Genomic DNA, 55,635 nt, shown 5'->3' on the forward strand with positions numbered 1-55,635 from the left:
TTCTTGAAATCGTAATGCATCACCCAGTTCCGTGTGTTCATTTGTATTCATAAGCAAGCTCCATTTTTTATTTTTATTACGCTCAAAACAATGAACTTATTAGGCCAGTTACATTTCGACTATCCTGGTTAAAATGAGCAGTTATTGCGCGATGTAAAGAGGCCCCAATGCTATTCAAATATCAGTTTTAAAAAAAAGAAAGGTTAAAAAAATAAATATAGAAGTGGGATGCAATATTTTCAAATAGGATAATTTGCTTCTTGCTTTGTCTCATAGAGTTAGTATTTCGTATCTGTAATTAAAAATAATTCAGCCATGTCAATCGATAAATATTTGATTATTTTTATTTTCGATAATTTACAAATTTTCGAAAATAATTAATACTATCCGAAATTTTAAACTAAAGAACAATTTAAAATGTCGCAAATAAAAATAAAACAATCAAAGACGAGTACGGTATTAGAGAAATTGCGTCTAGATCTCGTGAGTGGCTATTTTGAGCCAGGCCAAAAATTGCAAATGGAACAATTAAAAGAGCGTTATGAAGTAGGATACAGTCCTTTACGTGAAGCGTTATCTCGCTTGGTAAGTCATGGCTTAGTCAGCTTTGAGGATTTATGTGGATTTTCTGTTCCTTATTTATCTTTAGCAGAATTATACGATCTTTATGCCGTCAGGTTTCAGATTGAAACACGTGCTCTGGAGTTATCCATAAAATATGGTGATGAATCTTGGGAGGCAGATATTATTGCCTGTTGGCATCGATATGCAAAATACCTTACCTCATCATCAAATAAACGATTAAATCCTATTGAATGGGATGCGCTACAAAAAGAATTTACCTTTACCCTTATCAAAGCCTGTCAATCTCCTTGGTTACTCAAAATCCAGGATATGTTGTATGACCATTCATCACGTTATCGCTTTTTATGCTTGGGGCACCATCATAACGATGAACAGGTATTAACGGAATTCAAACAAGAAAATGAGGAGTTAGTCGCCGCCGTATTAGCGAGGAATACTGAAAAAGCAATTCAGATTTCGCAAATTGGCTGGGATAACTCAATTCAAATTATGGCAGACAGTTTGAAGGATAAGGATATTTTGGAGTAACTCAATGACTGGACATAAAAAAAATTATTTGCTCATTCCCTCGGTACCTACACCTAATGGTCGTCTGCATTTAGGCCATATTGGCGGTCCATTTTTGAGTGCAGACATACTGGCAAGATACTTCCGACTTTGTGGGCATTGCGCGTGGATAATCTCAGGAACCGACAGTTATGAATCCTACGCAGCAGGAAAAGCGGAGGAGGAACATTTAAGCCCTGAGGTTACATGTCATCATTATCATGCCTTAATCGCACAGGATTTAGAACAAATGAATATTCAATGTGATGAATTTATTAATCCACTCGATAAGAAATGGAATGCATCCTATCAAGAATGGCATGAACAGATTGTTCAACAGTTATTAGATAACAACGCTACGACGCGCTTAAAAGAAAATATGCTTTGGGATGAAACAAATCAACGTTATCTCACAGGATACTGGCTTCAAGGGAATTGTCCTATATGCTATGAAAGAACAGCGAGTTATTTTTGTGAGAATTGTGGTGCCCATTTTCGACCAGAGGAAATAATTCATGAGGGCGGTTTAGAGCAAAAGGAGGTTGAAAATATTTTTTTACAGCTTCCAAGAGATGTTGATCTCATTTCCAAAGGAATTAATCAAAACATCCAAGCACTATTTCAAACTTATCAAGTGTTACAGAATCATCGATTCCGACTTACGACTCAGTGTGATTGGGGTTTAGCGGATAAGACTGATCCTAATCATTCAAGAACGTTGTTTAGTTATGGTTTTGTATTTGCCTATTTTTTGATGTTTGGGGAAATAGCGGCAAAAATCATGGGTATTAACAAAAATGCATTTGCTGTTGATTCTGATGTGATTACTATTTCCAGTTTTGGTATCGATAATGCATTACCCTTTTTAAGCAGTGCCTTGGGCATTAGTTCTGGATGCCCTCAATATAAATCATTTGATTATTACCTCATGAATTATTTTTATTATCTTGATGGCAGTAAATTTTCAACAAGCCGACAGCATATGATTGGAGTGGATGAGGCCATCAATCAAAAAGGACTTTCCAGTGATATTATTCGGCTGTACCTTGCTTCGATTGATGTACGAAATCAAACAGGAAATTTTGTTATGGATGATTTCATCCAATATTACAACAAAATTGTGGATTGGCTTGAACAGCGTGTTATTCAAGGTATACAAAATCTACCTGAGCGGGTCATTAATTCTTGCACTCAATCGTTGCAACATCAATTATTCGAACTGTTTACAACTCAGGAACATGTGTTACAACCCACTCAATTTTTACCCCATATAGGAGTTCAATCTCTAAATGACTGGATGGTTTTAAACCAAAGTATCGATCCTTGCACCGATGATTACTTCTGGTGGTTAAAAGGGTTTTCTATGGTGATTTATCCCTACATGCCAGAACTCGGTGAAACAATCTGGCATGCGCTGGGATATGAACAATTGCCTACGTACGCTGACTTTTTTGTTAAGCCAACTCAGTCATTACAGAAACAATTACAACTCACCCTAAAACCAATTACTCAGGAATTTGAGGCACAAGCAGAGGGAATCTGTTATGAACAAAATAAATCATGAAATTTCCGATTTACTTGGAGTCGGTGTTGGACCATTTAATTTAAGTTTAGCGGCGCTTTTGTCGTCAGTTGATGGGATTTCCAGTGTTTTTTTTGAACAAAATAAGGAAATGATTTGGCATCCTGGAATGTTATTTCCCAAAGCTGAAATTCAGGTTAGTTATTTAAATGATTTGGTTACGCTTGTTGATCCTACTAATCCTTATTCATTCATTGCGTATCTTGCAAAACACAAACGATTGTATCGTTTTATTAATGCGCAATTTAAACAGGTGTTACGAACTGAATTTAGCCATTATTTAAATTGGGTGAGTCGGTCATTACCTAATTTAGTGTTTAACGAAAAGGTTGAAGGCGTTTATTTTGATAAATCTCATTTTGTTATGCAAACAACGAAGAGAACAGTTAAGGGAAGGCATCTTATTTTGGGTAATGGCTTAACGGCAAAAGTTCCTGCTTGTGCCAAACGTTATTTAGGTAATAATGTATTACATAATAAGAATTTTTTACTTAATCCTATAAATTGGCAGGGAAAAAGAGTTGCTATTATTGGTGGCGGGCAAAGCGGTGCTGAAATTGTGCAACATATTTTATCTCATGGTGAGCAATTACCTGCTGAATTAAATTGGATTTCGAAGCGATATCAACTATTGCCGATGGATACTTCTCCATTTGTAAATGAGTTTTTCACTCCTAAATACGCCGAATATTTTTTTCATCTACCTGAAAAAGAAAAAGACTTTTTATTGCAGGAGCAACTCTTGGCCAGTGATGGTATTTCTTTGGATTTGTTACAAGCAATTTATCAAAAACTTTACAGCCTCGAATTTTTGGAAAGTAAAGCTAAGTTTTTTAAATTGTTCACTCGTCATGCATTAACAGATATGGAGATCGAGTCAGGCGCTTATCAGTTAATTTTGACCGAGCTTGGTACCATGGGAAAAAAAATAATTTCTGCGGACATTGTTATTCTATGCACAGGCTATCAGTGGGAATTTCCCTCTTATCTTTCCTCGATTGCAGATAAAATACCATTAAAGAATGGCGCATTTTGCATAAATCCGGATTTTTCCATTGTATGGGAGGGCCCCAAACAACATCGCATTTATGTCCAAAATGCAGCGCATCAGTCTTATGGGATCGCTGAGCCTAATTTAAGTGTTATGGCATGGCGAAGTGCAAAAATAATTAATAGCATTGCGCAAGCGCAAATCTATGATCTGAATCATGAGAGTACGGTCTTGGATTGGGAGCAGGAATTATTTCATGAGGAACAAAAATATGCCTCAATTGCCTGAATCTAATCTGTTTGTAAACCCCAGGTTGGTTTTTTCTAATCCCGAACATATTGCTCCCGGCGTTGTAGTAAACCCTATTGATTTTGCACAAAAAAAAGCATCCGCTCCTTTTCAAACAACTTATTTTGAAGTGATGCCTCAATGTGAAACGCCACTGGATTACCATCAAGAGCAAGAGGTTTGGATTGTATTAAATGGAAGTGGCATTTTGACTTATGAAGGAACTGTTCACTGCCTTAAAGCACATGATTTTTTTTACTTTGCGTCGTTAAAAAAGCATCAAATCCACAACCCTATGCAAATCCCGCTTCTTATTTGCTCTATTTATTGGTAAGGGATTATTGGGGGACGGCATTTGGGTAAGTGGTAAAAAAAATCCAATGGATGCGTTATAACTAATTGGGAATTTTAATGAAGAAATACAAGGTGCGATGGTTGCAGTCCATTGATGAAGAAAACTGGTTCGCAATGTGGCGTGAATATATGGAGTTTTATCAAGTATCTCTACCTCCAGAAGTAGTCAATAATACATTCGAAACATTACTTTCTGCAGATAAAAAAACAGGATGTATTATTGCCTGTGACTCCCAAAATATGGCAGTTGGGTTTCTTACTTTTATTATTCATTTAAGCACTTGGAGTATCGCCCCAGAATGTTATTTGCATGATTTATATGTAAAACCAGAACATCGAAAAGCTGGATTGGCTAGAATGCTCATCGAAGAGTTAAAACAAGTTAGCAAATTGCAGCATTGGCATAAAGTCTATTGGATCACCAAACCAGATAACCAGGTGGCTCGAACATTGTACGATAAAATTGGACGAGGCGAACCCTGGATCGTCTATGTTATGACAGATTAAGTTAGGACTTACGAAAAAAAACAATCTCTTCGTGATTAAATGTTTTTAATTCGGTCATTTAGTATATCTAAACTCCCCCATTTAAAACATTTTTTGCCTCGACCTAGGGGGGGCGTAAGTCCTGTAAGTTAATCCTCATTTTCCTCCCCACATCCTGGAGGAATTTTTAAATAGTTAAATAAGATATTTTTTGACGTTAAATTCTAATAGACTATTAGTTTCGATGAAAAATAGGGATATTTATGCGGGACTTCATCAAACCGGCACTTTTTAATGCACAGTTAGTAAGAAGTTTAGGATGTGCTACTTATCAAGGTGCTGAAATTGGAGAATGTTTTGCCATAGCAAATCAAATTGAGCCAGGTAATAAAGAAAGCTGGTATGACCGATGGACTGCCTTTGGTGATAGCAATTTCAGTATGGCTGAAACCTATCATAGTCAAGGGTTATACTATGATGCGAAAATGGCTTTTCTACGCGCATGCACTTATTATCGAACGGCGTTTTTTTTCCTGGAAGATGTACCTACTGATCCAAGGATTACACACGCATTACAATATAGCATTCGTGCTTTTCATAAAGCTCTTGAGTATTTTGAAACTCCGGTGGAAAAGGTAGAAATTCCCTTTGAAAATACGACATTGCCTGGATATCTTTACCTAAATCATACTCGGCCCAATCATCCGAAACCCATTTTAATAGACACGGGTGGGGGCGATGGCACTAAGGAAGAATTATATTTTAGTACGGCAGCTGAGGCGTTAAAGAGAGGTTTTCATTGCTTAAATTTTGAAGGTCCGGGCCAAGGTAGTATGCTGCGATTAAATAAAATACCCTTTATCCCAGATTGGGAGCGGGTAATTGAAAAAGTCGTCGATTTTATTATTAATCGCCCTGAAATCGATCCGAATAAGATTTTCTTAATTGGTCGAAGTTTTGGTGGTTATCTTGCTGCTCGAGCCGTAACAAAAGAACAACGAATTGCAGGCTGTATTGTTGATCCCGGTATATTTGATGCAAGTGGTAATCTCGAAGCCAAATTTAATTCCCTTAGGACTCAGTTCCCAGATCTGCAGGATGTTCCTTTAGAGCATGCTTTAACACACCTCCTGAAAACAGATGATCATTTACGCTTTATGCTGGAAAGTCGAACGTGGCGATTTGGTGCGAAAACCGTTGAAGAAATGCTCAATAGAACTCGTGCTTACACTTTGAATGGATTGGTCGAGCGCATTAAGTGCCCCATGCTGGTTTGTGATAATACCTTAGAATACATTACATTAGGCCAAGCAAAAAAATTATATGACCAGTTGCAATGCAAAAAACAATATATTCTTTTTCATGATGAAGACGGTACTGGTGGTCATTGTGAACCGCTTGCGCCAAGATTATTTAGTGCAAAAATCTATGCATGGCTAAATACACTATAAATTTTTTTCCGCGTTTACAATGAAATGCATTATCTAATAGACAACGCATAGGATGGGAATAAATGGATTTGCAATCGTTAGTTACTTTGGATAACCAAGCAATATTTGCCAAATTAAATAGTTCTTTTGCTGGATTAACCCACTCGGAAGTTCAAAAAAGGCAAACTTTATATGGATTTAATGAAATTACACAAAGTCCTTATCGACTTCTTATTATGGAAGCAATTTCACATTCGACTAATCCACTTGTCGCCATATTATTGATTGCCGCAGTAGTTTCCGCGTTTACTGGAAATGTTGTGAGTTCTGTTATTATTATCATTATGGTGATTATGAGTATTGGCCTGGATTATTTTCAAAGTCATCGCTCTTTAGTCGCGGTTAAAAAATTACAGAAGAATATTGCTTCCACTGCAAATGTTTTACGAGATGGCCAATGGAATGAAATTCCATGCCGCGAGTTAGTTCCTGGTGATATTGTCAAGCTCATAGCCGGTGATTTAATCCCTGCAGATGCGCTGTTGCTAAAAGCAAAAGACTTACATGTACAGCAAGCCGCGCTTACGGGTGAATCTTTGCCGGTTGAAAAAGAAGCCACCCAGGAACCTATGGTAGCTCAAAACATTGAAGAAGCAAAAAATGTAGTTTTTTCAGGCTCCTCAGTAGTGAGTGGTACTGCCACCGCAATTGTTGTTGCAACCGGTCAGAACACTCAGTTTGGTTACATCGTCAAAACCCTTTCCAAAGCCGCTCCGCATACTGAATTTGAAAAAGGCATTGTCCGCTTTGGATTGTTCATTATGAAAGTGGTCTTTTTTCTCGTTCTGTTTGTATTTGCAGTCAATATTTATTTAAAACGATCTTTGCTCGAATCGTTGCTATTTGCGGTCGCTTTAGCTGTGGGACTGACCCCGGAATTATTACCGATGATAACGACGGTAACGCTTGCTGCCGGCGCAGTCCATATGGCAAAGAAAAAAGTGATAGTCAAAAACCTATCTGCAATTCAGAATTTTGGCAGCATCGATATTCTGTGTAGTGATAAGACTGGTACTTTAACCAGTGGTGAAATGATCTTGGAACAACATATAGATCCATTAGGAAATAAATCAGAAAATGTAATGTTATTGGCTTATTTAAATAGCCTGTTTGGCACGGAAATTCCTAATCCATTTAATGCTGCGGTATTAAATAAAGTAAATATTAATCCTCTAGATGCAGCAATCCTAAAACATGATCATCCCGATGTGCAAACCTATCACAAAATCGACGAGATTCCTTTTGATTTTGAACGTCGTCGTTCCAGCGTTGTTGTTGACAAAAGCAATTCGCATATTCTCATTACCAAAGGCGCTCCTGAGTTTGTGATCCGTGATTGCACTTATTATGATTTGGCTGGAGAAATCCATCCATTAGATGAGGTGGCACGCAAAAAAATTGAATCTGTTTTTTTATCATTAAGTGAGCAAGGATATCGTACATTGGCCGTGGCGTACCGAACAATTGAGATCAAATCTTCATACCATGCTCCAGATGAGCAAAATATGGTCGTGGCTGGATTTCTTGCCTTTTTTGATCCTGCACTCAAGGAAACTCCGGCAATCATTAAGAAGTTGTCCCGGGAAGGGGTCAAGATAAAAATTTTGACCGGTGATAATGATCGTGTCACACGGCATATTTGCCAGCAAGTAGGCCTTGATGCAAGCCGCATGCTTCTGGGGGAAGAATTAAATCATATTACGGATGCGGCATTGGGTGACATCGCGGAAAAGGTCGATGTGTTTGCCCGCATTTCACCAATGCAAAAGCAGCGTATTATTAGCGTTCTTCGCGCGCGTGGGCATGTAGTGGGCTATATTGGTGATGGAATTAATGATGTTCCTTCTTTGCATACCGCAGATGTAGGAATTTCAGTTGCGGGAGCCGTGGATGTAGCTCGCGAAGCAGCGGATATTATCTTATTAAAACGTCATTTAAGCGTGTTGTTGGCTGGAATTCTTGAAGGGCGAAAGTCGTTCGGAAACGTCATGAAATATTTAATGATGGGAACCAGTTCCAATTTTGGGAATATGCTAAGCATGGCGGGTGCTATTCTCCTTTTACCGTTTTTACCGATGTTACCAACACAAATTCTTTTAAATAATCTTCTTTACGACACATCACAAATTGTAATTCCAACCGATAATGTAGATCCCAGTTTTGCACGCAAACCAAAGCATTGGGATATCGCGATTATTCGTAAGTTTATGTTTTATATTGGTCCTATAAGTTCTATTTTTGATTTTATTACTTTTTTTGTAATGCTGAAGGTTTTTGCAGCAACAGAAGCATTATTTCAAACCGGTTGGTTTGTAGAATCTTTAGCTACACAAACATTAGTCGTATTTGTAATTCGCTCGGTAAAAAGTCCATGGCAAAGCAGACCCAGTAATCCCTTAATCATTATGGTCTTATCTATAGTTTCGCTTGCTGCAGTATTGCCTTTTACACCGCTTGCAAAATTTTGGGGATTTGTCCCTTTACCGGCCACTTATTTCCTTTTTCTGATTGCTGCGACAATTGCTTATCTTTTCTTGGTAGAAATTATTAAAAAGAAATTAATGTGGAAATGGATAGAAGGAAAATAAGCGACCTAATTTGCTGAAAAATTAAACTATTTATGAAATTGGAATGTAAATTATAAGGTATTGCCATCGCATCTTATATACATGGGCTTGTTTTTTTGCTCATATTAAAAAAATACTTTAAATTAAAAGAATCTTATTTTTTCGACATCCAATTTTGATGTTTCATGGATAGATAATTATTTCATAAAAACAAGGAGTTAAGTTTTGAAAATAAAATCGATTGTAATTTTATTGACGGGAATTCTGGCAAAAAGTTCTTTGGCTGGAACTATGGGAGCTATTGAGCCCTCTTCATTCCCTTGGGTTGGGGCTCTCAGTATCGGCCCTGTTTGGGAAGATGGTGGTAAAAGTCAAAGCATTTTCCTAACTCCCGATATTGAAAAGACCTATGCTGCGGATAAATCAACGGATGCACTTGCAAATTTTGAGGTATTTTTAGGTTTGCACCGTTTATTTAATCCTACGATTCAGGGGCAATTAGGGGTGGCGGTTGCTGCAACTACCAATGCTAGTCTTTCCGGAGATATTTGGGATGATGCGGATCCAGAATTCGATAATTTTACCTACAGTTACAAAATTCAGCATACCCATGTTGCCTTAAAAGGGAAGTTATTGGCTGATATGGGATTCGTAGTGATGCCTTGGGTGAGCGGGAGTATTGGTGTAGGTTTTAATGAGGCGCGTTCTTTTCAAAATACTCCGAAGATTTTTGAAGCCTTACCTAATCCTAATTTTGCCTCACATACTCAAACTGCTTTTACCTATACTGTGGGCGCAGGAATACAAAAAGCATTGAATCAAAACTGGCAAGTAGGTGCAGGCTATGAGTTTTCTGACTGGGGTAAGAGTCGCCTTGGAAGGGCAGAAGGTCAAACCCAGAACTCAGGTATAACACTTAACCATTTATACACAAATGGCCTAATGTTTAATTTAACCTATACAGCGTAAGGATTACTGTATGATAAAGAATTTACCCGGTTTTTGTTTTTTTCTAGGATTAAGCTGCATGTCCTCTGTACAGGCGGGGCAGCCTCTGTGGACGATGACTTTAGAGGCTGGCAATAACAAACAGGCTCTTCCTGAAAATGTTACAGCGACGATTACTTATACGGTACAAAACCAATCAAGAAAATCGAAAATTTTAGCGCTACAACCCACACCAGGTCTTGTCCAGACTAACTCGTGTCGTCTGGCACCTAAAGGGGCTAAGGGAGATAGCTGTTCGGCCACATTTAAAATTATTGGACGCATGCTCCCGATTGCTGGTTTACATCATGGTCCAGTGCTATGCCAGGCAAATCCAGATGGAGGTGCTAATCCAAATCAGTGTTATCAACCTGATAAGAACAATATTTTGTCGATTACCAAAACGAAAGAATAGCGGATTGGAATAACTGGGGACAAAATATTCAAAATAGTCAGCACAATATCAACTCAGGTATTACTGTAGATAATGTGAAAAAAATCGTGGAATTATGCAAGATTGATTATACACAGGGTCTTGTACCTACTCCATCAAATACATCAAACTTTTCGAACAGTGCCAAACCAGTCATTGTAAATGACACTATATATTGGACTGGTTTTGCTGGAGTAATAGGAGCTCATCAAATTCAGCGAGATGAGTATGGTAACTTTATAGGATGTAATCAACTTTGGGTACAAAACGTAAGTACTTTAGTCGGTCTCGTTCTTCCTTTTGGGTATCTACCTTCAGTTCGTTCTTCACCAGCTTATTATGAGCGTGGTAATGGTCAGGGTACACTGCTATATACTGCTATTGATAGCATTTTTTCATTACCACCCAGTTTATGGTTTATAACCCCTCCCTTTGCAATCGCTCTTGATGCAAAAACTGGCGAAAAATTGTGGCAAATAGACTTGGTTGACCCAAGCGAGGTGGCTGTGGGAATGGATGCGGTTACACCAAGTACAACAGCAAGTCCTCGCATCTATAAAAATACAGCTTATCTTGGTTTTTCAAGTTTAAATAATGCTTTTGGTAACCTTCCGATGACTTTTAGAGGCCATATGATCGCCCTGGATTTAGGGGGGCAAGGTTTATCTCCAGATATGCCTTCAATCAAGTGGACTCAATACACTATTCCACCACGTCCGGCTAACTATCAACCTGGTACTTGGTTTGCGGGAGGTGGTGTTTGGGCTAGTGCCCCTTCTATTATTCCAGAGCTTGGTCTGGTTATTTATGGTTCGGGACAACTTTATAATTATCCAGATTTTGCTAGTGCATGTATGCAAAGACCGCAGTCGATTACCACGGCTACATTTAGTACTACGCAAAAGGGGCAAACAGGAAAAGGGGCTGCTGAATGTTTGAAAGAAGCAGAAGCTCGATTAAAGCAATTAGGAATTACACAACCACTTGCAACGAACTCTATAATTGCTTTGAACATGAAGGATGGTAGTTATGCTTGGCATGTGCCAACACAGGGGCTTGATAATTGGCAAGGTGCTTGTGGACTTAATATCGATCAACCTTGCAATGTTCCAGTTCCTGGTCCTGACTGGGATATTAGCGGTAGCTCTCCAATTGTGGCTGATCTCAAATCATTAGGTAAAGTGGTTATTTCCCATAATAAGGGAGGGGCGCTTTTTTGGATTAAGGCAGAGACTGGAAAGGTTATTAGAAAAGCTGATGTATGTGTAGGAAGCGCTATAGGGGGAACTCACTGGGGATTAAGTTACGATCCAAAAAATGAAACGATCTACGTCGCTTGTTCAGCAGGTGGAATTGTGCCTAACTTTGGAGGGATTGTAAATTATTTATCCATATTGGCGAATGGTCGGAAAACGTGTATGTCCGGTTATCTTAATGCGATTGACGCGAATACCGGGCAACTAAAATGGCAGACTCTACCTGCACGATCAGAGATCGTTGATGTCAATTCCTCTGGATGTCCCGATCAGCTTTATCCGGTCGATGAACGTTTTAAATATGGCTTAAATTTTGACATCGTAATAAAAAATAATCAGTTTAATGTACCAGTCAACGTAATGCCTAACAGCAGCAAAATTCCTTTAGCACATCAACAAAAAGCAAGAAGTAATGGTATACCTGCTAATGCGAATGACATTGTTTATTGGCCTGTCTATTATGGAACAGTGTATGCGCTAGATGCCAAAACAGGTGCCTATTTAAAGGAAATGAACTGTGATGAGGGTGCTTTGTATGTAGGACCATCTGTTGCCAAAGGTCTAGTTATGCTTGGTTGCGGTTATGGTAATTTTAATTCTGCTGATGTTGGTAAATCCATCATGGTTTATGGTTTGCCTAACATTATAACGAATCAGACCAAAAGTGCTGGATAGATCATAATTAATCTTCGATCAAGATTTGAATGCGTTATCACTATTCAAATCTTGATCCATCCTGAACAATTAAATAATTGTCATCAACAGAAGCATTTTTAGTACGGATTTAATGAAATAAATGCCTCGTGACTGTTTCTTTAATAAAAAAATAGATGAAGCCAAGATAAAAAAATAATCCCAGTATATCCTACAACAAGAACAAGCCATCTCGCTCTGCTAATCCCAGACTAAAAATAATAAGTAGTGTCGCAACGATAAATTACTTAACGGGATAGGCAAACCCGCATTAAGAGGATAGATTAGCCCAAAGGATTAGGAAATTTTTGTAGATAGAGCATTCCTAATTGGTATGAAGCATAATCTGTAATATGGCCTACATCACGATATATTGGAACGCCATTGATGTCTGCTTTGCAAATATTGTTTTCGCATTGTACTTCTTTAGGATCAATTATAATTAATTGCGGGTATTTATTTTTCATTTTATCAAATAACTGATGAAACCATGGAGCCTCATAAAAGGTAAAATCACATTCATGTGGCGCGTAGGATCTCCTTAATTTTATATGTTTAAAAACGCAATCATGAAAATTATTTTGCATTAAAGCGGTTGCGTGTATTAATACAGGTTTTGCTCCCGAACTGGTAATGATTGATAGTGCTTTATCCAAAGCTTCTTCCAATCGCTTTTTGGTCAAGATTAAAGAGCGTTGATCATCCAAATTATTTATGATGTTTTCTGACAAATAATCGGCCCATAATTGCCCAATGATGACATAATCATAATGATTACTTTGAATCATTTGATAATATTTTTGGGTTAGTTCATGGCAGAGTGTATAAACTTGATTTTTAAAGTGCCACCAGTCATAAAGATAAATATCAGGTAAGGTTAAGCAGGATGATACGGTTTGCATTAAAATGGAGACATTTGCTGCTTGCCCTAATACATCCGCAAAACCCCAATAATGATTTGAAAATGAATCTCCGATCATTAATGCGCGTTTACTATCTGATTTCTTTGCACCGGCGAGACATTGCATATTGATTTCATGCAGATGATCGGTAACACACAAATCCCTTAGAGGGTTGTTGTATTGGTCTAATTGTTGATATACGGTTAATAGCTCGCCATCAAATCGTTGAGGATACCCATGATTTTTTTTTATCATATAGTCAGTCAGGTGAAAAACAAGCATGGGAGCTAATAACAGAAGTGCCAAGGTATAACGAAATGGCATTTTCTTCCAGCGTTTTGATGGTTTTTCAATAAAACGCCAAGAGAGATAGGCTAAAACAAAAGTAAGCCCAAAAGCAGCAAATAAAATGATGGGGGTTTCTTCAATGTTTTGATATCGTAACACTGAGAAAATAACCCAATGCCAAATATAAAGCGAGTAAGACAACAGACCTATGAACACTAATGGTTTGCTGGAAAGTAATTGGCTTAAGATGTTTTTAGGGGAGCAGGTTCCTATGGCAATAAGGAATCCTGTTACACTGCAAACTGCTAATGCATCCACATCAGGGTAACCTGTTAACACGGGATTAAGTCTAGCGATATAGAGCAAGAATATTAATGCCATACCCCCCATAATACTTAAAAGATATTCATTGACTGAACGCTTCTTCATTGGGATGAATGCAACACAAGATCCCATTAAAAACTCAAAGATTCTGCTGGAGAGTAAGTAATACGTATGTGCAGGTAGCGTTCTGGCATTGTATAGGGAACCGAGTATAGCAATAAAGGTCAATCCAATTAGAATGGGAATCAAATACCTCTTAGGCGAGAAACGATGTAAAAAATAGATAAAGACTGGTAAAAGTAAATAGCATTGCCATTCTATTGAAAGAGACCATGTATGAAGTAAAGGAAGTTGATGTGTATCCGGGGAAAAATAACCGGTTGTCGTCCTGTTAAAGAATAAATTGGACAAAAACAAAGAAGTTTTGCGAGCGCTCTTGCTGTATTGCATTAAATCATCAGGTAAAAAAAACAATAAAGTTAAAGCGGTTGTCAAAAGGAGCAAACAAATAAATACAGGTTGTAAGCGCCAGAGCCTTCGATTGTAAAAATCTAAAAAAGAGAAGGAATGATTTTGGAGTGATTTATGGATGCTCCGAGTAATGAGATAGCCAGAGATAACAAAAAATACATCGACACCTATAAATCCTGAAGGAAAAAAAGAGAGTCTTGCGTGATAAATTAAGACCAGTATAATTGCAATGGCTCTAAGCCCATCAATATCGGGACGGTATTTCATGCACGTTCAAAGATAAAATATTAATGCTATCACCTTGGTTACACTTTATCTATAACCCATTGTTGGTGGGGGATTAGACTCACTGTGAATAAATTCATTTAGTTGATTCGCTATTTTTTCCTTATTGATGTATGCAGCGTCATAAGTTGCGATCAGTGGGTAGGGGGGCTTGTCTTTAAACCGTAAAGCCAGACGATAAACAATTGAGCCTTTAGAACTTTGCATTTCTTCAAGAATCACTTTATCAACGTCAGTTAAGGGAAATTTAATTTCTTCAATTTGACCCCAGAGCCCCTTGTGTCTAATTGTGACTGTTTGTAGTGTTTTATCAAATATAATGATCGCATCCTTAATTGACAGCAACAACAAACCGACTATAAAGAAAATAGCATCAAGGAAAATAAAAAGCCTATTGGCTGGATAGGGGATGTTAAAACTTTTCTCTAAGCTTGTTTTTATGTAGGTATTGATTGCATTGGCAGCAATTTTCTTACCGTGTTGGCCACTGGAGCTGCCCGCAGAAAGGTTAATAGAACCATGATCGGTATATAAATACAATGAAAAAAGAGTTCCACCTTTACTAACATGGCTAGATTCTACACGGGCCTCTCGTAATTGACCTAAAATCATCGTGCTGTGGTAAAAATTATAAATAGAGCTCTTTAGGATGCACTCATTTGCCTGATTGTATTGTTTTTGCTTACATACAATTTGATATTGCATCATAAGGAGTAAAAATCCAAAAATACATCCTAAGACTAATAAGAATCCAAAAAAACGGATTAAACGCTGCTTAATTTCTAATTGCTGTTTCTCAGTACTGATCCTGATGAGTTTCATAATCGGTTCAGCCAGCGCGATTGATTTAATAATTATTCTAGCAGTAAATAAACGCTTTTATGTTGGTGATTCAATAATTGAATATCTTAGAAGTGTTTATAATGACTCTGTGTAACGAGTTTTTAAGTCTATAGTGCTCAATTTTGTTTTGGCAATACTATTATAGTATATAGTACCAGTTCTTTTGATGAAGGATACTTAAGGATGCTTCATTTAATGAATAATGAATCAATTTCTCCTGAGGAAATGATGCACACGTTACGAGTATTTTTTGCAATTCTCCTTCCGAAGGAAACTCAGGTTCGTCTATCCAAGAGTTTAAAGACGTTACAACACATCATGCCTTCGGAATATATTCGTTGGGTCCATATAGAAAAAATGCATATCACACTACAATTTTTCGGAAACTTACCGCAAGATCAGTTGATGACTGTGACTGAAAGTGTAGGCACTGCAATAAAAAATGCACCTGCATTTCAACTTGAATTCGGTCCTATGGAATGGTTTCCCACCTTGCGTCATCCTAAGATTCTTTCATTATCTGTTCAACCCCAAGCTACTTTGGCAACGCTGGCCGATACAATCGGTAGAGCGCTAATTGCTCTAAATATTCCGATTGAAACACGCCCATTTCGCGGACATTTGACTATGGGCAGATTGATTCGGCGAGGAATGCGCTATGAGTTGTTGGAGGTAATAAAAAAAACAACTATCCCTGCAATCACAGTTAATAAGATCCATCTTATAGAAAGTAGATCAGAAAAGGGGGTGCAAAATTACTATCCATTAGCAGAGTTCAAATTAGCCTCACCGTAGCCATGCATAACATGGGCGGAGTTCTTATGCAGTACCCATCCCATCCATGAATACAATGTTACAATTACCCATAGACACGCAACAAATACTCCATGACCGCACGTAATCCCATCACTTCGCCACCTTCGGGTTTTCCGGGGGTACTTTGCTCGCTCCATGCCATGATGTCAAAATGCACCCAAGGAGTTGTCTTGGTAATGTACCGCTGGAGAAATAATGCCGCGATAATAGCTCCAGCATAAGGATAGTCACTGCAATTTGTCATATCCGCAAGAGATGAGCACAGAAATTTTTCATAAGCCACAAATAAAGGCAAACGCCATATGGGATCGGCTGCTTTATAGGATGCATCAATTATTCCTGCGGCTAAAGATTCATTATTGGTAAAAAATGCTGACATTTCAGTTCCTACAGAAACGCGAGCTGAGGAGGATAGGGTAGCGAAGTCAATCAATAGTTCGGGCTCCTCTTCACAAGCCTTTACCAAAACATCGGCTAAAATCAAACGTCCTTCGGCATCTGTATTATCGATTTCTACCGTTAAATCATTACGCATAATTAAAACATCGCCAGGTCTAATAGCATTAGGACCAATAGCATTTTCCACCACGGGAATAAGTAAATGTAAGCGAATAGGTAAGTTTCTTTTCATAATCCAGTGAGCAAGGCCTATCACATGTGCTGCACCGCCCATGTCTTTTTTCATTATTCGCATCCCGTATGGGGATTTAAGATTCAATCCTCCTGTATCGAAACAAACGCCTTTGCCTATTAGGGTGATACGAGGATTTTTTTCATCCCCCCAGATTAAGGAAAGCAGACGTGGTTGTGATTGGGCGGCACGGCCAACTGCATGAATGGCAGGAAAATTGGCCTCTAACAGTTCATCGCCAATCCATTGTTCGAATTGTGCGCTATGTTCTGCAGCTAATACCTCAACCGTATTTGCCATTTCTTTAGGTCCCATGTCACTCGCAGGTTGATTGATTAGATCACGTACTAAAAAGTGAGTTTGGGTTAAATCGATTAGATCAGAGAGCATTTGTGGCTCAACAACTAAGACTCGAGGAGATGCAGAGTTTTTTTTGTATTGTTCAAAACGATATTGTGCTAATGCCCAATATAAGGCTGCTTCCTGAGAGCAAGCCTCTTGTAGTTGGTAATGGTTTGCTGGTAATAATAAAGCGGCATGAGCCATCGCTGATATCTGATTTTCATTTCCCGTCCCAATATAGACTTTCTCTAATAAGCCATCGGAATTATGAAACAAGCAATATTCGCCGATTGTTCCATTAAATTGAGTTTGGACAAAATAATTACGCTCTACAGTGGTTAACGTCGCATTTTGATTCTGTAATTGTCTTGGCGATAATAAATAAAGCGGAATAGAGTTGACACGATTTATTGTAAAAAAATGTTCAGCGTGCATATCATGTTCTCTGGTAAATAGTGAACTGATCTTAAGGTTGATAATTAATTATCAATTCTGATTTGAAATTTGTCAAAAAGAGATGAATCACTCCTATTCAGTTCATGCAAAAAAGTGATATCACTAAAGTCAGACTCGGATTAGAATGAGTCATTTTAATCTGGAGGCAGCGCAGCGACACCCGGGTTCCACTCTTGGCACCCAGGCTTTGTACTATTCAAAAGCAAGGTTTTATTGTTTAAATCTTTGGTATAGTCCAACTAACTCCGCTTCACCGATAACATGTCCCGTCATGGCATTCAAAAGCAAATCTCGCGTTGTGCCATCTCCCAAACTTAATACTGTATCTAAAGCATATAATTTAAAATGATAGCTATGAGCAACTCCAAAAGGAGGGCAAGGGCCTCGATATCCTAAGCCACCCCAACTGTTTTTTGCATTGGCAGCTCCTGAAGGAACTGGGCTTCCAGCTTCTAATTCTATTACGGTGGGAGGTATATTAAACATAATCCAATGTGTCCAGACGCCTTCAGGAGAATCAGGATCATCTACAATCAGTGCCAACGATTGAGTTTGGGGGGGGATATCGCTCCAAGCTAAAGGAGGAGATTGATCGGCTCCTGTACACGTATATTGGTTTGGAATTAGCGAATTCATTTTAAAGAGAGGGCTTGTTATGGTGAGTGAATAGACAACGCCATTGTATTGAAATAGAGACAGCATTAAGAACAAAAGTAGAGAATATTTTTTCATTATATTTTTACTCCGACTTATCTTATTTAATAAAACAGATAATAAAGTATGGCACTGAAATCATATAGATAAGAAAGAACAAATGATATTTCAGTATTTTTTTATCTGCAATTGGGATAACTCCCAAGATAAAAATAGGGATATAAAATGGCCAATGAATGTGTTATTGACTTAATCGTGGCAAAAAAGGAAAAATCGTTTATTGTTTTTGAAGACGAGCATTTTATCGCCTTTCTGGACTCTCGGCCTCTTTTTCCCGGCCATACATTGTTAGCTCCTAAAATGCATATTAAAACATTGTATGAAGTACCTGATTCTATGGTCTCTCCTCTTTTTTTACTCACGCAAAGATTGGGGGCCGCTGTTGAAAAAGCGATGGGCGCTGTGGGAAGCTTCATTGCAATAAATAATACAATTAGTCAAAGTATCCCCCATCTGCATATACACATTGTTCCTAGAAATAAACATGATGGGCTTAAAGGTTTTTTCTGGCCGCGAACTCATTATAAGGATGAAGTGCAGATGTATGAAGTGCAAGAAAAAATTAGACAGCAGTTAGACAAACAGACAATCTAAATAGCCTTTTATTTTTTGGGGCTAGACTGCAAAACTTGAATATTGTCTGGAGTCAACATGAGTTGATGATTTTCCATTCTCTTTAAAAGGTCAATAGTATATTATTGATTTTAATCCCAAAACTGATGCAGTTCTGAGTTTCAATAATATTAGGGATAATCATGTATTTTCTCTCATTTATAATACTAGGATGGGTTACAATGACTTCTAATTTATCAGCAGCTGATACACCGCATCATGACAGTGCGTATGATTATTCATTTCATACATTACGAGGACATGAATCCCTACCCTTATCTTCCTTTAAAGGAAAGGTGTTAATTGTAGTGAATACGGCGTCAAAATGTGGTTTTACTCCGCAATACGCACACTTAGAGAAACTTTATGAAACCTATAAAGATAAGGGCTTAGTTATACTCGGAGTCCCTTCAAACGATTTTGGTGGTCAAGAACCAGGCGCTGAGCAAGAAATTGCACGTTTTTGCCAGGTTAATTATGGTGTCACTTTTCCGATGGCTGCTAAAGAAGTGGTTTCAGGAAAAAATGCACATCCTTTTTATCTGTGGGCTAGACAGAAATTAGGGTTTGGCACGGCACCAAAATGGAATTTTCATAAATATCTTATCAATCGTCACGGTGAGCTTATTGACTATTTCTATTCAACTACTTCTCCAGAAGCAGGAAGATTCATCAAGGCTGTCGAACAAGCGCTTGATGAAAAAGCGTGATTTAAGAGCGATGCAGCGGAACCTGGGATAAAAATAGATTATATTCCGAACTCCGCTGTTTGAGGTATCGTCAGGTTTATGCTGCCACTTCAATCAGGCAACATATCAGTAAGTTAAGCCGCATCATATCCTCCGGCAACAGCATTATATACTTGCACAATACTATCGAGTAATTGGGCTTTTTCTTGAATTAAACTTAACTTACTTCGATCAAGATTTATTTTTGCATTGATTACATTGCGATAATCTTTTGCTCCAGCTTTATATTGGGCCAGTGCAATCGCATATGCTTTTTGGGCTGCCAAATGTCCTTTGTGGGTTTGTAAATAAGATAAATTGTTTTTCTGCTCACTTGTAAGAGCATCATCAACATCTGCGAATGCAGAATGGAGGGTTCCCAGGTAATCATAATAAATTGCTTTGAATCCAGCATGAGCTGATTTGATATTTTGATAGGAACTGGCATTAAGCACTTTTGTTGAAGCAGCGGCTTCAGCAATCCAAAGGTTAGCACTCAATTTTAATAGTTGTGTTAAATCAACTGATGCCCCACCAAATAAACTAGTCAGGGAAATAGTTGGGAAAAAAGCGGAATAAGCGACCCCAATTTGTGCTTGCGCCATTTTCAAGTTATTTAAAGCAATCATAATGTCAGGACGATTTTTTAAAACTGATGAAGGTAAGGATTTAGGAATCAGATGGGTTAAATTTAATGAAAATAAGCTACGATGAGTAGCAATTGGCCCGGGGTTTTGATTCAATAAGAGGTGAATCGTATTCTCACTTTGTGACACTATATTCTCAATTTGGGGAATCTTTGCCTCCTCTTGGGCAATCTGTTGATCTATATTAGTGATAGTCTCGATGTTACTGGCGCCTTTTTTGAATCGAATCTGTTCGAGCTGACGTAGTTTTCGTAAATCACTACTCAGCTTGTGCTCTACTGCCAATTGCTCTCGTTGACTCAAGAGCATAAAATAAGCACCGCTCATTTGGCTAATAATTCCTAATTTTATTGACTGAGCTTGAGCTTCTTCCATCGCTAAAGAGGCCTTGGCTGCTTTAATGTTGCTAATATTATTTAATATATTGAATGTGTACCCTGGGACAAATCCGGCGTCATATCCTCTAAATCTCAGGTTGGAAAGATTTCCAAAAAAAGGAGTATTTGCCAATTGTCCTTTAGGAGTAATATGGGTATTCCAGGTCCCACCTGAAAAACCGGTAGCGCTTGCATCCAGAGTTGGGATCCAGGCATATTGAGCTGCTTTAAGTTGCGCTTGTGCTTGCTCAATTGTCGCATAGGAACTTCTAATCGTATTATTACAGGCTAGGGCTTGAGCGATAAGCTGATTAAGCTCTGGATCATGCAGCTTTTTCCACCAGGCGACACGACTTAAATCGGCTTGGTTTTTGATGTATTTTACTCCACTACGCGTACTATTCGGATAATTCACTTTTTCATGAGTAATGCAGTTTTTGCAACATCCTCCAAGTAATATGGCAAATAGATTGAGCAAGATGATTTTTAGTTTCATATTTTGGCCAATTTTAAATAAATTTAATTAATCGAGCTTTGTTCTAAATATTTTCCCTGTCAAAAGAATCAAAATAAGAGAGATCAATAAAATAGGTAAAATATTAGGGACAATTTGAACGAGTGTATTGCCCTTTAGTAAAATTCCGCGTGCAATTCGGACAAAGTAAGTCATAGGTAGGCAGTATCCTATGAACTGCGCCCACGTCGGCATGCCATAGAAAGAAAAAATGTAACCCGATAAAAACATTGAAGGTAATTGAAAAAAGACACTCAATTGCATTGCTTGCATTGGCGTTTGGGCAATGGTGGAAAAAATCATACCAACCATTAAATTAGCGATAATAAACGGAGCCGCGGCTATATAAAGCAACAAAATGCTTCCTTCGATAGGAATATGAATTAATAACTTGCCAAAAATGAGGACGCTGGTGAGTTGTAAATAACCTAATACAATGTAGGGGATTACTTTGCCCACGATGATCTCCAATGGTTTTAATGGAGTACTTAAGAGCATTTCCATGGTACCGGATTCTTTTTCAGAGGTGATGGCAGTTGAAGTCAGCATCCCCATGGTTATCGTAAGCAGTACACCAATTAAGCCAGGAACGATATTATAAGAACTTGTGTTTGATTCGTTATAAAGTCGGTGGATGGTGAAATTAATGCTTCTATCCAAATGCGTTGGCGAGGGGGAACCTAAACCTTGTTGATTGAATGTATTCAAGGTTTGATTCAATATGGGCAGCGCATTGCTGAGAGCACTGGCACTGCTTCCAGGATCTGACCCATCGATTTCAACCAGTAACTGGGGATTTTCTTTACGAATGTACTTCCGAGTAAAATCGGGAGGAATGGTAAAAGCGAAGCTTATTTTTCCATTCGCGAAATCTTCATTCTTCTTATCTTCATTTAACAGTTCGTTAGATACTTTAAAATAGCCTGAAGCTTCAAGTGCGCTGATGTAGCCTCTAGTCAACGGTGAGTTATCGTAACTGATGATCTTAGTGGGTTGATTTTTTGGATCGAATTGTATTGCATAGCCAAAGAGAATGAGTAGCATAATCGGTAAAATAACTAGCATCGCAATGGTGCCGTGATCGCGAGTAATAAGAATAAATTCTTTATGTATTAAACCTGTAAGACGAGTTAGGGATATTCCTTGTAATAGATTTTTATAGTTCATCGCATTAATCCGATAAAAACTTCTTCAAAAGAAGGTTTGATCTCTTTAAATGAAAGACCGCTGTTTTCTTGAATGACTCGATCCAATAAGTCATGATCACGTGATGAAATTCGCAGTTCATTATTTACAATTGAAGCTAATAGTTTTGGATATAGAGCAAGCAATTTTTCCATTAATTTATGTTGCTCTTTTCTATGAACATGAATTAAATATGTTTGGACTTTAGATTGGGGAATTAAATCTTTTGTGCTGCCTGTATACAAGAGTTTCCCTAAATTAATATATGCCAGATCGGTGCATTTTTCGGCTTCGTCCATATAATGGGTGGTTACCAGAATTGTGGTACCATCACGTGAGGAAATCTTATGTAAATAATCCCAGAAGTCTTTACGCGCTTTGGGGTCAACCCCTGCTGTAGGCTCATCCAAAAATAATAATTGAGGTTTATGAAGCAAGCTGCAAGCTAGGGCTAAGCGCTGTTTCCATCCGCCGGATAAATTCCCTGCTTGTACTTTTTGATAGTCTTCAAGGCCGAGTTCCTTAATCATTTCTTCTATTACTTGAGCCGAGTTTTGTAGCTGAAAAATATCAGCAATAAAGCGAAGGTTTTCATAAACAGTCAATCCCGTATAATAGCTGAATTTTTGAGGCATATAGCCGGTCCGCTTTTTTATCTCATCGCTTTGGGCTTTAATATCATATCCAAGGCAAGACCCTTCTCCATCTGTGGGAGTTAAAAGACCACAGATCATTCGAATGGTTGTTGTCTTGCCACTACCATTTGAGCCAAGAAAACCAAATATGGATCCTTTTTCTACTTGTAGGTTAATGTGATCCACTGCGACTTTGTTATCGAATTTTTTTGTTAATCGTTCCACCTCAATTGCAAAATCACTCATCAAGCTAACTCCAAGGTAACCGGTTGCCCGAGATGAATTTTTTCCAGATCAGGGGAGTCAATCTTTACTTCGATTCTGAATACAAGACGTTGACGCTCCTCGCGAGAGTAAATAATAGGAGGGCTATATTCAGCAATATTTGAAATAAAGAAAATATGACCTTCAGCAAAATGCTCATTGTGATCGGAATTAATCTTAACGCGCGCATTAAGGCGCAATTGATCAAGTTTTTCTTCAGGAACGAAAAATATAGCTTTGATATTATTTTTGGTAATTAAGGAAAGGACAGGAGCACCTGCTTGAACAAATTCACCCTGTGTATAATAAGTATCAAATATTATTCCTAACTCTGGTGCAAAATTTTCCTTGCGTGTCATCTGCCATTTTTTATCAGCAGTATTAACCTGATTGTTCTTGATTTTAAAATCAATATCATTAAGTTGTTCTTTTGAAATGTTTAAATCTCTTTGAGCGGCATCAAGATCATTTTGGCTTGCTGCATTTTGCTTACGCATTTCCAGGGTACGCCGATAGTTGATTTCATTGTAGTTGAGTTGGGTCAAAATTTGTTGACGTTGAGCAAGTAGATCCTTTTGGGTTAGTTTGCTCATTTCGACATTATAAAGTTCACTGGTTTGCTCGAGCTTGAATAAAAATTGATTATTTTTGACTAACTGCCCTTTTAATACGGCTAAATCGGTCAGTCGTCCTCCAAAATCAGCAGACAAATAGACAAGATCAGTATCAATATATCCACTAAATGTATTATTTTCTTTTTCGCAGGCTGTGAGCAGGAAAAGAGTAAAACCAACGAGCAGTAACTTATACATTTCAAACCCATCCTGAGTTTTATTGCTTAAACTGATATGCAATCTTAAGGCATTTAAGCTATGTATAATAAGCCTAAGAGTTCTGTGTGTCAAAAGTGACAATTAACCAAGCGGATACTCACATATAATTCTTGTCTGTTATGAAATTCCATTTGGGATTGATCGAGTAACATAATCAATCCCATGTATATGGGCAAACTCATGGATCTTAATTACTAGATAAATAATTTATAATTCTCTTCATCAGTTGCTGAATGCATGCTTTTAAAGCATTCTGTAGCATCCTGAGGTGAGCTTATTGTAAATTCTTTTTGAGGGAAGAAAAGCCCGGCATTGAACTTGATATTCATTTTATTTAACGAAGCCTGAGTATTGCTTTTACTTTCAAAAAATGACTCCATTTTTTTGGAGAATTTTAGGCTATTTTTTTCCAGAGCTTCAAGCCTTTCGATTTCTTCCTTGAGGGATGAGTGTCTCAATCGAGTAACCACCATTTTTATTGCTAATTTTTTGAGCTCTTGAAGCATGAAATTCTGCATATTATACTGATGATCTTGATAGTTGTTATATTGATCAGGAATTACTTCTGGTTTAAAAACATCATCCATTTGCGTTTTCATTTGCGTATCTGACATTCTTGGAGTAACTATTTCAGCAGTGAATTGCTTTTTATGTTCTTTAATTGCTTGTTGATAATTTTTTCTTGTTAGGATTTCAGCAATAATAATACCTAGAGAAAAAATATCATGGTCTTTTTTGTAGGGTTGTTGATTGTCAATACTACTAATCTCAGGATCTGTATAACCTTCGGTGCCACAAAGCTCTTTGATTTCAGAGTCTAAAGGAACAGCATCTCCAAAATCGATTAGACGTATCTTTATTTCTCCACTTTTAAGGCATATTTTAATGTTTGCAGGTTTTAGATCTCGGTGTGATAATTGAAATTTTTCATGAAGCTTTAATACTTCTTTCATCAGATTAAGTATTATCTTATATTGTAAATCAACACTAAGATTTTTTTTGCTTAGACAATGACTCGAGTAGATATCATCTTGCGAAACCCCATCATCAATAACATAGAGAAAATGCAATAAAGTATCTCCAGGAATTCGTTTCATAGCTATAGCAAACTCGCCTTCTTTTAATTTATAACAGCCATAAAACCATCCTCGCTTTGTTAGATTTTCAATTTCGATGTCACGTACTTTAGCCGTTACTGCTGAGTTAAGAATTTTTACTGCAAGAAGATTTCGGTTGATTAAATCATATCCTTTAATTACTTTGTTAGCACCGCATCCCTCAATTTCTTTTCTATTAATTAAAATAACAGTCTTCTCAGAGAGCACCCTATTGTTTTTCATGTCCCTGTGAGGCGTTACAATAAGTTGCAAGTCAGGCCGATCTTCATCATGCATGACATGAATGTTATTATCTATCTCTTTTAAGTAAGTTTTTGCAAAACTGAGATATTGTTGAAAAATCTCCTTACTTATGGGGAGTTGTTCAAGAAAATCATTGCTTTTGGGTGATTCTTTTATTTTGACATGAGTGCTTGGATGTGATTTTTGGCGTTTTGGTGAATATCCTCCAGCGCTACTTCCTGTAAGTAACCATCTTGGACTACCAGAGTTTCTTCGTGCAGGAGAGAGTGACGTTGTTTGGGGCTCACTTGATTTTGTTAACGTCGTACATCGTGGACTACTAGAATTTCTTCGTGCAGGAGCGTGTGACGTTGTTTGAGTCTCGCTTGATTTTGTTAACGACGTACTTCTTGGACTGCCAGAATTTCTTCGTGCAGGAGAGTGCTGCATTGTGTGAGCCTCACTTGATTTTATTGTCGCCGTTTCAGATGTATTTTTTGGTGATTTTTGTTCTTTTGGGTACTCTTCTTTTTTATGTCCATCTAAATTAAGCCTCAATTTTTTATTCAGTCCGGAATTTTTTCTCATTGAATGGTTTTGGGGGGGGCTATGTTCACATGTATTTGTTGCCTCAATGGAGCTGTTTTGCTCTCTTTCGTTAATCGATGATGGAATAGCAGTATTTTTATCTGCAATTGTTTGTTTACCTACAATAACGGTCTGCTCCAGTTCAATATCAAGTAAGTGTTTTGTTAATTCGAACAATAACAATGTTTTTATATCTGGCGTAATCGTGCTGTCTTTCAGAATAGATTCTTTTAATTCATTTAACAGGGATTCTTTAATTTGGGCTACTGCATCTTGTTCTAGCATTTCTTGAATTTCATTAAGGCTTAACATCTTTGAATTTCCATAAGTATCAATATGTCCTGTTTTCAATAAACGGGATCATATTTAAAAAGTGAATCATATGATTTTTTGGCATTTTATAAGCAATTTTTATAAAATTTGCTACTTATTTTTTTATCAATATGCATAGAGCAGATTGAAGCCACTTGCTATTTGAGCCGGGTAATTCCTATTACTAACAAGAACTGGGCGGCGTAATAGAGAAACATGATTAAAATAGCGGTTAGCTTATTAGCCGGCAGTACAAATAAGTCTAATGACAAAACAAAGTCTGAAAGTAAAAAAAGACATGCCCCTGTGCGTATCAACAATGCTTGCTGTTTTACTTGAAAGGAACAAAACACCATTAAGGTCAGCAGGCATAAATAAGCAGCTACTGGTTTTTTCATTTCTTCGAGATATGGAGATAAAAAGTAAAAGCTTATCAGGACAAAGACTAAAATTGGTAAAAAGGAAAGCAAGTTTTTTCTTTGAAATCGCATGTTCTTTAAAAATATACTAATAAACATGCAATGTGATCCCATAAACGCCAGGATGCCTAGTTGCAATGCAACCTTTATTGGAAAAGTCAAAAAGATATCACCAATTAGTGAAAATCCTAAGGCACAGAGTAATAAGATTTTTACTTGTCTTTGTGGATTGATTTGAACAGTAAATATCATCAACAAAGCAATGGGAATTGCTTTGAGGAAGGTGGTCAAAGGATATTGAATAACAGAGAGTAACAAAAGATAAAGCATCATACTGAACAAAATAAAAAGTATTGTTATTTTAAAAGGCTGTTCTAGCATATAAAAATCCTTATTATTCAGTGATCTTTAGTCCTTTCAGTATACATACTCTTTGCCGTCCTCCTCTAAATTTTTTGTTTATTTAGGAAAACTATGGTTTAATAAAGAGCTTGTTGTCTTAATTGAGATCTGTTTATGAAAAAATTAATCTTACTTCTACTCATTACTTCTATTTTTTCTGTAGGCCATGCCAGCAAGCTTAGTAAATTTTTAAAACAAATGGATGAAGAAGATAGGGCTCGTCAAGAAAGAGAATGGCAACAAGATATGAATTTCGGTGATTTCTCGTTTCGATTAGATAGGCGGTATACCGATGATCATGGACAACGTTGTCGCGATTATAAATTTAGATCTCGCAGTAATCCTTTTCGCCATGGGTATTATACCGTCTGTGATGAACGCTAGGTTTTAACAGATTTGCAGGAGATAAAGTATTATGATGCTTTTTCTCCTTGTAAGTAGTGGATAATTCCTTAATATTCTGATGGCCAATTTTATGAATTAAATGGAGAAATCCATTCCATATTCTACAATAACATCATATAGACCTAAATCTTGCTGTGGAGATGCTTCAATTTTAAGGATGCATTTATGAGTAAGTCTATGATGATGCTTCTTCTCTTAATATGTACTTCTTGCGATTATGCCAATATTGCCAATGATATCTTATTAAGTAGAACATCAGAGCAAAAAACACAAATTCTAAGTGGTATTATCAACGCAGCAGGCGAGCCGTGTATTGCTTTTGAATCATTTTATCAGGGTATTGATCGCAATGATGCAGCCTATTGGAATATCGCATGTTCCAATGGGCAGTCATATGTCATTCAAATCGCAAATGACGCTGCCGCGACAACAACAATAATTCAATGCAGTGCGATGAAATCATTAGGTACCCAGTGCTTTAAGCGATTTGGTTATTAGCTGAGCATAAGATCTGGATATACGAGCGAACTATTTACAATAGATTGACAGGATAAATATTAATGGAGTTGAACGATAGCTGGTTGTATACTCCATAAGATGAGAAATTAATTATATTAGTGAATAAAAAAAGGATTTTTTATGGCGCAAACAGTAGAACATCGTGTTATCAATTTAATTGCAAGAACCCAAGAAATCCCACCTGAAGAAATTGATTTGGATCAATCAATCGACCAAGTTGTTCCTCGTTCTCTGGATTTAGTTAATTTATTCTTTGACTTAGAGGATGAGTTTGATCTTGATATTCGTAACGACATCCATAAGGAAAAGACAATCCGTGAAATAGCACTTGATATTAAACAATTAATTACGAAAAAAAAACAAGTGTAAATTGCTCCATTTTAATAAATAGATTAGTACCATTTTAAAAAGGAAATTTATTCCTCTTCATAAGAAAAAGAATAATAAATCATAAAGTTATTAACTAATATTATTTTACACATTTACTCATTGTTATTGTTCTAAATAAAATTTAGAATGCCTTTTTTATTTATGAGTAGACTAAAATGTCATCAGTATTAACAACTTTAGGATTAATAGACGAACTTCCTTATACTTCAATGTCTCAATTGGGTATTGACAGTGATCTTAATAAACTGCAATTGGAGTCCCAAATTTATTTTACTATTGCAAAAGGAGCTTATGCAGCTGATAGTAATATACTCGGCGTTACTATTAGAGAAGGGCAGCAGTTCCAAATTCCTGCTCATACCGATTTTTTAAAGCGATGTACTGCGCTGGTAAGAGAAAAATCCACACAACTCAAGAGTATCGATCAAAAAATCATAGGAAGTGTTGTCTTTGGTGTCACCGCAAGCGCCTTGTCGTTTCTGCCGGTAATTGGTTTTTTAGGTTGGATAGGCTGGGGGGCAGCTGCTTATTTTATCAACCAGCGTGCTACTGCATATACTGAATATCACGAATCTTTAGCTCTTTTAGTGAGTGTATGTAATTGGAGTCTTGGTGAGGGTGAGAATAAACGTAAATGCGGTGTTCGTGCTTTGACAACGAATGAATCAATACGAGATATGATGGCAGTGCTTTATCCTGTTCTTACTGAAAAGCAAGTAAAACATCTCATTGCGGATGATATTGAGTGTGAATTTACTCTAGAATTACAAGAATATGAGAAAAAATTTCAAATAGGTTTCGATCCACATCGATTCTTCTCTAAAACAGATGATACGATTGCGCTAAGTAAAAAAGGTGCGGAATTTAGCCGTTGCATTTACGGTTATAATAAAGGCGGTGTTACTGATTTTCTTGATGCCATTGTCTCGATCCTTCCCGATTTATATAGAGCCGCACTGTATGGTTGTCAAAAACTACAATATTGGTGGCAAGAGAAGGGGCACTCCTCAGAAATAGAAGAGGCTGATGATTCGCAAACCGCTGTCCTTCCAACTAAAAAATAGATAGTCCTGACTCACCCTAAAGTCACGATATTATCCTCGGACTTTAGGGTAATATTATTTAATATAAGCTTTTGTTTTTCTGGATGGGAAGAGATGAGCTATTATTTTTCCATCTCACTGATATTATTAGATTTAGATTCTAAAGTTTAGTTATTGCGCGTTAGGAAATGGGAGCTTCATGATTCGAGAATAATCCGCTCGTCTGTTTAAATGATATGACTGCAACATGATTATGAGGAGAAAAAATGGAGCTTAAGATAGAACAAAGTAACGATGCAGATATTTTTATCTACGCTAAAATGGAGCCTGGTGAAACTAATAAGATGCTTTTCTCTAAGGTAGAATGGCTAAATATTCAGTCTGATTTCTCAAAGATCACCGAGCTACAACAAAATGGCGATAAATTATGGCTAATCCGTGATAGTCGAGTTGATGGCTTGCTTACAGTTCAGTCGCTTAGCTGGGATAAAGAATTATCACTATGGGGAATTAACGAACCTCAGCGCTATATGTTATCCAATTACCAAGGATGGGTTGTAAATAATTTTCCTTCTGAGAGCGACATGTTTCTTGCAGTTGTTGATTCAGTGGGTGGCTTTATCGATATGACGGATGAAAAAGCAAAACCTCATCTTCCTGGATTATTAAAAATTCTCTCTGAGAATGGATATCATGTAGAAAATAGAATTAACCCAAAAGTTGGGCAGCAAACAAAATTAAAAGGATACACAAGCTACCATATTGATGTATCGAAACCCAAACAAGAAGTTGTGGGTTCAAAACTGGAAGCCACAGTAGTTACTTTACCCGAAGGAATAATTATTGCGCTTACTTGCCCGATTACGATACTAAAGACGGGGCAGATGAACGTAATGAAAGACCCAGTGACACAAGTTAGTGATGGTATTTCCTATGAGCGAGACTATTTATTGGAAAAATATCCTGATTTGAAAGAAGGAACCGATTTTTATCCAAATATTAAACTAAAAACAATTATTAACTATATTTCTGCAACTTCTCTGAAGCCCGAAGAATATTGGGCTAAATTACAGAAAGTTGATGAGGATATTAAAGATCCTATACTTTCTGAGACTATGAACGATCCTGTTTTAAGCCCCAGTGGGCATTCCTACGAGAAAAAATCTATAGAGACGTGGATGAAAAAGAAGCAACTTGATCTGCCGACGGTGAGTAATATAATCCCAATTCCTGATCCAATGACCCAGCAGAACATTAGAGGTAAGCATCTTGTTCCTAACAAGAATTTAATGCTATTTATTAAAGCTTGGCCAGCTTTTTATGAGGACCAAGAGTTCAAATTGGCAATAACACTTTCCACAAATCTTCTATCATAAGTACTACTTTTCACCCGGATGAAAAGTGTATCAATCATCTATTAATTATTCTTCATTTGAAACAATTAATGTTTGAATGAAGAATTGTTCTCAAAAGGCTGTATTTATCTTCGCGCGGTTTTTTATGTTATAGTTTTTATGGTCATTTTATAAGGAAGTTTTAGGGATGCGCACGGAATACCAAGGAGTAATTACACGATTTCTTCGTCAAGATGAGCGACTCATCTTATCTGAAGAACATGAAATGCCACTGGTTATTGAGGCAAATGACGCTACAGATATTGAGTTTTTGCAACAGTTTCTTATATCCAATTCCCATCAAATTATTGAAGATATGGCTCATTATGGAGCCATTCTTTTAAGAGGTTTTGACATCAATACAGACGAACAATTCGAAAAGATTGTTTTGAGTATCCCTGAATTTCGCGGTATCAGCGAAGCGTTTATGTCTGAAAATGGTCGAGTTCATGTCGATAATCTTCAATTTGTTTTACATACTAATTCTGTTTATAAAACTGGCGGAACTCTTTATCTGGGTGGTTTTCATTCTGAAAATTATTATTCCGCTGATGTTCCGAGTTATCTTTGTTTTTGTTGTTTTCAACCATCAGAATTAGGTGGTGAAACCGGTTTAATTAATACGCAAAAAATCTACAGTCATTTGCATGATGACTTGAAACAAAAACTAGAAAATAATTCCTTTTTTGTTTGTAAATGGTCTGTTGCCGAAATTGCTGAGCGATATCAAATTACTCACGATGCAGTAAAAAAAATATGCAAAAAATTCAATCTCCCTATTGTTGGCGAGGAAGAAGGTCAGTTTGTTTTTATGTATAAACCAAGTGTATGGGAGCATCCCCTTACTCAAGAAAAGGCATTACAAATCAATATGTTTGAGCTACCTACCCTTAATTATGAACTGCGAAAGTGTTTTATGGATGACTATAAAGGACCCGTTTGGTTTTGGCATCGATTTTTTTGGCGCTTGCCAACTTCAATGTTCAATTTTGTAGAATCACTTGCCATTGTGTGTATTTCCTTTTTTAATTCACCCAAAAAAGCATATAAAATTGTACGGACAAAACTATCTAATTTTAAAGCGAGTAGAAAAAGTAAATGCTTACCAGCGAATATAGTGAAAGTGGGAAATTGTTTTAGCGATAAAGAGGTTAAAGAACTCGCACAACTTATGCGGAACTATTATTCATCTTGTTTGTGGAAAAAAGGGGATATATTGCTTATTGATAATAAAAAAGTAATGCATGCGGGAATGCCTGGAAAGGGGCCTAGATTAGTTCGAGCCATGATATGTAATCCTCTGGATATGAATTATGCATCTGAAACAGGGGTCTTAGTGGCTAAAGAGCGAGTAAGCAATACCATTGGTGCTTGTATGGTTGAACGTACTGTTAATTAATACAGTAACTTGGGTGTGTGCCGCGAAACCAGGGGAAAATTGGTCCTCAAACCTCCGGGTTCCGCGAGCCTTACCCAGGTTACAATTTAGATGTTATTTCCGTGAATAGTCATTCCAGATTCCTTCAGGAATAAATAATACGCGCGAGTTCAGCACCCAGGCGCGCATTGTTTTTAATTAAAGCAATATTAGCAAGCAAGCTTTTGCCTTGTGTCAGTTGAGCTACTTCGGCTAAGAGAAATGGAGTTAATTCTTTTCCTGAAATATTATTTTGCTCGGCTTTTTGTATGGCATTCATAATTACTGGCTCAATCACCTCGAGTGGAATATTAAACTCTGCAGGAATTGGATTGGTGATCAAAAGCCCTGAAGACATGCCTATATCCCAATGCGCTTTTAATATATGAGCAAGAGCTGGTACATCTTCCACCCAAGTTGATAATGGATAATGGGTTGAGTCAGTATAAAATGCGGGTAATACCTGGGTGCGAAACCCAATGACAGGTACGCTCATCGTTTCTAAAAACTCCAAGGTACGCGGCAGGTCCAGTATGGCCTTCGCACCCGCACAAATCACAGCAATTGGCGTTCTGGAAATTTCAATGAGATCAGCAGAAATATCTTGGGCATCGCCGCGATGGACCCCACCAATCCCTCCAGTAGCGAATAATTTAATACCTGCTTTAGCAGCACAAAATAAGGTTGCAGCAACAGTTGTTCCGGCTGAATGCTTATTGGCCACCATAAATGGTAAATCACGTCGGCTTGCTTTCAAAACCTCCGTATTGCTTGCAAATTGCTGCAATTCATTTGCTGTTAAACCAATTTTGATTTTTCCATCAATCACAGCAATGGTTGCTGGTGTGACATCGTGTTCATGCACAATCTGCTCCACTGCTTGCGCGGTTTCATAATTATCAGGATAAGGCATGCCATGGGAAATAATCGTCGACTCTAATGCCAATATCGGCTTTTTATGCTCGAGCGCTGATTTTACTTCTGGGGAGTATTCAAAAAATTGATTCATGATGTATTTCTCTTACTGAATGGTTTAACTGAATATTTTTTAGTGCTTCATAATTTATCTGTTCATTTACAGTGTGACAGGATTGTACGGTTAAAGCGGCCATTGCTGCCCCTGTGTGACAGGCATCAATAATTGGTTTATTCTGTTTCAATTCATAGAGGATCCCTGCAATAAAAGCATCTCCTGCTCCACTGACATCTACTATCGGATCGATAAAAAATGCTGGAACATGTTTTTGAACGATTTCATTAACAATCACATAACCGGCTTTTCCCAAACTGATGATGCAATTCCTTACGCCTTTATCTAACAATAATTGTCCTGCTTTGATGCAATCAGCTACCGAATGAATACGGGTTTGAGTCAATGTTTCAGCCTCGAAGCGGTCCGGTTTTAACAGAAAAATATTCTCCAGGCAATGAGGCAATTTCTGGGCTTTTGTTACAGAAACAGGATCAATGCATAGCTTGATATTTTGGGTGCGAGCTATTTGCATCGCATATTCAATGATTGCATGGGGTAAATTGGTATCCAGAAATACAATTTCTTCATTATTCCATTCACACCAAGATTGCGTGAATTGATCCAACGGAACATGGTCAAAAATCTCCATATCCGCTAAAGCAAGAAATAGTTCTCCTGCTTCATCGAGAATAACATCATAATGAGCTGTGGGTTTACCATGAATTGTGAGAATATTTTGGATTCCGACATCCAGGTTTTTCAAATCAGCAATTGCCTGTAGTCCATCATTATCTTGGCCTACCACGCTATAAATATGAACATTGTTAGTCAATAATGCAAGATTTTTGGCTACATTATGAGCAACACCACCAAACGTTGAGAGGGATGAAACGGGATTAGATGTCCCCAATTGCAATTTATGAATTGATGTTAATTTTCGATCAATGGTTATGCCGCCAACGCATATTATTTTTCTATTCATTAATGGGTCAAAAAATGATTTGAGTAATGCATCATAACACGAGAACTGCAGAGTTATCCCGGTAGAAGATAAGAATAATTGAATAATTCCTGTGCTGTTGTTTTCTGATATCGGTTAAATATTAATCTATAATTGCTAAAAAAGCAGTTGTCCTGATATAAACTGATTTTGTAGCGTTACTTTAATAAATTTATAAGGAAAAAAATCATGGGACTTCTCGTTGATGGTCAATGGCATGATGTTTGGTATGATACTTCTAAAACTGGAGGGGCGTTCAAGCGAGAACCTACCCAATTTCATTCCGCGATCAGTCATGAACCCAATGCTCGATTTCCTGCTGAAAAAGGACGTTACCATTTGTACGTATCTCTTGCTTGTCCATGGGCGCACCGTACTTTGATTTTCAGAAAACTCAAAAAACTGGAAGATTATATTGATGTCTCTATAGTGCATCCGCATATGCTTGAAAAGGGGTGGGAGTTTAAAAAAGAAATGGGTGCTACGGGAGATACTCTTTATGGGTTGAACTATTTATATGAACTTTATGTTAAAGCCGACACCAATTACACCGGCCGGGTTACTGTTCCTGTTTTATGGGATAAAAGGGAAAAAACTATAGTTAGTAATGAATCAGCAGAAATTATTCGTCAGTTTAATCAAGCATTTAACCATCTAACAGGGGATGAGCAGGATTTTTATCCAGAACCACTACGAGTGGAAATTGATGCACTGAATGACCGAATTTATAATGCAATTAACAATGGAGTTTATCGTTGTGGATTTGCGACAACTCAGGAGGCTTATGAAGAGGCATACAACAAATTGTTTCTTTTGCTTGATGAACTGAATGTACGCTTGCAGAATCAAAAATATTTACTGGGTGAGCAGTTAACGGAGGCTGATTGGCGCTTGTTTACCACCTTAATTCGTTTTGACGCGGTATATTACGGTCATTTCAAGACCAATCAGCAGCGAATCAGTGATTATGAAGCGTTACAGCCTTATTTAGAAAGACTGTATCATCACCCTGGAGTGCGTGACACTGTAAATTTTTTACATATCAAGCAACATTATTATTTTAGTCATAAAACCATAAACCCCACGCAAATCGTACCTTTAGGACCCAAGCTAAACTTCGATTCATGATTACTGTTAGTGGAATGATACCTGTAGGTTGGGTCATTTTGAACTGATGTCTCTACTTTTTTCCTTCATCTATAGGCAACGGTTCTTCAAAACAGGTGGGATTTAATATCCTGTTCTTGGGTGTTTTTATTTCTGGATAGGGCATGTCCAAAGTTGTGGGATCAGTAATCACGCCAATCAAGGCGGATGCAGCTGCAGCTTCTGGGCTATAAAGAAAAACCTTATCTTCATCTGTTCCCGAGCGCCCATGAAAATTTCTGGGTATTCGTAAGCTGTTTTTTTCAGTTGCCGGGGCTTGTCTCATCCCAATACATCCATTGCATCCTGCTTGATGAATACGAGTCCCTGAGGAACAGCTAATTGTAAAAATATAGCACAATGAACTAAATGCACTTGAGATAAAAAGTATGAGTTATATGTTACAAAAAGGTCAGAATGATGATGCGGGAGCTACTTTGCGACTTTATAAAGTATGAGCTAGACTTCAAGTTGACGGATCGTTTTGGAGAATAGGACAATGAACTACGATGATCGATATCAAGCAGGTCGTGTTCTCACGGATTTACTAAAAGATTACGCGAAACGAACAGATGTAGTCGTACTCGCATTACCTCGAGGTGGAGTCCCTGTTGCCTACGAAATTGCGAGTACGCTCTCGCTCCCACTTGATATCTTTATTGTTCGTAAACTCGGTGTTCCTGGGCATGAAGAGTTGGCTATGGGAGCCATTGCTTCTGGAGGAATAACTGTTTTTAACGAAGAAATAGTCAATGCTCTGCATATATCAAAAGACGCGATTAGTAAAATTCAAAAGTCGGAACAAGAAGAATTATCACGCCGCGAATTGGTTTATCGTGGTAATAAACCTTTCCCCATGTTATCAGGAAAAACTGTAATTCTTGTAGATGATGGTATCGCGACAGGCTATACAATGCGCGCGGCAATTGCTGCATTGAAACAGCAAAATCCAGCAAAAATTATTGTCACAGTTCCTGTTGCTGCACGCTCAACCTGTGACGAAATCGCTCCTTTAGTTGACGAAATTATTTGCCCAATGCGCCCGGTTAATTTTTATGCTGTAGGGATGTGGTACAATGATTTTTCACAAACAACTGATGACGAAGTGATGCAATTATTGAAAAAAATCTGAGCCTGTACTCAAATTTGACTTTTCCCCCAAGATTTTCAACTTGCTGATTAGAGACAGCATCAAGCTTGTAGGTGCAGAGATGAATTGTCAACATACCCTAATAAACAGTAAAATTTTGCGCTTGTAAGAAATAAAGGGGAAGAGATGAACGATTTAACCAATAGAATTATTTTAGTTACAGGAGCTTCCAGTGGAATTGGTCAAGCTTGTGCTCGATTGTGCGCGCAGCATGGGGCGCGGTTAATACTCTGTGCTCGACGAGTCGAACGTCTCGAAGCTTTAGCAAAAGAGTTAACTCAACTTTATGGAGAGGAACATTACGTTTTACCTTTAGATGTATGTGATCATGAGCAAGTCAAAAAGCAATTGGGATCTTTACCTAGTCAATGGCAATCTATTGATGTCTTAATTAACAATGCGGGATTAGCTTTAGATACTTTGCCTTTGCAAAAGGGAATTGAAGAACATTGGGATATCATGATTGATACCAATATTAAAGGACTACTTTATGTCAGCCGCACTTTAATTCCAGGTATGTTACAGCGAGGTCGTGGTCATGTAGTAAATATCAGTTCCGTGGCAGGACATGAATGTTATCCAAATGGTAATGTTTATTGTGCAACAAAACATGCAGTACATGCTCTTTCAAAATCAATGAGATTAGATATGTTAGGTAGTCCGGTTCGAGTTACTGAAATTGCGCCTGGCGCTGTGGAAACTGAATTTAGTGAAGTACGATGGAATGATAAACAAAAAGCAAAAGAATTTTATCAAGATTTTCAGCCTTTGTTAGCAGACGATATAGCAGATGCAATAGTGTATTGTATTACTCGCCCGCAACATGTGGATATCGAAGAAATGACGATTATGCCCACAGTACAAGCTTCTGCGAATCATTTATCGAGGAATATGAAATAAGTAAATTTTGTGCAAAAATTGAACATAAGCAATCCTTGATAGTCTATCCTTTATACATATAGGTGATGACTCATCCCGACTGAACCATTTAATAGCTTCAGATTGGGAGGTTGTGTTGGAGAGTGGTGTGCAAGCCTATGTAGTTAGTAGGAAACCTAAAGCTCTACGTAAACCTCCATCGTAAATCATGTAAGCGGCTCAGAGTACGGGAAGCCGTTGCCTATATTCCTAATCGCAAACCAGGATTAGATATAAATATGCCTTAATTGATTAAAATAAAAACATATCGTATACTTAAGCTGCATAAATTAGACTTGTAATAAGTGCCAGGAGGCTATTATGAAAAAACTAATTATTTCCGTAGTATTAAGTACTCCGCTGTTCTTAACCGCTTTGCCTGCTTTTTCTGCTCCCCCATCTGGTCTTGAGAGTCCAGCACTAAGGACAGATGTTTCAGGGGTTAACTATAATTTACCGAAAGTAACCCAATACGCCCATTGGGATCGATGGCATCACTGGGACAGGCACAGATGGCACAGATGGGACAGATGGCATCATTGGCACAGACGGCACCACAGGCATCATTGGCACCATTGGTAATTATTTAGCTAAGTCTCTTAGGTTGCAATACAGAGGAAGAGATTATGAACAAATTAATATTAGCTTTAATGGTGTCAGGGATAACATTTTTAGTCACAGGATGTGTTACGGAGCGTGTTTATTATACTCCATCCTATACTAAAACGTATTATACCCCAGCTTATAGGACTCCAGCTTACACCTATTCTGTTGGCTATCATACTAGCCCCTATTGGGATGTAGATTATTATAATGATAGCGATGCTTATTATTATGGCTATAACGATTTAGGTGATGTGGGTTATTGGGGGATGTACAATTCCTATCAGGTTTATTAATTGCGTCGCTTGGGGTTACCAGGTTTATGTGCTAGATCCTCGTAGCTAACTGCGAGGATCTAATCAATTTCATCTAATTTAATTTAATCTAAAATGAAAATTTGGGTTTCACGTGTTCACTTCTCAATCAAAACTCTTCAAGAATTGGGGACTGATTCGTTTGAGTTATTCCTTAGCGCGAGAAACGTACTCCCCTTTGCGAGTATCTACTTTAATTAACTCTCCAGTTTGTACAAATAAGGGAACACGTACAACAGCGCCAGTTTCTAAAATGGCTGGCTTTCCGCCACCTCCAGAGGTATCGCCTTTTAATCCCGGATCCGTTTCGGTAATTGCTAAAATCACAAAATTTGGTGGTGTCACTTGTATTGGTTCATTATTCCAAAGAGTAACGATACAAATATCTTGCTCTTTTAACCATTGTGCTGCATCAGCGAGTGTTTCTTTGCTTAAGGCATATTGTTCAAAATTATCAGGAACCATAAAATGCCATTGTTCGCCATCGTTATAAAGATATTGCATTTCCACATCGGCAACGTCAGCAGAGGGTAAGGTTTCATTCGATTTGAACGTGCGCTCTACAACTCGACCGGTTTTCAAGTTACGGATTTTAATGCGAGTAAAAGCTTGTCCTTTTCCTGGTTTTACAAATTCACAGTCGAGAATGGTACATGGGGCGTCATCAACCATTACTTTCAAGCCATTTTTAAATTCATTGGTGCTATAAGTTGCCATTAGTGCTCCACAGTTGAGATTTTGTTCGGTTTTAGTTAAAGTTCGCACAGTTTATCAAGTCTGTGTAATTAATGCGAGATACCTCTTTAAGTTGGCAAAAAAATTTGGCGCAAGGTTTTACTTCGGTTACTGAATTATTAAATTTTCTGGAGCTGCCTTTATCTGCTGGAAATGTACATGCTGAAAAGCAATTTCCAAGTCGAGTTCCTTTGGGATTTGCCAAGCGTATGCAAAAAGGAAACCCCCTCGATCCTTTATTGCTTCAAGTTTTAGCGACCGAAAATGAATTACAGAGCAACAAAGAGTATAGTATCGATCCTTTAGAGGAGCGCAGCAGTAATCCAATTCGAGGATTAATGCATAAATATTATGGTCGTGTTTTATTGACTTTGACCGGGGTCTGCGCTGTGAATTGCCGTTATTGCTTTCGCAGGCATTTTCCATATCAAGACAATAATCCTGGCCGCAATGGATTTAAAGTTATTTGTGATTATATAGCCCAAGATACCAGTATTACAGAGGTAATTTTAAGTGGCGGCGATCCCTTATTGGCATCCGATTTGGTACTAGCCGAGTTAATAAAACAATTGGAAGAAATTCCACATTTACACACTTTGCGTATCCATACACGGATCCCCGTGGTTTTTCCTGAGCGGATCGAACATGGATTACTTTCGCTATTAAAAACAACTCGATTCAACAAGGTAATTGTGTTGCATTGTAACCATGCTCAGGAACTTGATGATTCGGTACGACATGTGCTACGTGAGTTACAACAAATAGGATGCCATTTGCTGAATCAAACTGTTTTATTGGCAGGAATAAATGATGATGCTCATACTTTGGCTGATTTGAGTCAAACTTTATTCGCATATGGGGTTTTACCTTATTATTTACATCGATTGGATAAAGTAAAAGGAGCGGCTCATTTTGATTTGCCTTTTGATACGGTACAAGCTATTTATCAGCAACTACAAAATCTTGTGCCAGGATACCTTTTGCCTCGCTTGGTATGTGAAGAGCCAGGAAAATTAAGTAAAACTCTGTTAATTTAAATGTATACTGTATCCATTTACATCGCTTTCTCTAAAATAAATTGCAATAAAATAGATTTTATCCCAAGTGAAAAAATTTTTAAGAGATAAAGAATGAAAAAATTACCTATATTAAGTCCTGGAGATGCGATTGAAATTATTGCGCCTTCATCTCGTAGTACGGACATTCAATTGCTTGGTTTAAAAGAGTTATTAGAGTCTTGGGGGTTAAAATGTATCGTTCAAGAAGATATTTTTGCTCAGGATTTATTATGTGCTAATACAGATGAGATGCGTTTTAAACATTTGAAAAACGCCCTACGCAATCCCCAAACAAAAGCAGTAATTTGTGTGCGTGGCGGTTACGGTTCAACGCGTTTGATCCCAAAATTAGCAGAAGTTGATCCTCCTGAAGCGGTCAAGCTTTTTATTGGCATCAGCGACATCACGTGTCTGCATCTTTATTTGCAGCAACACTGGGGTTGGCCAACAATTCATGGTGCTGCTGCGCCTGATAAATTTTCCAAAGAATCAATTGCCGCTGTGAAGTCAATTTTATTTGGAGAGGGACCTGCTAAGTTCACTGGCTTAATTCCATTGAACAAACATGCACAAAAAGAGGGTTTTATTAAGTCTCAGGTAACTGGCGGTAATTTAGCAATCATTCAATCTGGAGTTGGCACCTGTTGGCAAATGGATGGTCGACATAAAATTATTTTGCTCGAAGAAATTGGTGAGCGAGGATACCGTGTTGACCGCATGCTGGAACATTTAAAACAAGCAAACATTTTTACACATGCTGCTGCAATTATAGTTGGAGATTTTCTCAATGGTCATGAACCGAATGGTTCTTCTTTGATTGAGCCAATTTTACAACGTTTTGCTGAAAGTAGCGCTATTCCAGTACTAAGAATTGCAGGAGTAGGTCACGGTAACATTAATTTTCCTATTCCTATGGGAACAGAGGCTCATTTACAACTTGGCGAAAGTGCCCAGTTAACGTGTTTTCGTTAATATAACTTGGTTATCCATCATAGGTTTTCCCGGTTACGGTGATGTCTTCATGAGTTTACAGTTTTTTTAAATAATGGTTCCGTCATCTTGATAGAGCTTAATCAGTTTTTCTTGGGCGCAATTACTTCCTTGAGTTACTGGCTTATAACTGCCGTCACTTTGCATTTCCCAAGTATTGCTGTTGTCTTTAAGGTAGTTTTTAATAATTTCTTGCTTGATCCGCTTTTTGCAGTTCTCATCCAGAATTGGAAACATAATTTCAATCCGGTGGTATAAGTTTCTCTCCATAAGATCAGCGCTAGAGCAAAAATAATGTTCATTTTCATGGATACGAAAATAAAATACGCGATGATGTTCCAGGAAGCGTCCAATATAGGAAAGTACGCGGATATTTTCCGAAATCCCGGGTATTCCAGGTTTGAGACAACATACGCCGCGCACAAGCAAATTTATTTTCACTCCAGCTTGTGATGCCTTATACAAGGCTTGAATTATCGTTTTATCAGCTAATCCATTTACTTTCAAAAGGATTTCGGTGTCTCCTTTTTTTAATGCCGCGGCAGTGCATTGCTCGATATATTGCAACAGTGTTTTTTGTAACGTAAATGGCGAATGACTTAGTGCTTTGAGTTTAACTACTTTGCCAAGACCAGTTAATTGTTGAAAAATAATTTGAATATCGGAGGTAATTGTAGGTTCACAAGTTAATAAACCTAAGTCAGTGTATCGTTTTGCTGTGTACTCATGGTAATTTCCTGTGCTTAAATGGACGTAACGCTTTAGTTTCCCATGAGCGCGTCGAACAACCAGGGTCATTTTAGCATGAGTTTTATACCCTACTACCCCATAAAGCACGAGAATGCCCGCGGCATGTAAACGATTTGCTAATTTCAGATTGGACTCTTCATCAAAACGGGCTCGTAACTCGATAACTGCCGTCACTTCCTTACCTGAGTGAGCCGCATCAACCAACGCATCGACCATTACGGATTCTGAGCGCGTGCGATATAAAGTTTGACTAATTGCCAAGACATTGGGATCGCTTGCTGCCTGTCTTACAAAATCAATAACCAGTTCAAAACTTTGATAGGGGTGATGAAGGAGAATGTCTTGCTCATCAATTACATTGAAGAGATTTCGTTCAGACCTGGGGAATTGTGGGTATTGCGCTGTAAAGGGTGGGTAATTCAAGTCAGGTCTATCAATGCTGTTAATCGCAGTTAAATGGCGTTGTATATTAACTGGTCCGTCACAATAATAGGTATCTTCATGACGAAGATGATATTTTTGCAATAAAAAATCGACTATTTTTTCTGGGCAATTTTTTTCAATTTCAAGTCGAACCACATGACCATAATGACGAGAAAAGATCTCGCGTTGCACGGCCTTGGCCAAATCATCAATTTCTTCCTCGCGTAAAAAAAGATCGCTATTTCGGGTAAGGCGAAAAGAATAACAACCACTTATCTCCATTCCTGGAAATAAACTATTAACATGGGTGGTAATGATAGAAGATAGATGAACAAAATAATGAGCATCCCCACATAACTCCGAAGGCAAATGAATGACCCTGGGAATCGATCTGGGGGCATGCACTACTGCATAATTAATATTACGGTCAAATGCATCTTTGCCACTTAAAGAAATAATAAAGTTTAAGCTTTTGTTAATCAGTTGCGGCAAAGGATGTGCCAAATCAAGAGCTATAGGACTAATTACTGGTTGGATCTCATGTTTAAAATAGTGTTTTGCCCATAAATGGATGTCGTCTGTCCATTGTTCCGTATCAAGAAAATAAATTTTTTCCTTAGCTAGTGCGGGAAGAAGTTGTTTATTAAATATGGAGTACAGCTGATCAATGAGTTTATGTGTTTTTTGGCTAATTTGGCTAAATGCTTCATCAGAGCGCAAACCATCAATAGTTAGTTTTCCTGATGACATGGCAATCTTTTCTTTAAGTCCGGCAACACGTATTTCAAAAAACTCATCAAGGTTACTGCTGCAAATACTAAGAAAACGCATTCTCTCCAGCAAAGGAACGCGTTCATCATTTGCCAACATCAGAACTCGCTGATTAAATGCGATAATAGAGAATTCTCTATTGATATAGTATTCTGGATTATCAAATACAGTTTCCAAGGGTAACTCCATTATTTTCTTACAAAAAGTAATATGGCCTGGCTACGTTACTATTTTAGGTGTTAACGAACCAGAAAAAAACATACCGCTATAAATCCTATAAATCCATAAAAGGGTGATAAATTCCAAAAGGTTAATGCAAGAAAAAACACAAAACAACACAGAGCAATTGGAATTGAAAAATACATATCTACAACGCCTTGAGCAACTGAGTAACTGGCTGCTGCGAGTAGGGCTAATGCACCATATTGTACGCCAATCATGATTTTCCGCATTCCAGGTCCATTATGGCTCGTAAGCCAATGATAGCCTACTATGGCCATCAATAATCCTGGCAAATTAATACTAAGAACGGCAAGAACTAAACCGGTAATTCCTGCAGCTTTGTATCCAATAAGGGCAGATAATTTAACACCGGTTAATCCTGGAAAAATAAAACTTGAACCTACCATGGCGATAAACTCTTCCTGTCCTATCCAGTGTCGATAATCAACAGCCTCATATTCCAACAGCTTTAACATGGAGTTCCCACCACCCAAGGATATAAGACCAATTTTTCCAAAGCTTAGGACGATCGCAAACAAGGTGTTTATCATAATTTCAGTAAATTTTTCAGGAAAGTTACATATTGGCAGGAAACAGGTTCATCCAGCAAGTGTTTGGAAATAGTCTCTACCAAACGAAGCGATTTTCCCTCGATACATAAGCTAAAATAAATTTTGTTGCATACTTCGAGACGAGCGAGCTCAATTTTTACGGTAGGGTTTGTCGGTAATTTATAGATAAGTGCTTCTTTTTTTACATAAACTTCTATTCCTTCCTGTTCAACTTGCTGTGCTATTTCCCGTAAATCTGGGGGGAGAGGTTGGTCTGGAAGGTCACTAAGAATTATTTTGGCTCCATAGCCTGCAGCATGGTTTGATTGTTTGAGTAGAGGCTTGTAAATCAATTGCTCTCTACGTTTCTTAATGTTGTAGTTTGATCCTGGCAGCAAATAATAGCAATCTTCTCTATGTTTTTGCTTGTATTGAGTTAGAGCGAGTAATGACTTATCAATAGTATTTAAAACAATTATCTTATTATCCGGCCAAAAATAACGCGTTTCCCATTTTATCTGTTCGTCTTTTTTATCCACTAAAGTTGCCAAAGACAAGCCTGTTTTGGGAGTAAATTCGAAATTCCAAACCAAACGTTGGTTCATGCTTAATTGCTACTCGTAAAATAAAGAGTATATACTACACCTTTATTATACAAAGCAAGGGAAGGTATTGATATTATGGCCATTCTATTTTTTTTAGTTTACCTAATATTTACTTTAGTTGTTCTTTATCGAGCAATGAATCCATTAGTTTGGGAATTGGGAAGCGTTTTTTATTTGATTGTTGCCACGTTTGCTATTGGTTTGCCTTGGATCATTGGTTTTCTGCTCTGGCTGGTGATTATTGTGGCATTACTCGTAGTCTATCTTGAGCCGTTACGCGCAACGATTGCCGATTATCTTTATAAGACAGCTGGTAAGTCGGTTCCTAAGTTATCCAAGACTGAGGAAGAAGCACTCAATGCAGGTGATACTTGGTTAGAACAAGATATTTTTACTGGAACACCTGATTGGAACAGATTAGCGAATGTATCTACAGCACTTTCTGCAGAAGAACAAGCCTTCCTGGATAATGAAACGAACATTTTATGCAGCATGATCGATGAGTGGGAAATTAGCCAAACACGTGATTTACCAGAGAAAGTTTGGACATACATGAAAGAAAATGGATTTTTTGGGTTAGTAATTCCAAAAGAATATGGAGGTAAGGGATTCTCAGCGCGTGCGCATTCTGATGTGGTAATGAAAATATCCAGCCGTTCGGGGGTCGCTGCGGTGACGGTGATGGTCCCTAATTCCTTAGGCCCTGGCGAATTAATCAATTATTATGGTACTGAGGAACAAAAAAATCATTACTTACCACGCCTTGCAAAAGGGATTGATATTCCCTGCTTTGCTTTAACCGAACCAGGGGCGGGTAGTGATGCAACCTCCATTCAGTCAACTGCAGTCGTCATGAAGAAGAAAGTTGATGGCAAAATGGTGCTCGGATTAAACATTACTTTAGATAAACGTTGGATTACTTTAGCACCGGTAGCAACCTTAATTGGTCTCGCCGTGAATGTGAAAGATCCCGATGGTTTGTTGCAGGGTGAAGGAGAAGAGGGTATTACCTGTGTGTTGATTCCACGTGATACCAAAAATCTGGAAATTGGCAATCGCCACTTACCCTCAGATCAACCATTTATGAACGGCACGATTCGTGGAAAAGATATTTTTGTGCCAATAACAACCGTGATTGGAGGGCAGAAGCGTATAGGTAGCGGATGGCAGATGTTGGTTGAATGCCTATCGATTGGTCGCTCCATTTCTTTACCGGCGCTTGGAGCTGGCTCTTCCTCTACGTGTTATCTTGCAACGAGTGCTTTTGCACGCATACGTTGTCAATTTAATGTTGAAATTGGCCAATTTGAAGGAATTGAAGAAAAACTCGCAGAAATCGCTGGTTTAAATTATTTGATTAATTCAAATCGGTTGCTGACTGTAGCTGCTGTGAATGAGCATAAAAAACCTTCCGTAGCTTCGGCGATTGCAAAATATTTTAATACAGAATTGGCGCGCTCAGTGGTTAATGCATCGATGGATGTGCATGCGGGACGTGCGGTGGTCGTTGGTCCACGTAATTATCTAACTAATTTTTACAACGGAGTGCCTATTTCCATTACTGTGGAAGGAGCAAATGTGATGTCACGTAACTTGTTGATATTTGGACAAGGTTCGATGGCATGTCATCCTTATATCCGCCATGAGTTTTATGCAATTTCCAATCAGGATAAAGACGCTTTTAGAGAGGTTATCTGGAAGCATATTCAATATTTCATGCAAAATTTTGCCAAAACAATTTGTTCTGGATGGACTGGTGGGATATTTATTAGTGCTCCTAAGCAAAAAATGAAACGTGAGTATAAACGTTTGGCACGTCTGAGCCACGCTTATGCCTGGCTTGCGGATTTGTCTTTGATTGTACTCGGTGGGGATTTAAAACGTAAGGAGCGTCTCTCAGCGCGTCTTGCGGACGGAATGTCCTATCTATATATGGCAATGGCTGTTTTGCGTAATGTGCAATTGAATAATGAAAATCCTGATGATTTATTGCACGCTCAATGGGCAGTTTCCTATTGTTTTTATCATGCACAACGAGCAATGATCGCATTGTGTTACAATTTCCCATCCAGATTTTTAGGTGTTTTTGCACGTGTATTGGCATTTCCTTTGGGGCAAACTATGCGTTATCCAACAGATAAGTTGGATCAGAAATTAGCACGATTGATGACCAAAAATAATCAGTATCGTGATCGACTGAAAAACATTGTTTACTTAAGCGGGGATCCAAAACAACCAATAGACAAAGTAGAACATGCCTTACAGCAAATCATTAAAACAGATGAACTTTCCAAAAAGGTGGGGGATATAAGACGGGTTAAATTTGGTAAATTAAGAGATAAATTAAAAGAGAAAGTTGCAAATAATGAGCTTACTCAACAGGAAATGGATGCCTTACTTGCAACTGAAGCGGCTCGATGGGATGCTATTTTAGTTGATGAGTTTACTTTTGATTCAATGAAAAACCAATTATTTAACTCAGTTATTGATGAGATTAAATCTCCATTTATGCAGGAAGATGTTTCTTCTTAAAGAAGAGATGCCCGCGGGAAACCGCGGGTTTTAAGTTTTGGATAGCTGTAGCAGGAAAGAATGAAAGAACGAGCAAAGCGTGATTCATGCAACCTATATTTACAAATTTTTAACAGGCGACCTAAAAAACCAGTAATCTTCTATACACAGTAAGTTTGCTATAATTAAGTCAATACAATAAATAGAATTCATGTGAGAGATTAATGTATGTCTGCAAATTCATCTGTAATATCATCCGTTGATGATAGAGCATTCGTTAGAGAAGATCTTTTAAAAGCGATGCAACTCGCAGGAAACTCAGCAGAGTTAGCTCAATATTTAACAAAACAAGTTCATGAAATAGTTGATAACTCAAGGGTTTTTAAGAAGCCAGAGAAGATGCAAGTTGGGCAACAAATACTTAAGGCGGTAGATGAATTTGCTCAACTTGTAGCATACAAATTCTCTGAAGAAGCAAAGCAAATCTGGGCCGGTATCACACCTAGTACCAAGTTTGAAAACATACACCGTGGAATCACTCAGGAGGCGGTGGAATCCTTATCGAAAAAAGGTTATGAAGGTATTCGATTCGATTTTGCCATCAAACAGACTGGAGAGGAGAAAGGACATTTTGTTCGCGGATATGCTTCTAGTGAGAAAGGGGCTCCTCCTTTGGATGGAGAAACAGTTGATTCCTTGGATCGCTTGTTTAACGCATGGTTAGCAAATGAACATCAGGTTTTAACTGAGGATGGTTTTTTCTTTAAAACAGATGCAGAAGGGAATAAAACAAGACAACTGACCCTTGACGAAGTGGAAGAGATAATGGCTGATTCAGCACAAGGTTTTAAGGATTATTTACAAAGTAATCATGTTGAAACGCAACTTGTGTCTCGACAACGAGAATATCCAGGCGAACATCGATTGGAAGAAACCAAGAAGGCTGCAGCTCAAAAAGCAGTAGAACGAGTAATAGAAGCTGAAGAGGCGGAAAAAGTCGAAGCTGAAGTTCAACCCACCCATATCGGCCCCACCTAGTTAGGGCCGTTTTTTTACTTCTGAGTGAGTAACAAATACGATAGAGATGCCATTTTAAATCTTATTTACTGCCTGCAGCCTCTCTAGAGTTCCTATATCAAACCAAACGCCATCATATAGACAGGCAGTTACTTTATTTTGTTCAGCATATTGTCGGATTATAGGTGCAACCGAATAGCGACCTTGTTTGTAATGTGTAAATATCTGTGGATGATAGCAGCAGATACCTGCAAGAGTATATTCTCGATTTGAGTTACTCAACTGAGTTTGATTGATTAACCCGAAGTCTCCGGGATGATTAAGGGCTGGATTTTTGTTTACTAAAATTACATGAATTGCATCAGTATTTTCAGGTTGTAATTGAGAAAAATCAAAATCCGTGTAGATATCTGCATTGACAGTAATAAAAGGTTTATCTCCGAGCAGCGGCAATGCATTTACAATGCCACCTCCTGTTTCTAAGCCTCCTGGAGGTTCTGGTGAATAACAAATTTCAATTCCCCAGCGTGTTCCATTGCCTAAATACTGACGAATTTTCCCCCCAAGATAGGCATGGTTTATTACTAATCGTTCAAAACCAGCTTGTGCTAAATTGAATATATGATGCTCTATTAAAGGTTTTCCTTTAACAATACACAGAGCTTTGGGGGTGACATCAGTAAGTGGTTTTAAACGGTCGCCACGTCCAGCAGACAAGATCATCGCAGTTTTCATGGTAGATAAACTCTCATTTGCATAAATTGGAAGAATGGATGTAATTCTGCATAAGTTTCAGCGCATTCAAGTACATATTTTAAGGTTAAAGGTAAGTCTTTAAGATAGCCAGGTTTGTTATCTCTTAAATGCAAGCGACAAAAAATTCCTAAAACCTTTAAATGTCGTTGTAAGCCGCAAAGATCAAATGCTCGGATAAATTCAGGCAAAGAATAATCCCTGGTTAAAGTACTTTGAGTATAATAAAACTCAACTAACTCTAGAATCTTACTTCGTGGCCATGAAATATAACAATCTTTGAGTAAAGAAACCAAATCATAAGTGAATGGACCAATCATCGCATCTTGAAAGTCAATGACTCCCAAGGTTGATTCCCCTTCATTTTGTAAAAGCATTAGATTGCGGGAATGATAATCACGATGAATAAAAGTCAAAGGTTGCTGCGCTACTTCTGCGGCAATCCATTCCATGGTTTGTTGCATTAAAGTGTTTTCATCCGGATTTAGCTGCAAATCAAGATATGCTTTAAAAAACCATTCGGGGCATAAGCTCATTTCTTTGAGCATATGCGTTTTATCAAATCGTGCAAGCATTGGATCATGCGTTGAACAAGTTTGAATTTTAAATAAAGTCTTTAAGGCATGACGATAATGAGCATCCATGTTTTCAGGGTGGAGAACATTCAAAAGAAGTTGATCTCCTAAATCGCTTAATAATAAAAATCCATCTGCTAAATTTATCGCGAGAATTTTTGGAGTATGAACCCCCGCGTTTTCCAGCGTTTGAGCAATATGGATAAAAGGTTTTAGATCCTCCTTTCCTGGGGGCGCATCCATGACAACTTGCGTAAGTCCATTATATTGAAGACGAAAATATCTTCTAAAACTGGCATCTCCAGCCAAAGGAGTTAATTGGAAATCTCGCTGTTTTAGGGTATGAATTAACCATTCTTTCAGTGCGTTTTCTCTTGCATGCATGATATACTTTCCCATCATTATTTCTGGTTGTAACTTATAACTAAGATCTCTTCTCTCATGAGTAGACAAAATAAAGGAGTTGGTTGTGGTATGAATTATACCGCAATACCTTTAGCGTAAGTGCGAGGATCTGTGATAAGGTACATGTTTTTTGTGTGAATAATAAGGCATTTTATTACCCGTGAACAAGATTTCATTTAAATGGTTCTCGATGAGCATATTTACGATCCTACTTATTTTGCTCATGGTAATTTATCATGCGTTAGCCCATTCTGCTTCTTTAATTAATGAACCTGTCCAAGCTTGTGTCATCGCACGTGATGTTGATTTAACAGATGCAGTTAGATCAAGATTTGCCCAGTGTTTGGGGTGGCACGCCGATAAAAGCTCTCCTATTTGTCTTGGCTCGTACCAACCACTCACGGTCACTCCCCTTGCCTCGCCGGATGAAATAAGGATAATGGCGGATCAAGTCTCTTTTTATCAAGATAAACCGTCAACGTTAACTGGACATGTTGAAGTACAGCAAGGCCAAAGAATAGTCAATGCAGAAACAGCACATGTATATCGAGATCCCAAAAGTAAGCAGGTCACGAAAATTGAGTTTTTAGGTAATGTTCGTTATCTGGAGCCTGATCGATTATTGATTGCTCGTAAAGCAACAATTAATCCTCAGGATAAATCAGGTCAAACTGAAGACGTACTCTACCGTTTTAATACCAACAAACGTACGGCGATATTACCTGCATGGGGAAGAGCCAGCCTAATGCAGCGCTTTCCTAATTCAGATTACTTGTTACGTCAGGCGACTTACACTACCTGTGCACCACAAGATAAAGCTTGGGATATTGAGGCTAAATCAATTGTTATCGATAACAAGAAAAAAATGGGGGTCGCCAGGAATGTGAAGTTGCGTATCCGTGATTGGCCTCTTCTTTATGTTCCCTATCTGAGTTTTCCTACAACTAAAGAACGTAAATCAGGTTTCTTAATGCCTTTAGTTGGCTATTCCAATGTAGGTGGTTTTGATCTGGGACTTCCTTATTATTGGAATATTGCACCAAACTACGATTTGACTCTAACACCGCATATTTATACCGAGCGGAATGTAATGTTAAGTGGGGAATTTCGATTTTTAACTAAAAACAGTGTAGGATTTCTTACCGGAAGTTTTTTGCCGAATGATGCGGCATACCGCAATTTTTTGAACAATCATGTGGAAGAATTTCCTTCCTTTAAAGATAAGTCAACAAACCGATGGTTCTTTGGTGTTCTTGATACCACCCAATTGAGTCCCAATTTGCGTTTAAATGTTAATGTTCACCAAGTTTCTGATGATTATTACTTTCAGGATTTTAGTACCAACTTGGCTCGGATCACTCAGCGACAGTTATTGCGTCAAGCTGATTTAACCTATTCAACAGAACATTGGACTTTTAGAAGTATGGTTCAAAGTTTTCAAACATTGCATCCAATTAATGAGCCTCCTATTCTTGATCAATATGAACGTTTACCGCAATTAAATGCTCGTGGCTATTATTATGAATTGCCTGCTCATGCAAATTTAAATATAACAGGGCAATATGATCAGTTTGTTTGGCCCATATCAACACAGTTTCTGAGAAGAAAAGTGCCCCAGGGGCCTAGGTTTCACCTTAATCCGATCCTTTCATTGCCGCAGCGAGCTAATTGGGGATTTATTACACCATCAGTAGAGTTCGTAGAAAACTACTACCAAGTACAGAATAATTGGATGGATACGAACACTGAAGATAACCGCCTTATTCCGCGTTTTAGTACTCATGGCGGGTTATTTTTTGATCGAAACTTTAACTGGAATGGTAATTCATATGCTCAAACATTAGAGCCAAGTTTATATTATTTGTATGTACCTTTTTATAATCAAAGCCAGCTACCAATATATGATACTGCTAATATGATTTTTAATTTTGATCAGCTTTTTAGAACTAATCGTTTTTCGGGGTTTGACCGAATTGGTGATGCAAATCAATTATCCTATGCAGTGACTACTCGTTGGCTGTCAGAAAGAACAGGCGCTGAATTCGCTAGTCTTTCTGTTGGTCAAATCAAATATTTTTCAAATAGACAAGTACAGCTCTGTCGCAGTCCGACAGGCATTTGTACTGCAAATCCTCTTGAAATGGGATATATATCTCCATTTTATGGAACCTCACCGATAGCTTCTCGAGCGATTCTCTATTTCAGCCCCTCTTTAAAAATTCTGGGTAATTATGTATGGGATCCTGCTACTTCTGCGACCAATAATGGTGCCTTAAACTTACAGTATCAACCTAAGCTTAATGCAATTATTAATTTTGGCTACAGCTATTTAGTTAATGGAGATGTGACATCTGTTAGGAATAATGCAGGGGTAGATAATGCATTACATCAAGGGATAGTCTCTGCCGCTTGGCCAATAAGTGATAGATGGACTGCTGTTGGCGCATACAGCCAAAATATTAGTAAGGATTACAGTATGATGTCTTTATTAGGGATGCAATATGATAGTTGCTGCTGGGCGGTGAGAATTTTGGGAGGAAGAACGTTTAAGAGTTTAAGTGAAGAATATTTGCCTCGATATAATAACAACATCTATTTGCAAATTTTATTAAAAGGCTTAGGATCTGTGGCAAGTAGTGACCCAGGAAGTATCTTGAATACTTATATTCCGGGGTACAATGATCCATTTCATCATTAGATAGCGGTATAAATTTAAACAGGGCCGCTTGTTTTTTGAATAAAAATAACCTAAATTGCTCGAAAAAAAGTAATAAGGATTAACATGTATAAAAAAATAACCCTTGCATGCATATTGTTTGCTGTCGTTGGTGTGACAGAAGCGAAACAATTATTGGATAAGGTGGTTGCAGTTGTTAATAATGGAGTCATCACCGCAAGTGAACTAAACAAACAAGTTGAATTAACAAAGAAACAAATTATTGCACAAGGAATGCAAGTTCCAGAAGCTTCAGTGTTGCGTAAGCAAGTACTTCAACATTTAATTGATGTGAATGTGCAGCTGCAAATGGCAAAGCAACATGGTCTTACTGTAGATGATACTGAATTAAATCAGGCGATTGAAAAAATAGCTACAGCGAACCACGCTACTGTAACTCAGCTACGTGAGGAAATTACCAGGCAAGGGATGACTTGGGATGAGTACAGAGAAAATATTCGCAAAGAAATTCTCCTTTCTAACTTGCAACAAAAAGCGGTAGGGCGAGACGCTGTCGTTACGAATGAGCAAGTTGAACAATATCTTAAAACTGAAGGCGGAATAATCAACCGTTCTGCGCTGACCTATCATCTTCAGAATATTGTTATTCCATTAAACGAAGAACCTACATCAGAAGAAGTAAAAAAAGCTAAAAGCAAAGCAGAGTCTTTATTAGTGCAGATAAAAAAAGGTGGCGATTTTAGCCGCCTGGCTATAGAAAATTCCAGTGGAGAATTTGCATTGGAAGGAGGGGATTTAGGTGAGCGTCATTTAGCCGAATTACCCGAATTGTTTGCAAAGGAAGTAGTGAACATGAAAGTGGGACAAGTATCAGGCCCCTTACGTGCAGGTAATGGTTTCCAGTTAATTAAACTGGTTTCTATTGGTGGGGACAACCAGCATCATGTCATCACAAAAACTCATGTCCGTCATATTCTTTTAAAGCCTGATCCAAGTATGCTTCCTGAAGATTCAAAAAAACAAGTGAATAATATTTATCAACAATTAAAATCAGGTAAAGATTTTGCACTTATGGCAAAGCAATACTCCCTGGATTCATCAAGTGCAGTAAAAGGTGGTGATTTAGGTTGGGTTTCGCCAGGGGTGTTAGTCCCTGAATTTGAGAAAGTCATGGACAAGCTTGCTGTCAATGAAATTAGCCATCCGGTAAAATCACAATTTGGTTGGCACCTTATTCAAGTGCTTGGTCGTAAACAAGAAGATGATTCAGAAGCTTTTAAAAAGCAGCAAGTCCGACAGTTTTTACAACAAAGAAAGTTTGCGGAAGCAGTTCAAAATTGGCAACAACATATACGTTCAGACGCATATGTTAATATTATTGAAAAGGAACTGGCGTGAAGCCGCTACTTATTAGCAGCGGAGAGCCAGCTGGAGTTGGTCCAGATTTATGCCTGGCTCTTGCGGGATATGATTTTCCTTTGGTAATTTTAGGAGATCAGGCAGTACTAGAGGCCAGAGCTAATGAGTTAAATTGCGATATTTGTTTTACGCCCTATAAAAGCGGACAAGTTACTGAGCCTAAGCCTGGCCATCTGACAGTATGTCATGTCACGTGCCCGGATACAGTACAAAGTGGCAGTCTCAATCATAAAAATGCCACTTATGTTATAGAGTTATTAAATCAGGCCGCCATATTATGTGGACAAGGTGATTTTTCTGGATTAATTACCGCTCCAGTCCACAAGGCAATTATTAACGAAGCGGGTATTGCATTTACTGGCCACACTGAATTTTTTTCACAATTTTACAAGGTAGATGTGGTGATGATGTTAGCGTGTAATGCGATGAAGGTCGCATTAGTCACTACACATCTTCCATTACGCCTGGTGCCTGATGCGATTAGTTCAGAACTCATTATTAAGGTGATTACTCAGGTACACCAATCATTAATCCAAGATTTCAATATCAAAGATCCACGTATTAAGGTAGCCGGTTTAAATCCACATGCAGGCGAGTCAGGATATCTGGGACGAGAGGAAATTGAGATCATTTCTCCCGCTTTAGCGGTATTAAAAGAACAAGGCATGAATGTTCAAGGACCAATGCCAGCAGATACTATGTTTATTAACAGTCAATTAAAAAATTGTGATGCTTTTGTTGCTATGTATCATGATCAAGGCTTACCAGTAATTAAGTACGCTGATTTTCATAATGCAGTTAATGTAACTTTAGGGTTACCTATAATACGTACTTCAGTGGATCATGGAACTGCTCTAGAATTGGCAGGCAAAAATGTGCTTGATTCGGGCTCAATGTTTGCCGCAGTCGATATGGCAAAAGCTATGGCACTATCTAGGATAAAATCATGATTAGTTTAATTGCTGCAATTGATGAAAATGGTGGGTTAGGTTTCAATAATCAACTACTTTGCCATTTACCTGCCGATTTACAACATTTTAAGTCAATAACTATGGGAAAACCCATTATCATGGGAAGAAAAACATTTGCATCTATAGGAAAACCGCTACCCGGACGCATAAATATTGTACTTAGCCGCAGTGTAGAATCAATTGAGGGAGTTACTGTAGTCGATTCTTTAGAGAAAGCCATCAAGCAAACAAAAGAATTTTCTGAAATTATGATTATAGGCGGTGCCGAACTTTTTGCTGAGACAATGGAAAAAGCAAACCGCCTATATATAACAAGCATACATCACCAATTTACTGCAGATGTTTTTTTTCCAGAAATTGATGAATCAATTTGGCATTGTTGTGATGAGCAATTCAGGCCCTGTGATGAAAAAAACAAATACGACATGACTTTTCGTACTTATGAGCGCATCAAGTAATAACTATACTTCTATAATTCAACTTAGAGCAAAGTTTAACTCCATATTTTAGTTTTACAATAAATTAGAGAATCACTAAGTTGTCATCGATGAAACATTTAATAAATCACATCTCAACACTCAAAAGGTAAAGTTAGGCTCAATCATGTGATGCAAAAAATGCCCAACATGGGCATGTAAAGATCGATATGGGCCACAGTAGATAAACAAAAGAAAACATTTTAAAAAAAATGCAAAAAGTGTTTGACACTGTTGGCGAAATCAGTAGAATACGCAGCACGCCTTC

The 55,635-nt window shown here is 37.9% G+C and carries 52 protein-coding genes (1 of these 52 running past the window's edge); 32 read left to right on the plus strand and 20 right to left on the minus strand.

What is annotated here, in order from left to right:
- On the minus strand, positions 1 to 51 hold the 5' end (the start) of the coding sequence (locus DGG96_RS05055) for a hypothetical protein (protein ID WP_110141868.1). The gene continues 1,566 nt to the left of window position 1, outside the view; the window shows 51 of its 1,617 coding nt (coding positions 1–51); the start codon lies at positions 49 to 51; its stop codon lies beyond the left edge, outside the window.
- Between the two features lie 366 nt (positions 52 to 417).
- Here DGG96_RS05055 and DGG96_RS05060 point away from each other — a divergent pair, with 366 nt between their 5' ends.
- The 10 genes from DGG96_RS05060 to DGG96_RS05105 all read left to right on the plus strand — a co-directional run bounded on the left by DGG96_RS05060 (position 418) and on the right by DGG96_RS05105 (position 12,240).
- Positions 418 to 1,113 (plus strand): GntR family transcriptional regulator, encoded by a 696-nt coding sequence (locus DGG96_RS05060; RefSeq protein ID WP_110141869.1) that lies wholly within the window; start codon positions 418 to 420, stop codon positions 1,111 to 1,113.
- A gap of 4 nt (positions 1,114 to 1,117) precedes the next feature.
- Positions 1,118 to 2,695 carry a methionine--tRNA ligase gene (locus DGG96_RS05065; RefSeq protein ID WP_110141870.1) on the plus strand — a complete coding sequence of 526 codons (1,578 nt, stop codon included), beginning with the start codon at positions 1,118 to 1,120 and terminating at the stop codon, positions 2,693 to 2,695.
- Positions 2,676 to 3,992, plus strand: coding sequence for a lysine N(6)-hydroxylase/L-ornithine N(5)-oxygenase family protein (locus DGG96_RS05070; RefSeq protein ID WP_110141871.1), 1,317 nt, complete (start codon positions 2,676 to 2,678; stop codon positions 3,990 to 3,992). The genes DGG96_RS05065 and DGG96_RS05070 overlap by 20 nt, the downstream gene beginning before the upstream one ends.
- Positions 3,961 to 4,326 carry a cupin domain-containing protein gene (locus DGG96_RS05075; RefSeq protein ID WP_240610438.1) on the plus strand — a complete coding sequence of 122 codons (366 nt, stop codon included), beginning with the start codon at positions 3,961 to 3,963 and terminating at the stop codon, positions 4,324 to 4,326. The genes DGG96_RS05070 and DGG96_RS05075 overlap by 32 nt, the downstream gene beginning before the upstream one ends.
- A 77-nt stretch (positions 4,327 to 4,403) precedes the next feature.
- Positions 4,404 to 4,853 (plus strand): GNAT family N-acetyltransferase, encoded by a 450-nt coding sequence (locus DGG96_RS05080; RefSeq protein WP_110141873.1) that lies wholly within the window; start codon positions 4,404 to 4,406, stop codon positions 4,851 to 4,853.
- 242 nt (positions 4,854 to 5,095) lie between these two features.
- Positions 5,096 to 6,283 (plus strand): alpha/beta hydrolase family protein, encoded by a 1,188-nt coding sequence (locus DGG96_RS05085; RefSeq protein WP_110141874.1) that lies wholly within the window; start codon positions 5,096 to 5,098, stop codon positions 6,281 to 6,283.
- A 62-nt stretch (positions 6,284 to 6,345) separates the two neighbouring features.
- On the plus strand, positions 6,346 to 8,910 hold the full coding sequence (mgtA, locus tag DGG96_RS05090; RefSeq protein WP_110141875.1) for a magnesium-translocating P-type ATPase: 2,565 nt from the start codon (positions 6,346 to 6,348) through the stop codon (positions 8,908 to 8,910).
- Positions 8,911 to 9,180: 270 nt separating this feature from the next.
- Positions 9,181 to 9,858, plus strand: a complete 678-nt coding sequence (locus DGG96_RS05095; RefSeq protein WP_110141923.1) for an outer membrane protein — start codon at positions 9,181 to 9,183, stop codon at positions 9,856 to 9,858.
- Between the two features lie 10 nt (positions 9,859 to 9,868).
- Positions 9,869 to 10,291, plus strand: a complete 423-nt coding sequence (locus DGG96_RS05100; protein WP_126955499.1) for a hypothetical protein — start codon at positions 9,869 to 9,871, stop codon at positions 10,289 to 10,291.
- A 74-nt stretch (positions 10,292 to 10,365) separates the two neighbouring features.
- Positions 10,366 to 12,240, plus strand: a complete 1,875-nt coding sequence (locus tag DGG96_RS05105; RefSeq protein ID WP_110141877.1) for a PQQ-binding-like beta-propeller repeat protein — start codon at positions 10,366 to 10,368, stop codon at positions 12,238 to 12,240.
- Between the two features lie 302 nt (positions 12,241 to 12,542).
- On the opposite strand, the gene DGG96_RS05110 is transcribed toward DGG96_RS05105, so the two are convergent.
- Both DGG96_RS05110 and DGG96_RS05115 read right to left on the minus strand, forming a co-directional pair.
- A complete protein-coding gene (locus DGG96_RS05110) occupies positions 12,543 to 14,510 on the minus strand; it encodes an acyltransferase family protein (protein ID WP_110141878.1) in 1,968 nt (655 codons plus the stop codon).
- 45 nt (positions 14,511 to 14,555) lie between these two features.
- Positions 14,556 to 15,350: a hypothetical protein gene (locus DGG96_RS05115; RefSeq protein WP_110141879.1), complete on the minus strand. Its 795-nt coding sequence runs from the start codon at positions 15,348 to 15,350 to the stop codon at positions 14,556 to 14,558.
- Between the two features lie 204 nt (positions 15,351 to 15,554).
- Here DGG96_RS05115 and thpR point away from each other — a divergent pair, with 204 nt between their 5' ends.
- Positions 15,555 to 16,166, plus strand: coding sequence for an RNA 2',3'-cyclic phosphodiesterase (thpR, locus tag DGG96_RS05120; protein WP_240610439.1), 612 nt, complete (start codon positions 15,555 to 15,557; stop codon positions 16,164 to 16,166).
- A gap of 64 nt (positions 16,167 to 16,230) precedes the next feature.
- Here the strand turns inward: thpR and DGG96_RS05125 are convergent, their stop codons facing one another.
- Positions 16,231 to 17,595, minus strand: coding sequence for a M17 family metallopeptidase (locus DGG96_RS05125; protein ID WP_110141880.1), 1,365 nt, complete (start codon positions 17,593 to 17,595; stop codon positions 16,231 to 16,233).
- Positions 17,596 to 17,826: 231 nt separating this feature from the next.
- Positions 17,827 to 18,348 (minus strand): YbhB/YbcL family Raf kinase inhibitor-like protein, encoded by a 522-nt coding sequence (locus tag DGG96_RS05130; protein WP_110141881.1) that lies wholly within the window; start codon positions 18,346 to 18,348, stop codon positions 17,827 to 17,829.
- 147 nt (positions 18,349 to 18,495) lie between these two features.
- Between DGG96_RS05130 and DGG96_RS05135 the strand changes: the two genes are divergently transcribed.
- Positions 18,496 to 18,924 carry an HIT family protein gene (locus DGG96_RS05135; protein ID WP_110141882.1) on the plus strand — a complete coding sequence of 143 codons (429 nt, stop codon included), beginning with the start codon at positions 18,496 to 18,498 and terminating at the stop codon, positions 18,922 to 18,924.
- A gap of 200 nt (positions 18,925 to 19,124) precedes the next feature.
- Positions 19,125 to 19,652, plus strand: a complete 528-nt coding sequence (locus DGG96_RS05140) for a glutathione peroxidase (protein ID WP_110141883.1) — start codon at positions 19,125 to 19,127, stop codon at positions 19,650 to 19,652.
- Between the two features lie 113 nt (positions 19,653 to 19,765).
- On the opposite strand, the gene DGG96_RS05145 is transcribed toward DGG96_RS05140, so the two are convergent.
- The 6 genes from DGG96_RS05145 to DGG96_RS05170 form a co-directional block, all read right to left on the minus strand.
- Entirely contained in the window at positions 19,766 to 21,190 is a 1,425-nt protein-coding gene (locus DGG96_RS05145; RefSeq protein WP_110141884.1) for a TolC family protein, read from the minus strand.
- A 27-nt stretch (positions 21,191 to 21,217) separates the two neighbouring features.
- Positions 21,218 to 22,375 (minus strand): ABC transporter permease, encoded by a 1,158-nt coding sequence (locus DGG96_RS05150; protein WP_110141885.1) that lies wholly within the window; start codon positions 22,373 to 22,375, stop codon positions 21,218 to 21,220.
- On the minus strand, positions 22,372 to 23,274 hold the full coding sequence (locus DGG96_RS05155) for an ABC transporter ATP-binding protein (RefSeq protein ID WP_110141886.1): 903 nt from the start codon (positions 23,272 to 23,274) through the stop codon (positions 22,372 to 22,374). Before DGG96_RS05155 ends, DGG96_RS05150 begins: the two co-directional genes overlap by 4 nt.
- On the minus strand, positions 23,274 to 24,104 hold the full coding sequence (locus DGG96_RS05160) for an HlyD family secretion protein (protein WP_110141887.1): 831 nt from the start codon (positions 24,102 to 24,104) through the stop codon (positions 23,274 to 23,276). Before DGG96_RS05160 ends, DGG96_RS05155 begins: the two co-directional genes overlap by 1 nt.
- 215 nt (positions 24,105 to 24,319) lie before the next feature.
- A complete protein-coding gene (locus tag DGG96_RS05165) occupies positions 24,320 to 26,365 on the minus strand; it encodes a protein kinase domain-containing protein (protein ID WP_110141888.1) in 2,046 nt (681 codons plus the stop codon).
- 158 nt (positions 26,366 to 26,523) lie between these two features.
- On the minus strand, positions 26,524 to 27,165 hold the full coding sequence (locus DGG96_RS05170) for a lysoplasmalogenase (protein ID WP_110141889.1): 642 nt from the start codon (positions 27,163 to 27,165) through the stop codon (positions 26,524 to 26,526).
- Between the two features lie 135 nt (positions 27,166 to 27,300).
- Between DGG96_RS05170 and DGG96_RS05175 the strand changes: the two genes are divergently transcribed.
- From DGG96_RS05175 to DGG96_RS05200, 6 genes are all read left to right on the plus strand, one after another.
- On the plus strand, positions 27,301 to 27,570 hold the full coding sequence (locus DGG96_RS05175) for a hypothetical protein (protein WP_110141890.1): 270 nt from the start codon (positions 27,301 to 27,303) through the stop codon (positions 27,568 to 27,570).
- Positions 27,571 to 27,756: 186 nt separating this feature from the next.
- On the plus strand, positions 27,757 to 28,089 hold the full coding sequence (locus DGG96_RS05180; RefSeq protein WP_110141891.1) for a hypothetical protein: 333 nt from the start codon (positions 27,757 to 27,759) through the stop codon (positions 28,087 to 28,089).
- A gap of 141 nt (positions 28,090 to 28,230) precedes the next feature.
- Positions 28,231 to 28,479 (plus strand): acyl carrier protein, encoded by a 249-nt coding sequence (locus DGG96_RS05185; protein ID WP_110141892.1) that lies wholly within the window; start codon positions 28,231 to 28,233, stop codon positions 28,477 to 28,479.
- A gap of 176 nt (positions 28,480 to 28,655) precedes the next feature.
- Positions 28,656 to 29,564, plus strand: coding sequence for a hypothetical protein (locus DGG96_RS05190; protein WP_110141893.1), 909 nt, complete (start codon positions 28,656 to 28,658; stop codon positions 29,562 to 29,564).
- Positions 29,565 to 29,809: 245 nt separating this feature from the next.
- Positions 29,810 to 30,919 carry a U-box domain-containing protein gene (locus DGG96_RS05195; protein ID WP_110141894.1) on the plus strand — a complete coding sequence of 370 codons (1,110 nt, stop codon included), beginning with the start codon at positions 29,810 to 29,812 and terminating at the stop codon, positions 30,917 to 30,919.
- Between the two features lie 166 nt (positions 30,920 to 31,085).
- A complete protein-coding gene (locus DGG96_RS05200) occupies positions 31,086 to 32,336 on the plus strand; it encodes a TauD/TfdA family dioxygenase (RefSeq protein WP_110141895.1) in 1,251 nt (416 codons plus the stop codon).
- A 124-nt stretch (positions 32,337 to 32,460) separates the two neighbouring features.
- Here the strand turns inward: DGG96_RS05200 and DGG96_RS05205 are convergent, their stop codons facing one another.
- Both DGG96_RS05205 and DGG96_RS05210 read right to left on the minus strand, forming a co-directional pair.
- Positions 32,461 to 33,363 carry a pseudouridine-5'-phosphate glycosidase gene (locus DGG96_RS05205; protein ID WP_110141896.1) on the minus strand — a complete coding sequence of 301 codons (903 nt, stop codon included), beginning with the start codon at positions 33,361 to 33,363 and terminating at the stop codon, positions 32,461 to 32,463.
- Positions 33,347 to 34,309, minus strand: coding sequence for a carbohydrate kinase family protein (locus tag DGG96_RS05210; RefSeq protein ID WP_110141897.1), 963 nt, complete (start codon positions 34,307 to 34,309; stop codon positions 33,347 to 33,349). The genes DGG96_RS05205 and DGG96_RS05210 overlap by 17 nt, the downstream gene beginning before the upstream one ends.
- Before the next feature lie 207 nt (positions 34,310 to 34,516).
- Here DGG96_RS05210 and DGG96_RS05215 point away from each other — a divergent pair, with 207 nt between their 5' ends.
- Positions 34,517 to 35,455, plus strand: a complete 939-nt coding sequence (locus tag DGG96_RS05215) for a glutathione S-transferase family protein (RefSeq protein WP_110141898.1) — start codon at positions 34,517 to 34,519, stop codon at positions 35,453 to 35,455.
- A gap of 52 nt (positions 35,456 to 35,507) precedes the next feature.
- On the opposite strand, the gene DGG96_RS05220 is transcribed toward DGG96_RS05215, so the two are convergent.
- A complete protein-coding gene (locus DGG96_RS05220; protein ID WP_233590511.1) occupies positions 35,508 to 35,759 on the minus strand; it encodes a hypothetical protein in 252 nt (83 codons plus the stop codon).
- 213 nt (positions 35,760 to 35,972) lie between these two features.
- Here DGG96_RS05220 and DGG96_RS05225 point away from each other — a divergent pair, with 213 nt between their 5' ends.
- The 4 genes from DGG96_RS05225 (at position 35,973) to DGG96_RS05240 (ending at position 38,440) form a co-directional block, all read left to right on the plus strand.
- On the plus strand, positions 35,973 to 36,605 hold the full coding sequence (locus DGG96_RS05225) for a phosphoribosyltransferase (protein ID WP_110141899.1): 633 nt from the start codon (positions 35,973 to 35,975) through the stop codon (positions 36,603 to 36,605).
- A 144-nt stretch (positions 36,606 to 36,749) separates the two neighbouring features.
- On the plus strand, positions 36,750 to 37,523 hold the full coding sequence (locus tag DGG96_RS05230; RefSeq protein ID WP_110141900.1) for an SDR family NAD(P)-dependent oxidoreductase: 774 nt from the start codon (positions 36,750 to 36,752) through the stop codon (positions 37,521 to 37,523).
- Between the two features lie 339 nt (positions 37,524 to 37,862).
- The gene (locus tag DGG96_RS05235; RefSeq protein ID WP_110141901.1) at positions 37,863 to 38,123 is read left to right on the plus strand and encodes a hypothetical protein; all 261 of its coding nucleotides are present in this window, start codon (positions 37,863 to 37,865) and stop codon (positions 38,121 to 38,123) included.
- 44 nt (positions 38,124 to 38,167) lie between these two features.
- Positions 38,168 to 38,440 carry a hypothetical protein gene (locus DGG96_RS05240; protein WP_110141902.1) on the plus strand — a complete coding sequence of 91 codons (273 nt, stop codon included), beginning with the start codon at positions 38,168 to 38,170 and terminating at the stop codon, positions 38,438 to 38,440.
- A 165-nt stretch (positions 38,441 to 38,605) separates the two neighbouring features.
- Here DGG96_RS05240 and efp read toward each other — a convergent pair whose 3' ends face one another.
- On the minus strand, positions 38,606 to 39,175 hold the full coding sequence (gene efp / locus DGG96_RS05245) for an elongation factor P (RefSeq protein ID WP_058467197.1): 570 nt from the start codon (positions 39,173 to 39,175) through the stop codon (positions 38,606 to 38,608).
- A gap of 71 nt (positions 39,176 to 39,246) precedes the next feature.
- Between efp and epmB the strand changes: the two genes are divergently transcribed.
- Together epmB and DGG96_RS05255 are read left to right on the plus strand one after the other, a co-directional pair.
- Entirely contained in the window at positions 39,247 to 40,230 is a 984-nt protein-coding gene (gene epmB, locus DGG96_RS05250) for an EF-P beta-lysylation protein EpmB (RefSeq protein WP_110141903.1), read from the plus strand.
- 93 nt (positions 40,231 to 40,323) lie between these two features.
- A complete protein-coding gene (locus tag DGG96_RS05255; protein WP_110141904.1) occupies positions 40,324 to 41,223 on the plus strand; it encodes a S66 peptidase family protein in 900 nt (299 codons plus the stop codon).
- A 66-nt stretch (positions 41,224 to 41,289) separates the two neighbouring features.
- Here the strand turns inward: DGG96_RS05255 and ppk1 are convergent, their stop codons facing one another.
- From ppk1 to DGG96_RS05270, 3 genes are all read right to left on the minus strand, one after another.
- A complete protein-coding gene (ppk1, locus tag DGG96_RS05260) occupies positions 41,290 to 43,362 on the minus strand; it encodes a polyphosphate kinase 1 (RefSeq protein WP_199739217.1) in 2,073 nt (690 codons plus the stop codon).
- Between the two features lie 62 nt (positions 43,363 to 43,424).
- On the minus strand, positions 43,425 to 43,958 hold the full coding sequence (locus DGG96_RS05265; protein ID WP_110141906.1) for a chromate transporter: 534 nt from the start codon (positions 43,956 to 43,958) through the stop codon (positions 43,425 to 43,427).
- Positions 43,955 to 44,563: a hypothetical protein gene (locus tag DGG96_RS05270; RefSeq protein WP_110141907.1), complete on the minus strand. Its 609-nt coding sequence runs from the start codon at positions 44,561 to 44,563 to the stop codon at positions 43,955 to 43,957. The genes DGG96_RS05265 and DGG96_RS05270 overlap by 4 nt, the downstream gene beginning before the upstream one ends.
- A gap of 75 nt (positions 44,564 to 44,638) precedes the next feature.
- Between DGG96_RS05270 and DGG96_RS05275 the strand changes: the two genes are divergently transcribed.
- A complete protein-coding gene (locus DGG96_RS05275; RefSeq protein ID WP_110141908.1) occupies positions 44,639 to 47,095 on the plus strand; it encodes an acyl-CoA dehydrogenase in 2,457 nt (818 codons plus the stop codon).
- A gap of 207 nt (positions 47,096 to 47,302) precedes the next feature.
- Positions 47,303 to 48,112 (plus strand): hypothetical protein, encoded by an 810-nt coding sequence (locus DGG96_RS05280; RefSeq protein ID WP_110141909.1) that lies wholly within the window; start codon positions 47,303 to 47,305, stop codon positions 48,110 to 48,112.
- 54 nt (positions 48,113 to 48,166) lie between these two features.
- Here the strand turns inward: DGG96_RS05280 and murU are convergent, their stop codons facing one another.
- Both murU and DGG96_RS05290 read right to left on the minus strand, forming a co-directional pair.
- The gene (gene murU / locus DGG96_RS05285; protein WP_110141910.1) at positions 48,167 to 48,826 is read right to left on the minus strand and encodes an N-acetylmuramate alpha-1-phosphate uridylyltransferase MurU; all 660 of its coding nucleotides are present in this window, start codon (positions 48,824 to 48,826) and stop codon (positions 48,167 to 48,169) included.
- Positions 48,823 to 49,803, minus strand: coding sequence for an aminoglycoside phosphotransferase family protein (locus tag DGG96_RS05290; RefSeq protein ID WP_110141925.1), 981 nt, complete (start codon positions 49,801 to 49,803; stop codon positions 48,823 to 48,825). Before DGG96_RS05290 ends, murU begins: the two co-directional genes overlap by 4 nt.
- A gap of 211 nt (positions 49,804 to 50,014) precedes the next feature.
- Between DGG96_RS05290 and DGG96_RS05295 the strand changes: the two genes are divergently transcribed.
- The 4 genes from DGG96_RS05295 (at position 50,015) to DGG96_RS05310 (ending at position 55,349) form a co-directional block, all read left to right on the plus strand.
- Positions 50,015 to 52,522 (plus strand): LPS-assembly protein LptD, encoded by a 2,508-nt coding sequence (locus DGG96_RS05295; RefSeq protein ID WP_110141911.1) that lies wholly within the window; start codon positions 50,015 to 50,017, stop codon positions 52,520 to 52,522.
- Positions 52,523 to 52,606: 84 nt separating this feature from the next.
- The gene (locus DGG96_RS05300; protein ID WP_110141912.1) at positions 52,607 to 53,899 is read left to right on the plus strand and encodes a peptidylprolyl isomerase; all 1,293 of its coding nucleotides are present in this window, start codon (positions 52,607 to 52,609) and stop codon (positions 53,897 to 53,899) included.
- Positions 53,896 to 54,870 carry a 4-hydroxythreonine-4-phosphate dehydrogenase PdxA gene (gene pdxA / locus DGG96_RS05305; protein ID WP_110141913.1) on the plus strand — a complete coding sequence of 325 codons (975 nt, stop codon included), beginning with the start codon at positions 53,896 to 53,898 and terminating at the stop codon, positions 54,868 to 54,870. Before DGG96_RS05300 ends, pdxA begins: the two co-directional genes overlap by 4 nt.
- Positions 54,867 to 55,349 carry a dihydrofolate reductase gene (locus tag DGG96_RS05310; protein WP_110141914.1) on the plus strand — a complete coding sequence of 161 codons (483 nt, stop codon included), beginning with the start codon at positions 54,867 to 54,869 and terminating at the stop codon, positions 55,347 to 55,349. Before pdxA ends, DGG96_RS05310 begins: the two co-directional genes overlap by 4 nt.
- Positions 55,350 to 55,635: the final 286 nt, after the last annotated feature.

The organism is Legionella qingyii (assembly GCF_003184185.1).

Bases quoted from the DNA above. Each gene is read 5' to 3' on its own strand.
- DGG96_RS05140 (WP_110141883.1), top strand. From the start codon at position 19,125: ATGACTTCTAATTTATCAGCAGCTGATACACCGCATCATGACAGTGCG.
- efp (WP_058467197.1), bottom strand. From the start codon at position 39,175: ATGGCAACTTATAGCACCAATGAATTTAAAAATGGCTTGAAAGTAATG.
- DGG96_RS05220 (WP_233590511.1), bottom strand. From the start codon at position 35,759: ATGAGACAAGCCCCGGCAACTGAAAAAAACAGCTTACGAATACCCAGA.
- DGG96_RS05290 (WP_110141925.1), bottom strand. From the start codon at position 49,803: ATGCATGCAAGAGAAAACGCACTGAAAGAATGGTTAATTCATACCCTA.
- DGG96_RS05190 (WP_110141893.1), top strand. From the start codon at position 28,656: ATGTCATCAGTATTAACAACTTTAGGATTAATAGACGAACTTCCTTAT.
- DGG96_RS05310 (WP_110141914.1), top strand. From the start codon at position 54,867: ATGATTAGTTTAATTGCTGCAATTGATGAAAATGGTGGGTTAGGTTTC.
- DGG96_RS05160 (WP_110141887.1), bottom strand. From the start codon at position 24,104: ATGTATAAGTTACTGCTCGTTGGTTTTACTCTTTTCCTGCTCACAGCC.
- DGG96_RS05295 (WP_110141911.1), top strand. From the start codon at position 50,015: ATGAGCATATTTACGATCCTACTTATTTTGCTCATGGTAATTTATCAT.
- DGG96_RS05170 (WP_110141889.1), bottom strand. From the start codon at position 27,165: ATGCTAGAACAGCCTTTTAAAATAACAATACTTTTTATTTTGTTCAGT.
- DGG96_RS05270 (WP_110141907.1), bottom strand. From the start codon at position 44,563: ATGAACCAACGTTTGGTTTGGAATTTCGAATTTACTCCCAAAACAGGC.
- DGG96_RS05195 (WP_110141894.1), top strand. From the start codon at position 29,810: ATGGAGCTTAAGATAGAACAAAGTAACGATGCAGATATTTTTATCTAC.
- murU (WP_110141910.1), bottom strand. From the start codon at position 48,826: ATGAAAACTGCGATGATCTTGTCTGCTGGACGTGGCGACCGTTTAAAA.
- DGG96_RS05230 (WP_110141900.1), top strand. From the start codon at position 36,750: ATGAACGATTTAACCAATAGAATTATTTTAGTTACAGGAGCTTCCAGT.
- DGG96_RS05185 (WP_110141892.1), top strand. From the start codon at position 28,231: ATGGCGCAAACAGTAGAACATCGTGTTATCAATTTAATTGCAAGAACC.
- DGG96_RS05095 (WP_110141923.1), top strand. From the start codon at position 9,181: ATGGGAGCTATTGAGCCCTCTTCATTCCCTTGGGTTGGGGCTCTCAGT.
- DGG96_RS05075 (WP_240610438.1), top strand. From the start codon at position 3,961: ATGAGGAACAAAAATATGCCTCAATTGCCTGAATCTAATCTGTTTGTA.
- DGG96_RS05155 (WP_110141886.1), bottom strand. From the start codon at position 23,274: ATGAGTGATTTTGCAATTGAGGTGGAACGATTAACAAAAAAATTCGAT.
- DGG96_RS05150 (WP_110141885.1), bottom strand. From the start codon at position 22,375: ATGAACTATAAAAATCTATTACAAGGAATATCCCTAACTCGTCTTACA.
- DGG96_RS05235 (WP_110141901.1), top strand. From the start codon at position 37,863: ATGAAAAAACTAATTATTTCCGTAGTATTAAGTACTCCGCTGTTCTTA.
- DGG96_RS05210 (WP_110141897.1), bottom strand. From the start codon at position 34,309: ATGAATAGAAAAATAATATGCGTTGGCGGCATAACCATTGATCGAAAA.
- DGG96_RS05215 (WP_110141898.1), top strand. From the start codon at position 34,517: ATGGGACTTCTCGTTGATGGTCAATGGCATGATGTTTGGTATGATACT.
- thpR (WP_240610439.1), top strand. From the start codon at position 15,555: ATGCTTCATTTAATGAATAATGAATCAATTTCTCCTGAGGAAATGATG.
- DGG96_RS05265 (WP_110141906.1), bottom strand. From the start codon at position 43,958: ATGATAAACACCTTGTTTGCGATCGTCCTAAGCTTTGGAAAAATTGGT.
- DGG96_RS05280 (WP_110141909.1), top strand. From the start codon at position 47,303: ATGTCTGCAAATTCATCTGTAATATCATCCGTTGATGATAGAGCATTC.
- DGG96_RS05130 (WP_110141881.1), bottom strand. From the start codon at position 18,348: ATGAAAAAATATTCTCTACTTTTGTTCTTAATGCTGTCTCTATTTCAA.
- DGG96_RS05070 (WP_110141871.1), top strand. From the start codon at position 2,676: ATGAACAAAATAAATCATGAAATTTCCGATTTACTTGGAGTCGGTGTT.
- DGG96_RS05100 (WP_126955499.1), top strand. From the start codon at position 9,869: ATGATAAAGAATTTACCCGGTTTTTGTTTTTTTCTAGGATTAAGCTGC.
- DGG96_RS05135 (WP_110141882.1), top strand. From the start codon at position 18,496: ATGGCCAATGAATGTGTTATTGACTTAATCGTGGCAAAAAAGGAAAAA.
- DGG96_RS05275 (WP_110141908.1), top strand. From the start codon at position 44,639: ATGGCCATTCTATTTTTTTTAGTTTACCTAATATTTACTTTAGTTGTT.
- DGG96_RS05115 (WP_110141879.1), bottom strand. From the start codon at position 15,350: ATGAAACTCATCAGGATCAGTACTGAGAAACAGCAATTAGAAATTAAG.
- DGG96_RS05300 (WP_110141912.1), top strand. From the start codon at position 52,607: ATGTATAAAAAAATAACCCTTGCATGCATATTGTTTGCTGTCGTTGGT.
- DGG96_RS05180 (WP_110141891.1), top strand. From the start codon at position 27,757: ATGAGTAAGTCTATGATGATGCTTCTTCTCTTAATATGTACTTCTTGC.
- DGG96_RS05060 (WP_110141869.1), top strand. From the start codon at position 418: ATGTCGCAAATAAAAATAAAACAATCAAAGACGAGTACGGTATTAGAG.
- DGG96_RS05085 (WP_110141874.1), top strand. From the start codon at position 5,096: ATGCGGGACTTCATCAAACCGGCACTTTTTAATGCACAGTTAGTAAGA.
- DGG96_RS05240 (WP_110141902.1), top strand. From the start codon at position 38,168: ATGAACAAATTAATATTAGCTTTAATGGTGTCAGGGATAACATTTTTA.
- DGG96_RS05205 (WP_110141896.1), bottom strand. From the start codon at position 33,363: ATGAATCAATTTTTTGAATACTCCCCAGAAGTAAAATCAGCGCTCGAG.
- DGG96_RS05080 (WP_110141873.1), top strand. From the start codon at position 4,404: ATGAAGAAATACAAGGTGCGATGGTTGCAGTCCATTGATGAAGAAAAC.
- DGG96_RS05125 (WP_110141880.1), bottom strand. From the start codon at position 17,595: ATGCACGCTGAACATTTTTTTACAATAAATCGTGTCAACTCTATTCCG.
- DGG96_RS05145 (WP_110141884.1), bottom strand. From the start codon at position 21,190: ATGAAACTAAAAATCATCTTGCTCAATCTATTTGCCATATTACTTGGA.
- DGG96_RS05165 (WP_110141888.1), bottom strand. From the start codon at position 26,365: ATGTTAAGCCTTAATGAAATTCAAGAAATGCTAGAACAAGATGCAGTA.
- DGG96_RS05200 (WP_110141895.1), top strand. From the start codon at position 31,086: ATGCGCACGGAATACCAAGGAGTAATTACACGATTTCTTCGTCAAGAT.
- DGG96_RS05175 (WP_110141890.1), top strand. From the start codon at position 27,301: ATGAAAAAATTAATCTTACTTCTACTCATTACTTCTATTTTTTCTGTA.
- epmB (WP_110141903.1), top strand. From the start codon at position 39,247: ATGCGAGATACCTCTTTAAGTTGGCAAAAAAATTTGGCGCAAGGTTTT.
- DGG96_RS05225 (WP_110141899.1), top strand. From the start codon at position 35,973: ATGAACTACGATGATCGATATCAAGCAGGTCGTGTTCTCACGGATTTA.
- DGG96_RS05065 (WP_110141870.1), top strand. From the start codon at position 1,118: ATGACTGGACATAAAAAAAATTATTTGCTCATTCCCTCGGTACCTACA.
- mgtA (WP_110141875.1), top strand. From the start codon at position 6,346: ATGGATTTGCAATCGTTAGTTACTTTGGATAACCAAGCAATATTTGCC.
- DGG96_RS05255 (WP_110141904.1), top strand. From the start codon at position 40,324: ATGAAAAAATTACCTATATTAAGTCCTGGAGATGCGATTGAAATTATT.
- DGG96_RS05110 (WP_110141878.1), bottom strand. From the start codon at position 14,510: ATGAAATACCGTCCCGATATTGATGGGCTTAGAGCCATTGCAATTATA.